We start from the raw sequence: 56985 nt of genomic DNA, 5'->3' as shown, positions 1-56985 counted from the left end.
TTTTAAAATATCTACCAATTCATCCTGTGTTTCAATATCATTATTCGTGATAATATCACGAATTTTAATATGTCTTTGCCCTTTATTCATGTTGGCACCTCACATTAATATGTAATCTTTTTTTTGTTTTGTTGTTTATAAGTCTTTCACTAATTAAGTATCATAATGTGTTCAACTTGATTATGCACCTTTTGTATAAAGAGTCATAATCAAATCGCCAATGCTAAGTCTTTGCTTAACATTGGCCATTATTACTTTTTCTCTTTTAACGTCTTATGTGCTTCTTCAACTACTTCGCTCACAGTAAGCGGAGCTTGATTTTCACCAAGTTCACGCTCGCCTTTCCAGCGCAGGTGGAGAAGAAATTCGATATTTCCATCTCCTCCCGTTATCGGTGAATACGACATGTTATATACATCGTATCCTTGACGAAGGGAGAAATCCACCATGCCTTGAAGAACTTCTTCATGCACTTTTGAATCACGCACGATTCCTTTTTTCCCAACTTGCTCTCTTCCAGCCTCAAACTGTGGCTTAACGAGCGCAACAACATCGCTGTGTGGAACAAGAAGTGTTTTTAACACAGGAAGAATGAGTCTTAAGGAAATAAATGATACATCAATAGAAGCGAATTCAGGCAAGCCTCTTGATAAATCAGCTGGCGTCACATAACGGAAATTGGTTCGTTCCATTACTTCTACTCGTTCATCTTGACGAAGCTTCCAAGCTAGCTGATTATAGCCTACGTCTAGCGCATAGGACATCTTCGCTCCATTTTGAAGCGCACAATCGGTAAAGCCTCCAGTAGAAGAACCAATATCAATCATGATTTTATCCGCTACATGGACATTAAATTCTTTAATCGCTTTTTCAAGCTTAAAGCCGCCTCTGCTGACGTAAGGCATCACTGCACCTTTAATTGTCAGCGGCGTATCGCGTTCAATTTTCTCTCCCGGCTTATCCAAACGGACTTCATTCGCATAAACGAGTCCTGCCATCACTGTACGCTTTGCTTTTTCTCTTGTTTCAATCAAACCTCGTTCTACTAATAATACATCTACTCGTTCTTTTTTTGTCACTTAACTTCAAGCCTCTTTTGTGTTGGTGTTACGAGTTTTTTAACTCGATTTATAATCTCTTCTTTGGTTAAGCCAATTTCTTCTAAAAGTTTTGTTACGCTGCCGTGCTCGATAAAGCGATCTGGAATCCCCATACGTTCAACGCGCGTATCATAATAGCCGTGCTCTGATGCAAACTCTAACACCGCGCTTCCAAAACCGCCTTGAAGTACCGCTTCTTCTACCGTAATCACAGGCTTACTAGTTTGGAAAATCTCATGAAGCATTTTTTCATCCAACGGTTTAATAAAACGAGCATTTACCACTTTGACGCTGATTCCTTGCTTCTCAAGTTCTGCTGCTGCATCCATCGCCATTGAAATCGTTGTACCAAACGTTAAAATGGTTGTATCTGAACCTTCTTTTAATACGTCCCATGTTCCGATCGGAATGTTTTTCAATTCTGAATCTAGTTCAACACCTAATCCGTTTCCTCTGGCATAGCGCATAGCAATCGGACCTTCTTCATAAGTCAAAGCAGTGTGAACCATGTGCTGGCCTTCATTCTCGTCTTTTGGCATCATAATAACAAGGTTAGGCAAATGACGTAAGAATGCAATATCAAACACGCCTTGATGCGTTTCACCATCAGCACCTACTAGCCCAGCGCGATCAATCCCAATAAATACATTTAGCTTTTGACGGCAAATATCATGAACCACTTGATCGTATGCACGCTGTAAAAACGTAGAATAAATAGCTAAAAAGGGCTTCATATTTTGAGTTGCAAGACCTGCTGCCATTGTTGTTGCATGCTGCTCTGCAATCCCAACATCAAACATGCGATGTGGAAACTCTTTTTGAAATGCTTCGAGTTTTGAACCCACAGGCATTGCTGGTGTTACGGCTACAATGCGATCATCTTCCCTAGCCATCTTCAATACCGTATCACTTACTAGTTTACTCCAAGCAATCGGAACATTTTTGTCTTTAATAAAGTCACCGGATTCAATTTTGTAAGGGCCTGTACCATGCCATGCTCCGCTTTTATCGCTTTCCGCCGGCAAGTAGCCTTTCCCTTTTTTCGTAATAACGTGAATCAGCACGGGACCTTTTGTTTTCTTTGCATATTGTAACGTTTCCAATAAATCATCATAGCTATGGCCATCAACTGGGCCTAAATACGTAAAGCCAAGGTCTTCAAAGAACATGCCTGACACGACCATATACTTTAGACCATCTTTTACACGTTCTGCCGTTGCCGCAAGCTTACCGCCTACTGCAGGCACTTTTTTCAGCAAGACTTCAAGCTCATCTTTTACCCAGTTGTATTTGCCTGCCGTGCGCAAACGTCCTAGAATACTGTGTACAGCTCCCACGTTAGGAGCGATAGACATTTCATTGTCATTTAAAATAACGGTCATATCCGTTTGCTCGTGCCCGATGTGGTTAAGCGCTTCAAGAGCCATACCACCTGTTAAAGCTCCGTCACCAATGATGGGAACAATATGAGCTTTTGTTTTTTGCAAATCTCTTGCAGCAGCCATTCCCATTGCGGCTGAAAGAGATGTAGAACTATGTCCCGTTTCCCATACATCATGTTCACTTTCGTCACGCTTTGGAAAACCGCATAATCCTTTATATTGACGGATTGTATCAAACTCTCCCGCTCGTCCTGTTAAAATTTTATGGACATACGACTGATGCCCCACGTCCCATAAAAATTTATCTTTTGGGCTGTCAAATACTTTATGGAGTGCAAGCGTTAACTCAACAACTCCCAAATTCGGCCCTATATGACCGCCAGTTGCAGAAAGCTTTGTAATTAAAAAACGACGAATCTCTTCACTTAGTTCTTCTAATTGTGTTACTGACATTTTCTTTAAAAACTCAGGATTTTTTATCGTTGTAAGATCCAAGGTGGATCACTCACTTTCGTACTTGTTATAAAGTTACCTTAATACATTGTCTATTGTTTTATACGTATAGTCAATTTTTAGTATTTCCTTATTACTTACAATACCTTTGATATTCTATCAGTAAACCAGCGATATTCAAAGGAAAACAGTGAAAAAATAGCCGCTAACACAAATGTGATAACGGCCACCAAGATATTGTATATGTCTTTCAAACCTATGCACTACGCTTTTATACAGTAGTAAAATCATTATAGCATAGCCCCTATTGGGACTCAATCTTATTTTACTGTATCACTCAAAAAACCTGACAGAGATCGTCATTAACTATCACGTTTTGCTATATATAAACAAATTTCTTCTAGTAATCCGTGCTTAATTTGAGCTTGACGTAACGAGAGAAGTGCTTGTTCAACATGATACTGTAACTTTTCTTTGGCCGCTTCCATACCTAATAAAGAAGGATATGTCGTTTTTTCATTTTCTGTATCACTGCCAATTGGCTTTCCTAATTTTTCTTCAGACCCTTCCACATCCAAGATATCATCTTGAATTTGAAACGCTAACCCTACATGCTTACTGAATTCTTCTAATAATTCTTGCTGTAAAGGCGTAGCTTTTGCAAGAATAGCTCCTGCTTTTACACAAAACCCTAGCAGCTTCCCCGTTTTGTGAAGGTGAATATATTCAAGCTCATCTAGCGTGAGCTGCTTTTTTTCGCCTTCCATATCCGCAACCTGTCCGCTGATCATACCTTCTGTTCCGCTTGCTTTTACCAGTTCTGTAATGAGCTGAAGCTTCATATGTGATGTAATCTCAGGATGTGCCGCTTCAGAAATGAGCTGAAAGCTATTTGTTAAAAGAGCATCTCCAGCTAATATAGCGGTTGCTTCGCCGTACACCTTGTGATTCGTTGGTTTACCTCTTCTTAAGTCGTCATCATCCATGCTAGGTAAATCATCGTGAATGAGAGAATATGTATGAATCATTTCCACTGCACATGCTGTTTCTAATCCCATGCTCTCGTCTTTTCCAAACGCATGTAGCGTGGCAAACAACAGCACTGGGCGAAGTCGCTTTCCTCCTGCCGTAAGCGAGTAAAGCATGGATTCCTTTAAGTTAACCGGAGCATGTAATGCTTTTACCACTTCAGGCAGGCGTGTTTCTACTCGATCTTTTGTAAAAGAAATATACTCTTTTAAATTCATTTCATTCACCATCACTCTTCCTCCTGCACCGAGAATGGCTCAAGCGTTCCGTCTTCACGTAAAATAGTTTCCATTTGCTTTTCAATATGCTGAAGACGATCGTGACAGAATTTTGAAAGAGTCATTCCTTCTTGGAATTGTTGAATTGCTTCTTCTAAAGGCACGTCGCCTTCTTCTAGCTTGTTTACGATGGTTTCTAACTGCTCCATCGCCTCTTCAAACGTATACTCTTTATTTGTCGCCATTTTTCATCGCTCCTCTATTTTCGAAACTTCACACTGCAACTGTCCATCGGTCAAACGAACGTTTACCATATCGCCTTTGGATACTTGTTTGGTTGATTTAATTAACTCTTTTTCTTTATCGTATACTAAGCTGTAGCCTCTTTCCATTGTTTTTAATGGACTAAGCGTATGTAATTTTGACGTTGCCGTTGCAAATAAAAGCTGTTTTTGCTTTAGCAGCTGCTGCATCTCTTTTGTCAGCATTTTCGTCAGCTGCTGTTGACGCTCCGCTGCTTTCATTAACTGATGCTCGGGGTGATTGCGCAACAAAGCGGCTGTTAGCTGCTCGTAGTTCGTCCGTTTATCTTCAATGTACCTTCTGCCTTCACGATAAAAACGCTCCATCAACTGATCTAACTGTTGCTCTTTTTGCTCGACCAACTTTTGAGGATAACGAAAAGCATATGATTTCTGGGATCGTTCAAGCCTGCGGCTACTAGACTGAAGCATTTCTTTCATCGAACGAAGAAGACGGATATTTCGCTGAGTCAATCTTTCTGTAATTTCACTGATATGAGGCACAGCCAATTCCGCAGCACCCGTTGGAGTAGGAGCGCGAAGATCTGCTACAAAATCTGCAATTGTAAAATCGGTTTCATGTCCAACCGCTGAAATAACAGGAATAGTAGAAGTGAAAATTGCACGAGCAACGCTTTCTTCGTTAAAAGCCCAAAGCTCTTCAATTGACCCACCACCGCGGCCAACAATCAATACGTCTGCTTCTTTACGACGGTTTGCTTCTTCAATTGCCTTAATGATAGACGGTGCCGCATTCACTCCTTGAACAAGAGCGGGCATAACAATAATGTTCGCGTTATATCTGCGCTTTAATGTCGTAATAATATCACGTACGGCTGCTCCAGTTGGAGATGTAATAACACCTATTGTTGTTGGATACTTCGGCAGTTTTCGTTTCCTAGCAGGATCAAATAAGCCTTCTTTTTCCAGCTTTTTTTTCAGCTGTTCGTAGGCCAAGTATAAGTTTCCAACGCCATCAGGCTGCATTTCTTTTACGTACATTTGATAATTTCCGCTTGGTTCATAAACCGAAATTTCAGCTCGAATGAGTACATTCATTCCTTCTTCAGGCTGAAAATTAAGCTGCCGGTTATGCCCAGCAAACATAACGGCTGCGATACGAGCATTTTGATCTTTCAAGGTGAAATACATATGTCCCCGACTATGACGTTTAAAGTTAGAAATTTCTCCTTTAATCCATACATCTTGCATGTGAGGGTCTACATCAAACTTGCGCTTAATGTATCGTGTAAGAGCCGTAACGGTTAGATAACGCACTTCACTCATCGTTTTGCCTCCTTTGCAGTCACCCTCTCCCCTTTGTATAAAGGAGAGAAGCATTTTGGTCACTTGATTTGGCAAGATGAACCTTTATTTAGATAAAGTTGTTAACACTTTAGACAATACGCCATTGATAAACTTGCTTGATTGATCATCGCCAAACGTTTTCGCTAATTCAATCGCTTCATTTAACGTAACGCTCGTAGGAATTTCTTCTTCATACTTCATTTCGTATACGGCAATACGTAGGATAACGCGGTCTACAGTAGCTACACGATCTAACGTCCATTTTTCTAAATGATTGCGTAAAAGTTCATCAATTTCTTGCTGATGTTCAACCACACCTAGCACGAGACTTTCTAAAAATTGATCAGACTTTTCATTTTGTACAACATTTCCGATTGCCTCCATTGGCTCGGTCTGCCCTAAATCATGCTGAAATAGTGCTTGTAATGCTTTTTGGCGTGCTGTATGTCTTTTCATTATTTTTGCTCCTTTATTTATCTTCTTCAACTAGTATACCTAGATAATAGCATAGTTTATGATACGATACTTCATTGTTCTTAGACGAAGTTTGTAGAACACGAAAAAGACCGTCTTTATGACGAGACAGTCTTTTTCACTTTACCATAGCTTGTGTTGAAAAGGAACAAGTAATCATACGTTATTCCATTTTAGCAACAGCCGTTAGGTCAACGTTTGTTTTATTCAACTTCTTCAATATCAGTTTTTTGCGTATCAAACTGAATCCCTACGATATGAATGTTTACTTCATCGAGATCAATAGCTGTCATATTTTTAAGGGCTTGACGAATGTTATCTTGTACTTGTTGCGCTACGTTTGGAATAGACACTCCAAACTTCATCATACAAAATACGTCTACTTTTATCCCGTTTTCTGTTAAGTCCACTTTTACACCTTTACCGTGGTTTTTCTTTCCTAGTTTCTCCACAACGCCAGCTGCAAAATTTCCTCTCATTGCAGAAACGCCTTCTACTTCAGAAGCAGCAATACCCGCAATGACTTCAATAACCTCAGGAGCAATTTCTACTTTGCCAAGAGAATTTGGGTGTTCTTCCATTTCTAATACATGATTTTCATTCATGTACAGCACCTCCTATAGTTTATATTATACTAAGAATTCATTACGTCATATAGCTCAAGAAACTTCGTGTTGAATTCACCGCTAACAAATTTTTCATGATTTAATAGTTTTTGGTGAAAAGGAATAGTGGTTGCAACGCCGTCGATAACAAATTCATCTAACGCGCGCTTCATTCGTTCAATAGCTTCCTCACGAGTTGGCGCATGAACAATCAATTTAGCCACCATTGAATCATAGTAAGGCGGGATTGCATAGCCCGGATATGCAGCAGAGTCTACGCGCACTCCGTAGCCACCTGGCGGCAAGTACATTTGAATTGTACCTGGTGATGGCATAAAGTTTTTCTCTGGGTTTTCCGCGTTGATTCGGCACTCAATTGCCCATCCGTTAAATGTCACTTCTTCTTGCGTAAACGGTAAAGTTTCACCATTTGCCACTTTGATTTGTTCTTTAATTAAGTCAACTCCTGTCACCATCTCTGTAACAGGGTGTTCTACTTGGATACGCGTATTCATTTCCATGAAGTAAAATTTGTTTTCACGGTAATCATAAATGAATTCCACTGTTCCGGCTCCTGTGTAATTAACGGCTTGAGCAGCTTTAACAGCAGCGTCGCCCATTAATTCACGCGTTTTTTCGTCTAACGCTGGAGAAGGCGTTTCTTCAATTAATTTTTGAAGACGGCGTTGAATCGAGCAATCACGCTCTCCTAAATGTACAGTATTCCCATGAGAATCAGCCAACACTTGGATCTCAACGTGACGGAAATCCTCAATGAACTTTTCAATGTACACACCAGGGTTACCGAAAGCTGTAGCAGCTTCTTGCTGTGTAATTGTAATACCTTTAATAAGCTCTTGTTCATTTTTCGCAACGCGGATTCCTTTTCCTCCGCCTCCTGCCGTTGCTTTAATAATAACAGGATAGCCAATATCATTAGCGATTGACATACCGTCTTCCACTGACTCTACAATTCCAGTTGAACCAGGAACAATTGGAACACCCGCTTCACGCATCGTTTCTCTCGCTACGTCTTTTGTTCCCATTTTGTTAATGGCTTCAGGACTTGGTCCTACAAATGTAACGTTACACTCTCTGCATAGCTCTGCAAAATCAGCGTTTTCAGCTAAAAAGCCGTATCCAGGGTGAATAGCGTCACAGCCCGTTAGCATCGCAACACTCATAATGTTTGTAAAGTTTAAATAGCTGTCTTTAGATGACGTTGGTCCAATACAATACGCTTCGTCTGCTAATTGTACATGCAAAGAATCGCGATCAGCTTGAGAATGAACAGCTACTGATTCTACACCTAACTCTTTACACGCTCGAATAATTCGAACCGCAATTTCTCCTCGATTCGCAATTAATAGCTTTTTAATCATATTTACCGCTCCTTATTCAGGCTTTACTAAGAAAAGAGGTTGACCGTATTCTACAAGTTGTCCACTTTCAACTAATACGTCAACGATTTCACCTTTAACTTCTGCTTCGATTTCATTAAATAATTTCATTGCTTCTACGATACATACAACCGAATCTTTTTGTACTTTATCTCCAGGAGTCACGTATACATCTGATTCTGGCGATGATGACGCATAGAAAGTCCCTACCATCGGAGATGTAATTTTATGTAAGCTTTCATCAACCGCTGGGGCCGCTTGTTCTTCTTTTGGTTGAGCAGACTGTGCTGCTGGGGCTGGCGCTGGAGCCGCTGCTGCCTGCGGTGCAGGTACTGCCGCTTGTTCAGGTGCCGAAACCACTACTTGCTGTGCTTGTTTGGAAACAATTGCGTCTTTTTTCTTCATCTTGATTTTGGAGCCTTCGTGCTCATAGGTGAACTCCTCGATTGATGATTGATCAACTAGTTTAATGATCTCACGGATCTCTTGAATTTTTAACATATTGAACACTCCTACCTCATGAAAATAGAATTCTCTACAATGTTAATAATACGACAGATGGCTACAGCCATTCAATTCGTTTGGCAAACATTAAAAAGAAGTTCCACTTACTCTATAATAACTTTTTAGCGTTATCGTTTTATAAATGGAAACATAGCTTTACAGATGACAACACTTATGAAAACGTTTGTCACCTAGTACTAATATAAGATTATGAAACCTATTATAACCGAAGTAAAAAAAGAAAGCCATGTTAAAATTTTTACCGTCTCGCTTAGATTTTAGTCATTTCATAAAAAAAGAAGTGTAAACAACCCCAATTTACGGCTGTTTCACACTTCTTTTATTCCCTTTATTTAGTTGGTTGAAACTCTACCGCTACTTCTTTTGGACCCATTTCTTTTTTGACTAGCTGAATGATTTGATTTGCTTTTGTTTTTGAGTGTTTTTCTGTCTTAACCGTAATTTGTACTTGCTTTCCGTCTGCTCTTACTAGCGCGTCACTGTATCCTTTTGCTTTAATTAATGTTTCCAGCGTGGCTTCTTTTTCCCCAAGCTTTGATAATTCATCAATTTTATCCATCGCCTTGCTTACTTCCGCAGGCGTCACATTTTTTGATGCAGCTACTTCTTGATACTCTTCTTTTAATTGACTTCTTTCATCATTTAATTCCAAACGAAGAGCCGTAAATAGCTCGTCGCTATCTGTGCTTGATACAACCGCTGATTCTTTTGCATTTTTAGCCGTTTCCTTCTTTACATCTCCTGCTGAACCTTCAGTTTTTGAATCTTCTTTTGTTCCTGATTTCTCATCTGTCTGTTGTTTTGTATCTTCTGCAGGAGCCTTGTCATCAGCCTGCTTTTCGCTCTGTTTTTCATTGTCTACTAGCGCAACATTACTCTGAGGATTTTCTGGCGTTGTCATATAATACACCGATAACACAACAACTAAACTTAACATTGTTAATAACCAAACCGTTTGCTTTTTTAATAACATATTCATTTCCCCCTCATCCTTTTTTCGCTAATACTGCTACTCTATGACTTGGTATATCGAGCGCTCTTGTCACGGCTTCAATAATAGATTTCTTTACCTCGATATTATCAGCTCCTTTAGCTACAACTAACACTCCTCTTACTTTTGGCTTTTCGGTTTTAACTACAACAGGCTTTTCTTGTTCTCCACTTCTTACAATGACCAGCTGTTCGTCTGTTGAGGAATCTTCAACTTTACGAGTCCCTCCTTCACGGTCTGTTTCGTTGGTCGTTTGCGATTTTGTGACGCTGTTTTTTTCATATATTTTGGATTCTGTTGCATCTAGGTTCACAATTACTTTTACCTTACTTACGCCTCTAACTTGATCCAAAATATCTTTCAATTCTTCCTCATACCGCTCTTCATAGCCTGTCATTGTTGTTGTCTTTTTAGAGCTAAAAGCGGGAACATCCTGTGATACCGGTGGTGCGCTGGTTTCTTTGCTTGCACTCTTTAGTAATCCGCCTGAATTCATAGATGTTGTGAGTGAGTTGCTAAATACCATAAAGATAACGCCTGCAGCTAGTAAAATGCCTATATACATTAACTTTGAAGGTTTCTTCGTAGTTGATGACTGTTTAAGTGAAAAGAACCGCTGAAAAAATGATGGGTCACCTTTTTCTGGCTTTTGACTCATTTCGTGTCTCCCTCCTCCATATTCACAACAACTTGGCCTTGTTTTACATCCCATTTTGCTGCTAAATAGTTGGATAATTTCTTGGATTCTGTTGGTTTGTTTGTTTCGATCGGTGTGGAGGTATCAATAGAAATAACTTTCACAGCTGAAACAACCTCGGAATCATCCGATGCTTTTTTACTTACGGCAACTGAAATGGATTTAATATTATCAGCGGTAGGTTCGTCGTTCGGCTTTTTTGTTTCAATGTGAATTCGATCAATTGCTACACCATACTGATCCATCAACTCCTCTTTTACATCTGCCTCCATTTGGACAGCCATTTGTTCTAAAATATATGCACGTTGTGAAGCTTGTATTTCTTTTTTCTGATTTTCTATTGAATTTTCTACCTGCTGATCGGATCGAATAGATGATAAGCTAAGTGATTTCAGCATTTGATTAACATCCACTTTGAAAATTTGAAAAACGGGTGTAATAATAATCAGCATTAAAAGAAGTCCAACCACCAGCTTTGTATATTTTTGAAAACTAGAATTGGGCAATAGTAAATTAATAATGGTAGCTAATAAGATAAAAAGAACGATATTAGTAATCCACGTCGTTAAGGCCTGCAATTTCTTCACCTCACCATCATTGTGACGTTGCTCGCTGTAATGATGACCGTTAAACATAAGAAAAACATAAGCGAGACAACCGCAAGCGCCGCAAAAATATAGATGACGCTTTTACTGATAATGCTCAAGCAGGAAATAACCGGCCCTCCTCCAATGGGTTGAAGAAGAGCTGCTGCTAGCTTATAGATAAAAGCAAGCGTTAACACTTTAATAGCCGGAAACGCGACGATTAACAGTAAGACTGCTACTCCAGCAATCCCTACTGAATTCTTTAATAGAAGCGAGGCACTGATGACTGTATCAGCCGCATCTGTGAACACACGCCCTACAACAGGTATAAAGTTCCCTGTGACAAACTTTGCCGTTCGAATTGTAATACCGTCGGCAACAGCTGAGGTAGCCCCTTGAACGGACAACACTCCTAAAAAAACAGTTAGGAATATTCCGAGCACGCCAATGCTTATATTTCTCAACAGCTGAGCAAGCTGTGTAACCTTATGTTCATCTGAAATCGTACTCACAATGCTAAGCAGTGCTGAAAGAAAAAGCAGCGGCATCACTACGTATTGAATAAGCAAACCGCTTGTGTTCATTAAAAACAAAATCATCGGATGAAAAAAGGCTGCCGATACAACTCCTCCTGATGATGCCATTAAGGCAAGCAGCAGCGGCACCAGAGCTAAAATGAATTTGGTCATGGTCTCAATCGCTCCCGTTGCATAAGAGATAGCAATTTGAAAACTATTAAGAGCAATGATGATCAAAACCATATATACAAGCGCATACGCTACTTTACTTACGGTTTGCTGATTAAACGCACTTTGGAGTGTTTGTAAAAACACGCTAAAAACCGTTAGCATAATGAGTGTACCGAGGAGTTTTCCATTCGCTAATACTTCATGAAATAAAAACTTTACAAGACCTCCTAGCCATTCTTTAAGAGAGAACTCTTTTTCTCCTTTTAAAAAATCGACTAAACTTCCCTTCTGACTCTCGGGTAAAAAGCCGCCGTATTGGGTAATAATATCGTCCCAAAACTGTTTGACTTCATCGATACCGAGCTTATCAATTTGTTCATTGACAAGTTCTTGCTGCTTCGGGGGTTCGGAAGCTTGTACATTTTCTGGAAAGAAAAAAAAGAGGAACAAAAGAAGAGCGAGTATATTCACTTTAAACGTCCACCGCTTCATTTCGTCACCTCATATTAAGTAAAATTAATTGGGCAGCATTGAAATAATCGTTTCAATAATGACCGTTAAAATAGGAATTGCCATGGAGAGAATCAGCACTTTTCCACCTAATTCAATTTTAGAAGCAATGGCACCTTGCCCTGCATCTTTCGTAATTTGAGCACCAAATTCGGCGATATAGGCGATACCAATAATTTTCAAAATGGTTTCCACATAAATCATGTTAACGTGGGCATTAATCGACAGCCGCTCGACCATCTTAATAATTTCGTAGATTTGATCAATTAAAAAAAGAAAGATCACGGATCCCACGAATACAACAAGTAAAAAAGCAATAGGTGATTTATGTTCTTTTAAAATAAGAGCCAAAAACGTAGCTACTAACCCTAAGCCCACAATTTGAAGCATTTCAATGGCAACTCACCCCTCTACCCTTGAAATAAAAAAACCGATTTGATTTTTTGAAATAAGTCCTCTACAATCGAAGCAACCATAAATAAAATATAAATAAAACCGATGAGGGTAACCCAGTTCGCGTAATCTTTTTTTCCCATCTGTTCGAGTACGGTGACTAAAAAAGCTACGACGATACCAATCCCAGCAATCTGAAAAATGGTGTTCATATCAATTCCCACATTCAATCCTCCTCTATCGCTACATCAATAGAATGACCAGTAGCAATCCAGATAGAAAGCCTAAACTTTTAACCATTTTTTCATAGCGATTCTGCTTATCAACTGCATCTTGTTCTTCGCGTTCAAGATGATTCAGCGTCAGTAAGATATGCTTTTGCTGCGAATAACGATCATGCTGACCAAGCGTTTCACCAAATTGTTTTAAGATTTCTAGTTCTCCCGTTTTAAGTGCGGTTTGTTTCCAAAATTGGTCCAACGTCTTTTCCCAAGCTTCCTTGACACTTTCAGTACCTTCTTTTAATTTCATTGAAAACTCATTAAATAAAGAAGCCAAAGGATTAGGAAGCTGTAGAGATAACAAATGAGCAACTTCTTGAAGAGGCCGATTGCTGTACATAATTTCTGCTTCTAACGACCTCAGAGCCGTTTTTAATTGCCTGAGCTGCCTAGGTCTTGCACTAAGCTGCTTTGCAAACTCAAATCCTGTGTAAGTGGAAGCAAATAAGATAAAGATGGCACCAAACAGTTTCATACACCATCACCCTTTACTATTTTCAATAAGCGACTTTTCAGTGGACGTTTTCATGGAATTATAGTGCTCATCGTAGATAGCCTTAAGTGTTCCAGGACCTCGGCTGTTCGATAGCACAACATACCTTTTGAATACGTGAAGTTTCATTAAAGCTTGCAAAGTGGGACGCTTCATTAAATCGTCAATGTCATAGCCATGAACAGTCATAATGACACGAACGCCAGCATTAACCGCTTCAAGCACGGCCTTACAATCTTCTTCACTTCCCACTTCATCCACGATCAGCACATCGGGGCTCATAGAGCGAATCATCATCATCATGCCTTCAGCTTTCGGACAGCTATCTAATAAATCCATTCTAGATCCGAATGTATGCTGAGGAACCCCTTTAACAGCCCCAGCAATTTCTGATCGTTCATCTACAATTCCCACTTTAAACGGAGGAATCTTAGAGCGCTCTATGCCAGTACTTATTACTCTGGCTAAATCGCGAATCATGGTTGTTTTTCCTGTTTGAGGAGGTCCTATAATGACCGTACTTTGCCAATAGCGATTGTATAAAAAAGGAATAAGCTGATTCGAAATACCAATCTTTTGTTTAGCAATCCGGATATTAAAGGATGATACATCTCGAATCACACGAACCTGTCCATTTTCCGTTACAACTTTTCCCGCTAGCCCAACCCGGTGCCCGCCTTCAATGGTGACATATCCTTTTTTCAATTCTTCTTCAATCATATAAATCGAAAACTGACTTAATTTATTTAAGATAAATAAAGCATCTTCTGCACTTGGAAGATACGATTCGAAATATGGCTGATTGTTGATTGTAAATTCGACAGGTCTTCCTATGCGCACTCGAATTTCTTCTAGTACATGAGAATGGTTTGTGACATAAAATTCAACAGTCTTTTTTAAATTAGGCGGAAAGATTGCAAGTATTTCGTTTAACATATTCATCCCCTCATATTTGAACTCACTTCAATGTATTATAAGCTTGACCATTTTATGCCTACCTTTTATTTAAAAACACCGATTAAAATGAAGAGCACTCCTACTACAATCATGATTAATTTCCCAAAAGATAATTGATCGGCTACGGACACTAAACCTATGGTAAAAGAACTCACCATTACAATCGGACCAACAAGCGCTAACATTCCATTAATCATTAACGCCTTTTTCACATCATTGTTTGTGACAATTAAAATAGCGGCAATAAACTCAATAAATGAAGAAATAAATCGAAGGCACGCCATCGTTAATACCGTACCGTTTAAATGATCCAACCACTGCTTCATAAGCCCCTCCTATACCTCTGCGTTGTTTAGTACAACCTATGCAAAATAAGGAAGAGTTAGCACAAAAAACATACAAAAAAGGCAGAGAATGATTCTCTGCCTTTTTTGTATGTTTGCAGCTTGCTTACACGATCCAATTACGCGCGTGATACGTAGCTGCTGTCTGTTGTGTTGATAATTAATACGTCGCCTTCGTTTACGAAGAACGGAACGTTTACTGTTAAGCCAGTTTCTACAGTTGCCGGTTTTGTACCGCCAGAAGCTGTGTCACCTTTAATACCAGGTTCAGTTTCTGTTACTTTAAGCTCAACTGTGTTTGGAAGTTCAACACCTAATGTCTCACCTTGGTACATCATAATTGCTACTTCCATATTCTCTTTTAAGAATTTTAGCTCATATTCAATTGCACTTGCCGGAAGCTCTAATTGCTCATAAGACTGGTTGTCCATGAATACGTGCTGATCGCCGCTTGCATATAGATATTGCATTTTACGGTTATCAATTTGGGCTTTCCCTACTTTTTCACCTGCACGGAACGTTTTTTCTTGCACAGCTCCTGTACGAAGGTTACGTAGTTTTGAGCGAACGAATGCAGCGCCTTTACCAGGCTTTACGTGTTGGAAATCCATTACACGCCAAATACCTCCGTCTACTTCTACTGTCAAACCTGTACGAAAATCATTTACTGAAATCATGAAGAAATCCTCCTACATTTTATAAAATAATGAACTCTTTTGATGAGTGCGATAATGCCTCATTACCTTCTGCTGTGACGATCGTATCATCTTCAATACGAACGCCCCCTAAGTCTGGTATGTAAATACCTGGTTCAACGGTTACAATCATACCTGGCTGCAGTACATCTGTAGATTTCACAGAAAGTGATGGGCCTTCATGTACTTCTAACCCTACGCCGTGACCGGTCGAATGTCCAAAATACTGGCCGTATCCGTGTTCTGTAATATAATCACGCGTTAGCGCATCTGCTTCTTTACCCGTCATACCTGCTTTGATGCCGCTCATTCCGTTAAGCTGCGCTTGCAGTACGACATTATAAATTTCTTTTAGCTTATCACTTACTTCACCGACGGCAAATGTTCGTGTGATATCTGAACAGTAACCATTATAGTATGCGCCAAAATCAAGCGTTACAAGTTCGCCTTTTTCAATGACTTTGTCAGAAGCAACACCATGGGGTAAAGCCCCGCGATGCCCTGAAGCAACAATTGTATCAAAAGATGAAGATGTTGCGCCTTGTTTTCTCATAAAGAACTCCAGTTCATTAGATACTTGAAGCTCTGTTAAACCAGGACGAACAAAGGTTAAAATATGTTCATATGCTGCATCTGCTATTTTTGCAGCTTCCTTTAATATCTTAATCTCTGAGTCACTCTTTATCAAGCGTAAGTTTTCGATTGCGTGCGAGATTGGAACAAGTTTCGCGCCGATATGCTTATCAAATAATTGATGCTGTCCATATGTAACATAATTCTGTTCAAAACCAAGCTTTTTAATTCCAAATTGTTTCACTACATTCGCTACTTCTTCTACAATAGGACCCTTGTGCTGAACGATATCAAAACCTTCTGTTTGACTAGTTGCTTGTTCAACATAACGAAAATCTGTTACAAATGCCGCTTTGTCTTCAGAAATAATAACGACACCAGCAGATCCTGTGAAATTGGTCATATAGCGCCTGTTATACTCACTTGTAATTACAACACCGTCCACATTCAACTTTGAAAACTGTTTGCGTAGTTTTTCGATTTTCATTTTATTTCCCCCTTAATTGTAAAAGTGCCTGCAGGGCAAGCTCATATCCATATAAACCTAACCCGACAATTTGACCATGTGTAACAGGTGCCGTCACCGAATGGTGGCGAAACTCTTCACGCTTATGTACGTTCGAAATATGCACTTCAATAACAGGAACAGATATACTAGCAATCGCATCTCGAATGGCATAACTGTAGTGAGTAAAAGCACCAGGATTGATCATAATCCCATCAAATTTTTCATCCGCTTCATGAATCCAGTCGATAATTACACCTTCGTGATTAGACTGTACGCACTCAACTTCTATCCCATGGTCTCTGCCTGCTCGCTGAAGTTTCTCTTCAAGATTTTGAAGATTATCTGTCCCATATACCGCTGGTTCGCGTACGCCTAAACGATTTAAATTAGGACCGTTTATTACTAAAATCTTATTCATCTTAATTCAACACTCTCCCCTACTACGAACCCTTTATGCAGCTCACTCATGTGAATTTGCACTTTATTTTTCTTTTTAAATCATTATATAGAATATATTAGCATACGTTGGAACATTCACACTACTTATTCGCCGTTTGAAAATCTGTAGATTCATCTTTTGTTTGAAGCTCTGCAGCTTCAAAAGAAATGGAATATCCGATGAATACACCATATAAAATATAAATACAGAGGGATGAAATAATCGTGTTAGCTGGAAGCTCTCCAATTGTTTTTAAGTTGGGAAAGAGCGGATTCAAAACAACGAATACAATTGCCCACCATAATAAGCCGTAAGCAAAACCTATCCAAATTGTTTTAAACTTCTTTAATAGGACGTAGTATAACAACCCGACAACAATAGATAATACCCCTATAAGAAAAATACTGACGATAACACCTATTCCTTTATCCTTCCAATCACCTAATGCCCATGGATCTAAAAGCATATTTGGATTGATAACACTAAAGCTGAACAGATAATTTAAATAGCCAATAAAGCTCCAGAAAATCCCTCCAAAAAAGGAAATAAAGATGGCTTTAAATAAAAAAGACATTTCCTGTTTATGCGTAGGGTGGTTATCCTGTTTTTTTTCATGCTGTTCTTTAGGTTCTGACATATTAATCACCTCTTGATGTAGTATGAACTTTTTTCTCATTTCCTACTGACTCATTTCTAAGTTTTTACGTTTATTACTCTTCCTATACGCAAGAAGGGAGCCTGATATCAAAGAGACATTTTTAAACTACTTCGCACAGAGTTTCATAAACAAATTTTATAAGTGAAAGGAAAAAAATTCATAACAAGGGTGTGGAGATGAAAAATATTGGCTAAACTAGATAACATGCATCCGCCTAGAGGTTTATTTGATTTTGCTGTAGAATATAAAATACTAAGAAGTCTAGTCTAGTTAAGTTAGGTTGGTGCCTGAAATGTCTAAATTGCAAAAACCTGCGTATGGTGGTCAAGCCGTTATAGAAGGCGTCATGTTCGGTGGCAAACGTATGATGGTGACGGCTATTCGTCGCAAAGATCAATCTATTGATTATTTTCATTCAAAAAGAAAATCAAATTCCGTACTCACTGCTTTAAAAAAAATTCCTTTTTTACGAGGAATTGCTGCTATTGTTGAAGCCAGTGCAAACGGTACGCAGCACTTGAACTTTTCCTCTGAACGCTATGACGTGAATCCAGAAGATGATGCTCAAGTAGCAGAAGAACAACAAAAAGAGAAAAAAGAATCAAAACTATCTTTAATATTTGGCGTTGCAACTATTGGTGTAATATCCTTTCTTTTCGGGAAAGTACTATTTACATTGATTCCTGTGTTTTTAGCACAATTGACACGTCCTGTTTTCACTTCAAGTGTAGCTCAGGTTTTTATTGAAGGAGTATTTAAACTATTATTGCTCCTTGGCTATATTTATGTGATTTCACAAACGCCACTTATTAAACGGGTGTTTCAATATCATGGAGCAGAACACAAGGTCATTAATGCATATGAAAACAATGCTGAACTTACGGTAGAAGCCGTGCAAGCACAATCTCGACTTCATTATCGCTGCGGAAGTAGCTTTATCCTCTTTACCGTAGTTGTAGGAATGTTTGTCTACCTACTCGTTCCAACGGATCCTCTTTGGTTACGAATTGTGGATCGCCTTGCATTAATCCCAGTTGTCCTTGGTTTATCATTTGAAGTGTTACAGTTAACCAATAAAGTTCGTCATGTCCCTCTTCTTCGCTTTTTAGGTTATCCCGGTTTATGGCTTCAGCTTTTAACAACCAAAGAACCAAAAGATGATCAAGTTGAAGTTGCGATTGCTTCATTTAAAGAACTTTTACGCGTTGAAAATGAACTTTCTTCTACCACTGACGAACAAGTTGTCTAATCCACACCGTTTTGCTTTCTTTTTTTACTATTTTAGGAGGTGAACAAAATGAGACGTCCATTCGTGAAACCACTTGTATATGGTCTAATCGGGTTAGGAGTCATTGGCTTTGCATTTACGTTGATTACAGATCCAGCTGTTTTATTACGTCAAGCAGGTTATATTTTTCTGTTTATCATTTTGTTTTACTTAGTTTATCGGTTTATTCTCCGCCCTTCTCAGACAAAAGGTCAAGATAGAGGCTATGTGCGCGCAGTAAAACAATCAAAACTGCGTCAAAAAGAAAAAGAGCGAGGAAGCAACAAAGTTGATATGCATACGTACCGAAGCTCAAATAAGCGCCCGGTATCCAAATCAACGAAACCGCTAAAGAAAAAGAAAAACAACTCACACTTGACCGTCATCGAAGGTAAAAAAGGAAAAAAGAAAAATAGAGCATTCTTTTAAAAAAACAAGGAGAAAAACCTCCTTGTTTTTTTAATAGCACCATTTTTTCAAAAATGCCCTTGTACGCTTTTTACCAAACGCAATCAGCTCTTCCTTCCGTTCTTCTGTGAGGGTAAATTCTGTCGCAAAAACTTGATTAACAGGTAAAAAGATAATATTTTTTTCGTGACGTTTTGAAATATGTCTTGCATCGTGCGCATCTTTCATCGTCTCAAAAAGCGCACTGAATAAACCAACGGCATTCTTAATTTTATTCCGTTCCCTTTCTTCGTCCTTCGGGCTCAGCTTCACCCCAATTACCGGTCGTTTCTTAAGACTTTTATCATCATCAAACAGAAAAATTGGAAAGTTGCTTAACACGCCCCCGTCAACTATTAAACTGCTTGGGGTAGATTTTAATTTAACCGGCTCAAAAAAATATGGAATGCTGCAGCTCATTCGAACGGCTCTTGCTACAGAAAAGCGATTCGGGTCGATTTGATATTTAGGCAAATCATCTGGAAGAACAAGCATCGTACTGTTGGTCAAATCTGAAGCAATAATACGCAGCGACTGATCAGGCAAATCAGCAAATGTACGAATTCCTCTGCTCCGCAATTTTTCAGCAATCCACTTTTCAAGCCTTTCTCCTTTATATAATCCCATTTTCCAATATAAAAACAGCCACTTTGTCAAGCTTGATGGTAAAAAAGACATTCTTTGATCTAAAAAAGACGATAACTCAATTTCATTCATCATTTCAACAATTTCTTCACTTGTATAACCGGCTGCTACAAATGCACAAATAATGGAACCCGCACTCGTTCCGGCTAACCGCCGAAAGATCAAGCCTTTTTCTTCTAGAGCTTGTAACGCGCCAATCAGTGCAAGCCCTTTAATACCGCCACCTGAAAACACTCCGTCGACGTACACAGCCTCTCCTCCAAACTACCCACTCTACATTTGTAGTCGACTCAGCAACAAGTTATGATAAAAAGAAAAAAAGCAGTGACGCTATTGGCCGCTGCTTTTTTCTTATAATTTTTGTTCTTCTTCATTTCGTTTTTGTACATTGCGAAGATCTTGAATACGGTTATGATTTTCTTCAAAGTATTGAACCAAATCTCCAATTCGATCAATGGAATTCCAGCTTAAATGATGTTCAATTCCTTCTACGTCATCATAAATATTTTTCTCATCTACGCCAATGATGCGCAGCAGCTGCTCTAAAAGCTCGTGGCGATAAACAAGACGTTTTCCAATCTTCTGCCCCTTAGCTGTTAAAACAAGGCCTCGATATTTTTCATAAATTAAGTACTCATCTTTGTCTAGCTTTTGAACCATCTTCGTTACAGATGAGGGGTGAACCGCCAATGCATCAGCAATATCAGACACTCGAGCGTATCCTTTATCTTCAATTAGCATATATATTTGTTCAATATAATCTTCCATACTCGGTGTAGGCATGAAATCTCCCCCAATTAATATTATGTATTGCTAATAATAAGTCATAAATGTCTGTTTCTTATAGTGATATCGTGTTCATGTTTGATAATCTATGTGAAAAAAACGTGTAAATAAAGCGATGTCATAAGATAAAACTGGATAAAAGACATTCAATTAAAATCATACTACAATGCTTATTCAAATACAAGAACCGTTCGATCTCGCTTCTTATTTATGCCCCATTTTTATACATAATAAAAGCTGACTCGTTTGAGTCAGCTTTTACTAGTCAATCATATTCAAAATTAAAGGCCGCATTTCAGCTGTGCACCACAGTTTGTACATGTGTTGCATCCGCCCATTTCTTCTACCGTTCCTTGACGGCAAACCGGACACGTATTACCTACTTCAGAACCGATTGTTACATCAGTTGAACGAATTTCATTAATTGTATCAACTAACACAACGTGCGGTTTCGTTTCTTCTTTTGGCGCTTCAATTTCTTCATCAAACGTATTTTCTTCTGCTTTTAGCGTTAAGACTTGTGCATCACGGCTGCCGTCTACGTACACCGTACCGCCTTTTGCTCCGCCTTTATACAGACGCTCGTACACTTTTTGAACTTGCTCTACCGTGTAACCGCGAGGAGCGTTTACTGTTTTACTAATTGAACTGTCAATCCAGCGCTGAATCACACATTGCACATCCGCGTGAGCTTGTGGTGCAAGTTCCATAGCTGAAATGAACCATTCAGGAAGGTTGTTTGGATCTGCTTCTGGATGCTGATCTAAATACTCTTGAACGATATCAGCTTTTACTTCAATAAATTTACCTAAACGGCCGCTTCGGAAGTATGAGAATGAGAAATAAGGTTCAAGACCCGTTGATACTCCAACCATTGTTCCAGTACTGCCTGTTGGCGCTACTGTTAATAAATGAGAGTTTCGGATACCGTTCTCTTTAATGTTTTCACGAATATCTTCAGGCATTTTTTTCATGAAGCCTGTATTTGTGAATGCTTCACGTAAAGAAGCCGTTTCAGCATCTGTTTCGCCTACTAAGAACGGGAAGCTTCCTTTTTCTTTTCCAAGCTCTACAGACGCGCGGTAAGCCGTCGTTGCAATTGTTTCAAACACTTTATCTACTAACTCATTGCCTTTGTCAGAGCCGTACTCTGTTTCACAATAAATAAGAAGATCGTGAAGACCCATTACACCAAGGCCAACGCGGCGTTCGCCAAGCGCTTGCTTTTGGTTTTCTTTTAAGAAATAAGGAGTTGCATCAATAACGTTATCTTGCATTCTAACGCCTGTCTCAACCGTTTGACGTAACTTTTCAAAGTTAACAGTTTTCGTTTCTTTATCTGCCATTTGCGCTAGGTTAACAGCAGCTAAGTTGCAGACAGAAAATGGTGCAAGTGGTTGTTCACCACATGGATTTGTTGCAACAACGTGCTGACCATATGCTTGAGCATTTGTCATATCATTAGCATTGTCAAAGAAGAAAATGCCTGGTTCAGCTGAGTACGTTGCACAAATATTAATTAAGTTCCATAGCTCTTTTGCACGGATAGTACGATACGTACGAACTTTGTTTCCTTGTTTTGCCCATTCGCGCACGTCACCTACTTCGTGCCAGTTTTCATTGTAGTTAGCCATTTCTTCTTTTGAATAGCTTTCTACGTCTGGGAAGCGAAGTTCGTATTCTCCGTCGTTTTCAACAGCATCCATAAAATCTTTTGTTAAGCATACAGAAATGTTTGCTCCTGTTAAAAACTCTGAGTTATGAACGCTGTACGTTCCGCCTGTTTGCAGCTTTTCTTCTGCATCTTTGATGATTTTTTCACTGAACCCACCAAGACCAGGAATTTGTTTATAGTTAATGATTCCTTGGTACATCGCTTCTTCAGACTCTGTTAGCGGCGTGAACTTCAATTTATCTTGCGCATGTTTTTTAATCATTTCGTCATTTGTGTTTTCAATTAAGAAACGTAAAATGCGAGGGTTTTGCATTTTAGAAATAATAAATTCTACAATGTCAGGATGCCAGTCGGCAAGCATGATCATTTGGGCCCCACGACGTGACCCACCTTGCTCAACAAGATGCGTCAGTTTAGCAATATCATCTAACCATGAAACCGAACCAGATGATTTACCGTTTACACCGCGAGCCAGCGTGTTGCGTGGGCGAAGAGTTGAACCATTCGTTCCAACACCGCCTCCACGGCTCATGATTTCCATTACTTGTTTGCGGTGTTCTGAAATACCTTCACGTGAATCTTTTACATAAGGCATTACATAACAGTTGAAGTACGTTACGTCCGTATCAGCACCTGCACCGTAAAGAACGCGGCCAGCTGGTACAAAGTTTAGCTGAACAAGCTCTTGATAGAACTTTTCAAACCACTCTTTGCGCTTTTCTTCTGTTTTTTCCACAGAAGCTAAGCCTGTTGCATTACGTTTTGCAATTTGCTCATAGAAGACTTCTAGAGGTTTTTCAATGACATCTAAAGAACGAGTAATTAATCCGTTTTCTGCTTCTTCAGGCGATAAAGCTCCTCTAAACTCATCTTCTACCTTGACAACAGCGGTTTTTTGCTCAAAATTAATGCTTTCCACATAGCCAAGTCCTCGTGCTGGAAATTTTGGATCTTCCTTTACGGTTAGAACAACAAAATCTCCTTCTGATAACGTTAATTTTTCCGTATCTTTAAACGCATAACGGTCTAACATTACCAATCTTGAAACACCTTTATGAGTCAACTTCATATCCGGTGTAATCGGATGTACTTGCGGAAAGCGTTCAATATCTGAATTGAGCTTTTCAACATTCATATTCACTTTTTGATTTAACAAAACAGTCATTCTCACAACTCCTTACCTATCGAACATCTATAAATTTATTAACTTTATTTCCTTTTAAAGGAAATAAAGTTTTCAATCAACTATCAATAACTTACCACACGGCTTGGACGAATTCAATATATAGTATTTGACACTTCCCCAAACATCTACATATAGAAGGGTGTCAAGTGAAATATTTTTTTTTTCGTAAAAAAAGTGTTTGACTTTTCTTCCCTATGTATTCTATTAGCCAAGCATTGTTTCTAAAAATCCCACTAAAAAGTGCAACTTATAAGAAGTTGCACTTTTATCTATTTCCCATGGGCATCCGTTTAGCGCTTAAAGTTCCATTCATCCGATCCGTACTTTGTGCGCGCTAGTTCTTCTACATATGCTTCCTCTTCTTCAGACAGTGTATACGGTTCTAAATCGATATCAAGAGCAGAAGCAAATCCTTTATAAAACGCTTCTTTTGCTTCTTCAATAGAGATTTTGCGGCCCGCAATTGCATTGATGGCTACCGCTTTAGAACGAAATGCGCGCTGCATTCTTTCTTTCACGCGATCATTTGGATAATTAAACACACTGAATAATTTATCTTCATCAATCTCTAACAGAATAGAGCCGTGCTGTAGAATAACTCCTTTTTGTCTAGTTTGGGCACTTCCAGCAATCTTGCGGCCCTCTACAACTAGTTCATACCAAGAAGGAGCATCAAAGCACACGGACGAACGAGGGTTTTTTAAGCTATTTTTTTCTTCTTCTGAACGAGGAATAGCAAAATAAGCCTCGAGCCCTAACGAACGAAATCCTTCCAGTAAACCTTCAGAGATTACGCGATATGCCTCTGTAACTGTCTTGGGCATGTTAGGATACTCTTCAGATACAATTACGCTGTAAGTAAGCTCTTCATCGTGAAGCACGCCCCTGCCGCCCGTTGGACGTCTTACAAAGCCTAGCCCTAATTCTTTTACTTTATCAAAGTTAATTTCTTTTTCAGCTTTTTGAAAATAACCGATTGACAGCGTTGGAGGGTTCCATCCGTAAAAACGAATCGTAGGTGGAATTTCTCCTTTACTATGCCATTCTAATAACGCTTCATCTAACGCCATATTGTAATAAGGCGAACGGTTGTTGGAATCAATAAATCTCCACTTTGCTTTCATCTACCTCATCCTCAGCTATATGTAATATAAAAAATAAATCCGTTTTTTAGTCTACCAAAAGATTGAGCTAAGGAAAAGCAAAGAGCAACATAAAACTGTGAATTCAAATGTGGTAGTTTTTTCATTTCCGGGAAGAAATCCGCTAGATTCAAGGCAAAATCGCTTTACTTCTAATTTCATTCACTTATATAATAAGAGTATGGATTTTGTCGAAGAAAGGAAGAATCAGCATGTCAGCAATTACAGCAGTACTCATTTTACTTGGAGTAATCATCATATACTCTGTCGTTATGTTCTTTGTCCAACGTCGCATTATGAAAACGTTAACTGAAGAAGAATTCCGCAGCGGCTACCGCAAGGCACAGCTAGTTGATATTCGTGAACCGAATGAATTCGAAAACGGACATATTTTAGGCGCACGAAATATTCCTCTTTCACAGTTCCGTATGCGCATTAAAGAATTTCGTCCAGATCAGCCTGTCTACATCTATTGTCAAAGCGGAATGCGCACAGGACGCGCAGCACAAATGCTTCGTCGCCACGGTGTTCAAGAAATCTATGATTTAAAAGGCGGCTTCAAAATGTGGAACGGTAAAGTGAAAAAGAAAAAATAATGGTATGTATATAGAAAAACCTCGCCTTTGGGCGAGGTTTTTTGTTAGACGTTTTGAACAGCCTGTTCTTTCTGATAGCGAAGAACTGGCTTTCTCGCTGCCAGCGTTTCATCAAGGCGCTTCACAACCGTTGTATGCGGAGCTTCCTGTACGACTTCAGGCGTTTCTTCTGCTTCTTTTGCAATTTGAATCATCGCATCGATAAACGCATCTAGCGTTTCTTTCGACTCCGTTTCCGTTGGTTCGATCATCATGCACTCTTCTACGATAAGCGGGAAGTAGATAGTCGGCGGATGATAGCCAAAATCAAGCAGTCGTTTCGCAATATCCAATGTGCGCACGCCAAGCTTTTTCTGACGTTTTCCAGATAAAACAAATTCGTGCTTACAGTGACGGTCAAACGGAAGCTCATAGTGTTCTGCTAAACGACGCATCATATAGTTGGCATTTAGCACAGCGTTTTCCGTCACAGCTTTTAAGCCGTCTGGACCCATTGAACGAATATACGTATAAGCGCGAACGTTGATACCGAAGTTGCCGTAAAACGGCTTTACACGTCCAATTGACTGAGGACGGTTATAGTCAAAGTGATAGCCTTCTTCTGTTTTCACAAGCACTGGTTTAGGCAAATACGGAATTAACTCTGCTTTTACCCCTACCGGACCAGAGCCAGGACCGCCTCCTCCATGAGGGCCTGTAAACGTTTTATGAAGGTTTAAATGAACAACGTCAAACCCCATATCTCCAGGACGGGCTTTACTTAATACTGCGTTTAAATTTGCACCATCATAATAAAGCTTTCCACCTGCTGCGTGAACAATTTCAGCCATTTCTAAAATATCTTCTTCAAATAATCCCAGCGTATTTGGGTTTGTTAACATTAACGCGGCTGTATCTTCTCCTACTACGCGGCGTAAATCCTCTAAGTCCACTAAACCATGTTCGTTTGATTTTACCGTCACCGTTTCAAATCCCGCAACTGTTGCCGAAGCCGGGTTCGTTCCGTGAGCTGAGTCTGGAACAATGACTTTTGTTCGCTGCGTCTCACCATTTGCTTCATGATAGGCACGAATCATCATAAGCCCGGTCCACTCGCCGTGAGCACCTGCTGCTGGCTGAAGTGTTACTTCATCCATTCCTGTAATTTCTGTTAAATGCTCTTGTAAATCATATAAAAGTTCGAGAGCACCTTGAACCGTTTGCTCATCTTGAAGCGGATGAATATGCGCAAACCCAGCAATGCGTGCTGCTTGTTCATTCACTTTGGGATTATATTTCATCGTACATGAACCAAGCGGATAAAACCCTGAGTCTACCCCGTGATTTCGTTTTGAAAGCGCGGTGTAATGACGCATAATATCGAGTTCTGATACTTCAGGAAGCTCAGGAGCTTTGGTACGCACATACGCTTTCCCAAGCAGTTCTTCAGCATTTACTTGCGGCACATCTAACTCTGGCAATGAATAGCCGATTCGCCCTTCTTTACTGCTTTCAAAAATAAGTGATTGATTTTGATTAAGCATGAAGATCCCCCAATTCATTTACAAGTTGGTCAATTTCCTCTTTTGTACGGAGCTCTGTAAAAGCAAGCAGCATGTGATTTTCATGCGCTTGGTTATCACGGCTAAGATCATAACCGCCAATTATTTTTGATGCTAATAAATGATTGTTTGCTTCTGTTACCGAAACCGGAAGCTTCACGACTAATTCGTTAAAAAACGGTCCTTCAAATGCTACATTTACCCCTTTTGCCTTTAACGCTTCATATGCATAATGCGTTTTTGATAAGTTTTGCAGCGCCATTTCTTTTACACCTTGCTTGCCTAAAGCTGTCATTGCAACTGATGCTGCTAAAGCATTTAACGCTTGATTTGAACAAATGTTAGACGTCGCTTTATCGCGGCGTATATGCTGTTCACGCGCTTGAAGGGTTAAAACAAACCCTCGCTTACCGTTTTCATCGACCGTTTGCCCTACTAATCGTCCTGGGATTTTTCGCATAAGCTTAGACGTAGTTGCAAAGTATCCGCAGTGCGGGCCTCCAAATTGACTTGGAATACCAAATGGCTGTGCATCTCCAATGACAATATCAGCTCCGAATTCTCCAGGAGGCGTAAGTAAACCTAATGATAAAGGATTGCTTGAAACCACAAACATGCATTTTTCTTGATGGGTAATTTCTTCAATTTCTTTTAACGGCTCGATTTGTCCGTAGAAATTTGGATACTGGACAATAACAGCTGCCACGTCACTCCCCATCTCTTTTTCTAATGCAATCATATCTGTTACGCCGTCTGCTGAAGGGATTTCTACCACTTCAATGTATTGACCCTTCGCATACGTTTTTAACACATCTTTTGACTCAGGGTGAACAGCCGCAGAGACAAGTACTTTTTTCTTTTTTGTTTGACCCGCACTAAGCATAGCGGCTTCTGCTAAAGCAGTTCCTCCGTCATACATAGAAGAATTAGCCACGTCCATCCCCGTTAACTCACAAATCATTGTTTGAAATTCAAAGATGGCCTGAAGTTCTCCTTGAGAAATTTCCGGTTGATACGGAGTATAGGCCGTATAAAATTCCGAACGAGAAATAACATGATCAACAATAACCGGCATGTAATGATCGTAAACTCCTGCTCCTAAAAAAGAAGCATAGTCTTTTAAATGAGCATTTTTAGCAGCCATACTATTTAATTCTTTTAACAGCTGAGGCTCTGAAGCCGCTTTTTTAATATTGTATTCTCCTTGAAAACGAACGCGCTGCGGAATATCTGAAAATAAATCATCAACAGATGAAACACCAATTGCTGCTAACATTTGCTGCTGATCTTGTTCTGTCATTGGTAAATAGCGATGTAACATGTTAAATTCCTCCCCAAAGCTTACTTTGAACGTTTATAAAAAGGTGTTGAAACCACTTTTGCTTTTAAGCGCTTTTTCCGAACCTGCACTTCCACTTCTTGACCAAGCTCTGTATACTCTGCTGACAATAGTGCTAGACCGATGTTTTTCTTTAATGTCGGTGACTGTGTACCTGTTGTCACAAATCCAATTTGTTCTTCATCTGCAAGTACTTCGTAACCGTGTCTTGGTATACCTTTATCAATCATTTCAATTCCTACCAGCTTACGAGGTGCCCCGCTTTCACGCTGTTCTTTTAACACTTCTTTTCCAATAAAGCTGTCTTTGTTCGTCTTTACTGCAAATCCAATTCGAGCTTCAATGGGCGTAATATCTTTTGAAAGCTCTTGGCCATATAAAGCCAAAGTAGCTTCAAAACGAAGCGTATCGCGAGCACCTAATCCGCAAGGCAGCACACCTTCATCACTGCCTGCTTCTAAAATAGCTGTCCACAAGTGAGCTGCGTCAGCTGAAGAACAATAAATTTCAAAGCCATCTTCCCCGGTGTACCCAGTACGTGAAACGAGAGCTTTTACATTCGCTACTTCTACATCATCAGCAAATGTAAATGGCTTTAACAAAGCTAAATTTTCGTTCGTTAACGTTTGTAAAACTTTTTCTGCTACAGGACCTTGCAAAGCTAGCTGCGCAGTTTCATCAGACTGATTAACGAGCGTTACATCTCCTTGTTTGTGAGACACCAGCCACTCATAGTCTTTTTGAATATTAGCAGCGTTTACGACTAGCAAATACTCTTGATCTGCTTTTTTATAAATCAGCAAATCATCTACCGTGCCTCCGTCTTCATAACACATAGCCGTATACTGCGCTTTTCCATCTACGAGGGTAGAAACGTCATTTGTCATCGTGTGCTGAAGAAAAGCTAAGCTATCAGCTCCTGTTACAAGAATTTCTCCCATATGAGAGACATCAAAAAGGCCTGCCTTTGTACGTACAGCTTCATGCTCTTCTTTAATAGAAGAAAATTGAACGGGAAGAGCCCATCCTCCAAAATCAATTGTTTTGGCACCATATTTTTGATAGGTATCATAAAGCGGCGTTTTGTGTAATTCTGTTGTCATATTTATGTCCTCCTCTTTTTCACGTGAAACTTTTCATAACGGGGAGTTTTCAAATAGTGTGGGGATCACTATTTATCCAAACAAAAAAGGACAGAAAACCCCCTACTGTATTTAGTAGGAAGTCTCTGTCCTTTTCACCTGAAAGTTTACCTATAAATGAATAGGTTTGCCTCGTGGGTGGTCTATAAACGCATAGACGCTCTCCAGAGCTGCGTCAAACAAGAGTCTTTTTGCCTGAGAGATTCACAATTTTATTGCTTGCTCCTTCGGCGCTACATTCAAGTAGTCTCTCCCCGTGTCGTCATTCGCTTCTATAAAGTTGGTAAAGTTGGGCATACTACTGAAAGATGTATCTATCTTTATTCACACAATCATTTGTAAAGTGCTAATCTATTTTCTTTTTCAAATTTTCTAAATATATTTTTATCCTACCTGATTCTTATCATTTGTTCAATAAAAATTTTTCACAAAGGAGCATTTTTATCATGAAAGTGAAATTAAACATCGATGAAACATGGGAAGCAGCCTTCTCAACTAAATTGGAGCAAGACGGCCCTTGGTCTGCATGGGATTTGTATAAACTTGCCTATGAAATAGAAGACCAAACGCTTATCTCAGAATTTGAAGGACTACAAAGCCCAAAACATCTAGCCGATTTAACGCCGCTTCCTCATCAGCTCGAAGTAGCCAAACAAGTAGTTGAAACAATGAATGGGAAAGCCATTTTAGCAGATGAAGTAGGACTGGGCAAAACGATTGAAGCAGGGTTAATTTTGAAGGAATATATGATTCGCGGACTTGTTAAAAAAGTTCTCATTTTAGTTCCAGCTTCGCTTGTTTCACAGTGGGCTATGGAATTGAACCAAAAATTTTATATTCCCGCAGTCCCTCAAAGAAAATCATACGTGTGGGATCAGTGTGACATCGTTGTGTCTTCAATTGATACAGCAAAACGTTCTCCTCATCGAGAAATTGTGCTAGAACAAGACTACGACCTCATCATCATTGATGAAGCTCATAAACTTAAAAACAACAAAACAAAAAACTATGAATTTGTGCAAAGTCTAAAAAAGAAATTTTGTCTGTTGCTAACCGCAACACCGATTCAAAATCGAATTGAAGAAATTTTTAACTTAGTCTCTCTTTTAAAGCCTGGTCATCTCGGCAATAAAGACTATTTCGAAGAATTATTTTCCGCTAAAAAACGCTCTTTGCAAAACGATGAACACTTAAAAGAGCTTGTTAACAAAGTTATGATTCGAAATCGCCGCCACGATACGGGTATCGAATGGACAAAGCGAATTGTTCAAACCATTCCTGTTGAATTCTCGCCGAAAGAACGGGAGCTATACGATGCGATTACATCTTTTAAAGGAAACGGACTCCACCCTTCAAGCGCTTTTTCAATTTTAACCCTGCAGCGAGAGGCCTGCAGCAGCCGTGAAGCGGTGTATATGACATTAAAAAACATGCTGGAACGTCAGGAAGATCCAAACAGCGCATTAACGGAACATATGATTACTCCGTTAATGGAACTACTTCAGCAAGTTCCGCAAAATGCAAAAGCAGAAAAAGTGCTAGAACTCGTTCAGAAAATTGATGATAAAGTCATTATTTTTACTGAGTACAGAGCAACTCAACTGTATTTACAGTGGTATTTAAAACAGCATGGAATTACCTCTGTACCTTTTAGAGGCGGATTTAAGCGAGGTAAAAAAGACTGGATGAAGCAGCTTTTTGAAAGCCACGCGCAAGTATTTATTGCCACTGAAGCAGGCGGAGAAGGAATCAATCTTCAGTTTTGTCATCATATCATTAACTATGATCTGCCGTGGAATCCAATGCGTCTAGAACAGCGAATTGGAAGGGTCCATCGTTTAGGTCAAAAACATGATGTTCACATTTACAATTTAGCCATTCAACATACGGTCGAAGAACATATTTTAAAATTGTTATACGAAAAAATAAACCTTTTTGAACGAGTTGTTGGAGAGCTAGATGATATTTTAACAAAGCTTGATTTAAAAAATATCGAAGAGCATATTCAGGATATTTTATTTCATTCACGGAGTGAAGGAGAAATAAAAATCAAAATGGAGAACTTGACGTCTATTATTCAATACGAAGACAGCGAGGAGGATCAGCATGCAGCAAACTGATATTCATCAATTTTTAAAGCGTTATTTTCTAGCTAATAATTGTTCTATTGTCACAGAAACATCTTCTTACCTGACGGTTCAATTAACGATTGAACTCGATAAAGAATTGATGAATCGTCCATTTTATTGGCACTATATTGAAAAGACGGGAGGAGAAGCAACTCCTGCTTCGCTCACTTTCATTACAGACCCAGCATTTGAAGACGATTCCGTTCAAGGAGAACGAATTCATTTCGGTTCACCTAGGCTGCACCAAATTTTCGCTTCTACTCAAAAACTAGGCGGGTTTATTCACTTGTATGAACAAGTTGCATCAGCTCAGCCAACAAATCAGCCTTTACACCCTTGGCTTGCATTAAATATTAAAGTCTCATACAAATGCGATCGTAAAAAAGATGAGCTCTTGTCGCTTGGCATTAATTTAATCAATGGACAGATTATTGAATCATTTCATGAATTAATCATTAATCAAAATTTGTCATCTAAAATCTCAGACTATTGCTTTACTCTCTCACCTTTTATTAAACCTAAAAGTGCCATCGCACGACTCACATCATATGTGACTGACTATGTTAAAGCTCAGCCAACTGAATGGGCTGAAAAAGCGCAGGAGAGATGGTATGAAGACTTAGCGCTTCTTGATCATTTTTACGAAACAGCAGAAGAGCTACCAGAAATATATATGACCGAAAAAACAGCGCTTCAAGAACTGTACGAGCCGACTATCTTGTTTAAGTTTATAAACGGTGGCTTATTTTACATATCGCCTGAAACGATGTCTCGTCAATTTAACAAAACACAAGCCGGTTAAAAAAAAGATGAGCATATGATATGCTCATCTTTCTTTTTTCTTTCGATACCACAGCATAAACGACAGCGGAATCATTCCAAACCATCTGTTTGCAAAAGGTGCTCGCTCTTCTTTTTTTTGAATTTTTTTCGTTTTCCTCTCTTCTTTTGGCTGATCCATATATTGTACAAATTGCTGAGTCATATATTTTACATAATCATTCGTTTTCATATAATCAACTCCTCAGCACTATTATATCCGGAGAGAAAGAGACTTAATCCGTCCACTTCACAATGTGCTGATCCTTTTTTTGAATATATGCCGTTTCCGTCAATGCTCTTCCTTGCAATGTTTGACATTTTATTTTTAGGATAATCATCTGTTCATCTTCACTTACTACTTCGTATGAAACCGTACCAGTTTCTAATACTAAAGATGCAAATGGAGATTTATTATGTTCTTTTATTTCTTTTTTTACATGTACAACCGCGTTTTCTAAAAGATGCTGCAGGCGATTTTTCTGCTCTACTTCTTGATAAAATGAACTTTTCGTCACAAAATAAGTGGTTTGCTGAGCTACTAACAGAAGAAAAAGCGCACAAAATGCCAAAACAACGGGGAGAATAAATCCTTGCTCATTATGTTTCATGAGCAAGCATCAAAAACGTCGTAATGGTTTCTTCTCTAACTTTGTTCACACGGTCTGTTGAACGAATTAACAGCCTTTCTTTTTGCTGTTCATACATAATATTCTTAATGTGCTGCAGCACAACTTCATGACCGCTTTCATCCACTCGTCTTCTTATCTTGTCTTCATAGCGTTCATAAGTGATGATCTGATTATTTTCCATTTTCAACGTAAGCGTAGTCGCATGAATTCCTACTTCTTTTGCTTCTCGATATTCCATAGCAAGTTGATTCACAAAGATTTCCCATTCCATTTCATTCATACTAAAGTCCGGATTATATGTTTGCTTCGCTAGCGGAATGATAATGGGGAAAAATGAAACAATGATCAAAAAAAGAGTAAAACTGACTAACATCTCTACAAGCGTAAAACCTTTTTCCCTTTTCACTTCAACATCACATCACACTTCTTTTTCATTTTCTCAGCGGAATCTGTCCATTCTACACAAAGCTTTTGAGCACTTTCTCCGTCCCACTTCAGATAAAACGCAACGTTTTCTTTTACGATTTTTTCTCGCCGTTTATATCCTGCTTCATATTTATATTTCAATAGCTCTTCGTGCAAGATAGCATCGGCTTGATACGAAACATATTGCTTCTTTTCTGCTTCCTTCATCTGAACATACAAAGGAATAATTGTACCGGTTAGGAGTAAAAGCATACTAAATGAAACAAGCATTTCTAACAAAGTGTAGCCCTGCTGACCCTTACATCTTGTCCACATAAAAACGCCCTCTGCCTATTTGAAAAATAACTTTATATTTAAATTTTTGATTGCTGATAAAAATGGTCTTCGCTTGAGAAATATTGCCGTTTTTGTTGTATTGTATCGTGGAATTTCCGCTTCCAAACGTGATATGAATGGTGGAGTCATAGGCGCGCTTATAAAGAACGGTACGAGAATCAGAAACAATATATTCTGTTCCCTTCGGTGCGAAGTTAATTTTAATTGGAGATTCTCTGTTCATGGCTGTCTGCTGCACATAAAACGTGTCGCTTTGCAGCTGTCGCAAAAATAATGTGATTTTGTAATATTCCACAAGCGGACGAATGGCTACAATAATGGAAAACATCATCACTTGCACAATAAATAAAACCATCAGCATCTCAATGAGGGTAAATCCTTTTTGCTTAAGAAGAACCACTAGCTGTAACCTTTCCGGTACCGTCAATTTGAATGGCTTGACCATTTGGACACACGGTGCCTTCTTTTAAGTAGCCTCCTGCTTCAAGCTCTTCTAGACTTGGTTTTTCGCCATTTTCAAGTTCGTATACTTGTACCTCAGCCTCTACGGTTTTGACAAGAGCTGAGCAGCCTTTGTTGTTAATAACCGTATTATGCTTTAATACATTTGGAATCATAATGAGCAAAAGCACGGTAATAACGAGCATAACAATGAGCATTTCAATAAGGGTAAATCCTTTATCACCTTTTAGAATCATATTCTTTCCCCTTTCTACAAGCTCGACATCACTTCTAACATCGGAAGCATAACGGACATATACATAAGCAGAATGACAATTCCGATGAATAAGAATGTAAGCGGCTGTACATATTTTAAAATACGAAAAATAAACTGTTCCATTCTTTCCATCATAAATAGACTGTAATCATACAGTTCTTGAGAAAGCTCACCGTTCTGCTGGCCATGCACAATAACGTGTGCCAAGTCTTTTTCATAATGAGATTTACCTGAAACGATATGATCTAATCGCATTCCTGAGGAAAGTTGATCTGTAAAAGCAAAAGCTTCCACTTGAAAAAACGGATGATGCTCTTGCTTTTGAAAAAGAGCAAAGCATTCATAAATAGATAAACCACCATTTAGTAAATTGCTCATATGAACAGAAAAAAAGTACGAGTTAAATAGCCGTGTGAACGTTCGGATAACGGGAACTCTCATAAAGAGCTGCATTTGAACTACTGGAGGCAATTTTTTAATGTACATCACATAAAACAAATACAGGATGATTGGCATACTGATGACTGCAGGCAATACAAAAGGAAAGAACGACATCGCCTGCATAAATAAGAGGATAAACGAAGACTGCTTGTTTCCAAAGGATAAGTACAGAGCTTCAAACTGTGGAAGTAAAACCGTACTTAAAACAAATAAAATGGAAAGAATAAACAGCAGTAGCAATACGGGATATTGAACAAGCTTTTGAAATTTTTTACGATGCCTTACTTTTTCTTCAATCATTGAGCTGCTTTCTTTTAAAGCAAATTGAAGGTTTCCATGCTGTTCCGCAAAATATAAATAGCTTAAAATATCACGGTGAAACTGAAGTTTAACAAAAGCATCGTGCAAAGATTCTCCTCGTTTTAACTGCTCAAGACATTTTTCAATATCCGTTTTTTCTTTGTTAGATACTTGAAACGTCAAAAACGAAAGAGCTTGAGAAAGAGTATAGCCTTTTTCCAAGAGCTTAGAGACCTGCTTAAGAATTTTCGCTTGCTGAGCAAGAGACCACCTTTTTTGTCTATTTGTCTTTATCCCCATCCGTCTAGCGAATGCGGATATAAATAGCCTAGCGCGATTCCTTTTAGAATAACATCTCGGAGCGTCTTATAATCATAATCCGCATTTTCTCCTTTCACTTCTCTCATCACTGCGCTAAGCTCCTTGCCATAAAGCAATTCGTATATGCTGGACTGACGATGCTTCCTCATTTTTTTACAAGCGGGGTGGCATTTTCCGGAACACAGCGGACAGCGAATTTCTACAAGGCGCTGTGCAGCTACTGCTACAAGAGTCTGTTCCATTTCTTGAAAGCTAACGCCAAACTCAAGCAGCCTGTACAAAGACCCTTTTGTATCTTTAGTATGCATTGTTGTCAAAACCAAGTGTCCGGTAAGCGCTGCTCTCACAGCAATTTTGGCAGTCTCACTATCTCTTATTTCTCCCACCATGATAATGTCTGGGTCATGGCGCAATATAGCTTTTAAACCAGTCGTGTACGTAATTCCCGCCCGTTCATTTACCTGTACTTGAAGCACAGTTTCACTCGGTTTTTCAATAGGATCTTCTAGTGTAATAACATTTCGATTAAAAAGGTGCTTTACTTCGTGTAAAAGAGTATATAGAGTAGTGGTTTTACCTGATCCTGTAGGACCGGTAAAAATAATTAATCCATGAGAGAATTTCAAGAGAGAAATAAGCTTTTTAGTATGTTCAGGAAAAAGAGATAAATGTTTGAGAGATGTAGATTGTTGATGAGGCAAAAGCCGAATAACAAGACTTTCATCATTAGAAGTAGGAAGAGTTGATAAACGCAAATTTACTTGATAGTGATCAATGGAAGTCGTCAATGCACCATTTTGAGGTTTTCTGCGCTCGCCAATATCCATTCCCCCTAAAAATTTAAAATGCGAAATGAGCCGTTCAGACATTTCCTTTGAAATAACCCTCTTTAAAATAAGCTCCTGGTCAATTCGCAGCTGAATCACAGCACCTTTCTTTCGGGGTACAATATGCACATCAGAACTTCGGCACTCATATGCATCTCGTATAACGTAAGTAGCAAACTGTTCAATTTCGGTCAAACGATCATCACTCCTTTATTTGTAATCAAGATGATTGGTAAAACATCTAGAAACAGTAATTTCGACCTTTTTCGAGATTTTCCTCCTTCTTTTTTCATTTTTTATAATTTTTTTAGTATACGCTTCTTTTCTTCCCTTCAGTCCTTGTACACGATGTACAACTTCTGTACACCTCTAAACAACTACATAAAAAAAGACAACGTGATGTAAAACTCTACGCTGTCGTTTTATTCATTATTTACTGAATTGAGCTTCTTCATCATGTACGCTTACACAACTAGAGAAGCAAGACTTGTTTTTTTCTTGACTAAATTTTTAAGAGCAGATTCGTTATAGCCTACTACAAGCTTTTTACCATCTGTTAAAATTGGTCGGCGAAGCAAACGAGGATGTTCAATTAATAGATTGACCACTTCTGATAGCGTCATGCTATCCACATCAACATTTAACTTTTTATATTCTTGACTTCTTTTAGCAAGAAGTTCATCCATCCCTTCTGTTGTCATAGAAAGAAGTTCAAGCATTTCTTTATGAGTAGGTGTTTCTCTAAATAAATGACGCTCTTTAAAATTTACATCTTCCTTCACTAGCCACTTTTTCGTTTTACGACAAGATGTACAGCTCGGGTACGTATAAAATTTAATTTCTTCCATATGAAACCCTCCCGTTTTTTTAGTTATAGATTGTTTATATACATTGTACACGTTTTGTATAACCTTTGTATAGTATTTTGCACATGTTTTGTATAACTTTTTTTCTTCTGTCGTATTTCAAGGAAAAGATAGCGTTTTCAGGAAAGAAAGGATGTATTATAATGGAAAAGTATCGATATAGTTTCATAAGTGCTTTCTAGTGCTTACACAGCGATGACATTCATCATGACACTAACTAAGTTTGATAAAGGAGGAAATGGACGTGGAACGAATGTACCGTGTAATGGGGTTCTGGACAGCAATTTTCACTGTAATGTTTTACCTCGGTCACATGCATAAGACTTCTTTACTCTTTTTAGCTCAAACAGGCTTTTTTGTAATTCTTAGTTATTTAAAGCTGTCTGAAAGAATGTACATTTACGTTTTCGGAGCATATTTGACCGTCTTTTTTGTGGGGTTCACGTACTGGTCAACTTTTATGATGACACCAGGACAGTAAAGAGAAAAGCGATGGGCTTCCATCGCTTTTTGTATTCTTAAAAACCATTTAGGAAAGGATTTTGATCCATTTCGTGCCCCACAGTTGTTTCAGGTCCGTGACCGCTTAGTACAAGCGTATCTTCTGGAAGGGACAGCAATTTCGATTCGATGCTTTCTAACAGCTGAGCTTGATTGCCTCCAGGTAAATCTGTGCGTCCAATGCCGCCTGCAAAAAGCGCGTCACCAGATACTACAAAGTTACCCGGTTTAAAATAATATGAAACGCTGCCAGGAGAATGGCCAGGCGTTTCGTACACCTCAAATTGGAATGAGCCAATTGTTAAATTGCCTTCGATTGAAATAATATCAGTTGCATCTGGAGCCGTAATTTCTCCTAAATCAAAAAATTTCGAACCGTTTAAATCACTATTATGAAGCCATTCTTTTTCATTTTTATGTACATAAAGCGGGATAGAGTAGTGATTCATCACTTCATCTACTCCTCCAATGTGATCAAAATGAGCGTGTGTCAGCAAAATAGCCAACGGTTTATACGTTTGTTTTTCTAGAAATTCAACGAGCTGTTTCCCCTGAGCTCCCGGGTCAAAAACTAAACACTCTTTTTTTTCGTTAGCAACGACATAACAATTCGTTTGAATAGGTCCTAGCGGTATACGATGATAGTTCATAATGTATCCTCCTTGTAAAATTTATTTCCGTTATATGCATTATCATACACACATCATCTTATAAATGAAAGTAAGGACCTTTCTAAGCTAATAAGGCGAAAGAAAGATTGGTTTTCATCTCGACAAACGGTTAGAAAAGTTTTACAATTAAAGGGATAAGCTAATGATAGCGCTTTAATTTTAAGTTGCCTAAAGGAGGTTTCTTCGAGTGGGTCTTATGATTATTTTTGCACTAACAACATTGCTAGGCGTATTTGCAGCTATTTCATCTTTTAGAAATAAAAACATATTAGGCATTGGTTTTTCGGTACTAACATTCGGTGTGTTCGGATGGTTTACCGTGATGACCATTATACATCACGGTTATCCGGCGGTACATCATTAAAAAAGCCACGCAAAGCATATGCTTTGCGTGGCTTTTCAAATAGATAGATATTCCATTGCCGCAACTAAAATAGCTTTAGTCGGATTATATACGCGCGACATTTGAGATAGAGGCAGCGGATTAATTCCTTTCCCCAGTTCTAAAGTGAACCCTAGCTTTTTCTTTTCTAAAATAAACCAATCCTTAAATCCAGCGTGACTATCAATCGTTTTGACTGCTTTATAACCGCTTACCCTTTCAAAATAACTGGCTATTTCCTCCGCTTCCTTCGGCTCTTCATTCATATACCCCCAGTAAAATTCTTCTCCTTGGGTATGTAAAGCGATCACACAATCAAAATCATGACGCTCAACGAGTTTTACCATTGCCTGCGCTTCAGGTTCAGACAGAGATTCATAGCCTGGAAAGTCCCGATAATGCGGAGCTTTAGGTTCTTTGCGCTTTTTTTCAATTTCCCAATAAGCCGGAAACTGATTGTTTAAGTCTACCCCTCGGATATTTGCTTTCCAGCTTTGAAAATCAGGAAAATCTCTTCCTATTTTAGAAAGAAAAGACGCATAAGGTTCACTTACAGCAGGACCTTTTAAGACCAAATCTACTCCGTCTGGATTAACAATCGGAACCGCAGAAAGCGTAATTTGATTAAAAAGAGCTCTTGCTTCCTGCCCGTTCAACGCCTTGTCGTAATGAAGAGCAGCTAAATAATCTTCAACAAACTGTAGAAGAACATTTGTCGTAATCCATTCATTGGCATGAAAAGACGCATTAATATGAACCTTTCTTTCTCCGTTTCCAATTAAAATATGAGGAATCGGCTTTCCAAGCACGCTGCACCCTATCCATTCAAGAGAACCATAGGGGTAGTACGTCAAAAGTGTTTGGATATCTTGTATTGTTCGCATGTAATCGTAGGGCTTTTGGATATCTACAATTTGCATAATCTTCACTCCTTTACACTATGTATATGTAAAGATTGAAAAGATGCATGATAAAAAAGCGCTTTGACTAAATGTCAAAGCGCTTTTTTATCTCAGTTAGATTCTTGCTTATTATTCAAAATAAGATTTAACTAACCAAGCTCCTCCAATAATTCCCGCATCGTTTCCTAAAGTAGCGATTGCTAGTTCAGCACCTTGCGCTACGCGAGGAAATGCAAAACGTTTGAAATAATCTCTTACCGGTGCAAGTAATACCTCGCCTGCACGAGACACACCGCCGCCTAGAACGATCTTCTCAGGGTTTAATGCATTAGCAGAGTTTGCTAGTGCCAGACCTAAATGAAAAGCAACTTTATCTACAACATGCATAGCTAACTCGTCTTTTGAACGAGCTGCATCAAATACATCTTTAGATGTAACTTGTCCATTTTGTTCTAACACCGTGCGAAGCTCACTTGGTTTGTCCGTTTCCGTTAATTCTTCCATTGTTAAACGTACAATTCCAGTTGCTGAAGCAATGGTTTCTAAACAGCCGGTTTTACCGCAGTTACACGGTGCCCCGCCTTCAGGAATAGAAGTAATGTGCCCGATCTCACCAGCGGCTCCATTTACGCCTTGTACAATTTCACCGTTTGCAATGACGCCACCGCCAACGCCTGTGCCAAGCGTAACGCAAAGTAAATCTTTTGCTCCATCTCCAGCACCCTTCCACATTTCTCCAATCGCTGCAATGTTTGCATCATTGTCTACTACAACAGGAAGAGAAGTTTCTACTTCCAAGATATCTTTGATAGGGAATTTTTCCCAGCCTAAATTGACAGCTACTTCAATCGAACCGTTTGCAAAGTTAACAGGCCCCGGTGCACCAATACCAATTCCTACTAACCTTGATTTTACTTCTCCAAGATCGTTTAACTTTTTATCAATTGCTTTTGCAATATCCGTTGGAATTTTACGGCCTTGCTCGCTCACATCCGTATTAATTTCCCACTTGTGAATGATTTCTCCATAATGATTAATAAAGGCCATTTTTATTGTTGTACCGCCTAAATCAACTCCAACTAACCATTTGTCATCCATGTTCATTCATCCTTTTTCTCTTTTTGTTGTTTTAACTCTCGACGAAGCAAAAGAATTGCCATTTGGTAATCACGTACATCAATCAAGTTAGACTGATATAGCTCTTTTACTTCCGCTTCCATCAGCTCTAAATCAGCAATACGATCGCCCACGTATATAAAAATGCCGAAGGACTTTAATAATTGTTGTACATCATATAACGTATTCATTCTGTCACCTTTATCCTATTTTCTAGGTGATATGATTCATTTATTTTGAGATAACTCAACAGTCATTCAGTCATAAACAGCGGCCGTATTTAACGCCCACTGCTAGGTCTACATATTAATATTCTAGTAAACGTTCTCACAATAGTAAAGTATAAAATATTAAATTCGTCATTCAACAATTTTAATTTCCTATCTCTTGCTTCAGCTTTTCGTATTTTTCATTTTGCGGTTCAAGCGCAATTGCTTTATCGATATTTTGTGTGGCCGCTGGAATATCATTCAGTTTCATATTCACCAGAGCTAAATTGTAATACGCCTCATGAAAAGTTGAATCATACTTTACAGCCTGATTCAATTGCTGTTTAGCTTCTTTATAATTTTCAAGATAAAATTCTGCGTTAGCACTGACGAAATACACGTTACTATTTCCTGTTCCTTTTTCAACAAAAAGCTTAATGGCATCTTTTGCTTCTTCATACTGCTTCTGCTGAAGATACGTAGCCGCTACGCTAAGTGCATAGGGCTCATCTTGATAAACAGAACGCTCATGATATCCATAAAAAAGCAGACTTCCTACTAATAAAAGCGTGCAAATGAAAGCTGGAATCTGAATATACAGCTTTTTTTGTTTCGGTAAACTGACGATGCTCGCAGCTAAAAATCCGCCAACCAAACCGCCAATATGCCCTGCATTATCGACGTTCGGCGCAACAAATCCAAAAATCAAGTTAATCACAATGATGACAATGAAACTCGATCCCATTGTTCGAAAAAAGAAGCGTGGATTTGTTCTTGCTAAAAACAGTAAAGCTCCAAAGCAACCGAAAATGGCCCCTGAGGCTCCTGCGGAAATGGACGTATTCCATATAAAACTTCCTAGAGATCCTGCAAACCCGGCAAATATATAAATAAAGACAAAACGCCCGCTGCCATATATCCTCTCTACAAGCGTTCCTAAATAATACAGGGCTACACTATTCATAAGCAAATGCAGAAGTCCTATATGCAAAATTATAGGTGTAAAAAAACGCCACCATTCGCCTTCCATAATTAAGGGGTTGTATTTAGCTCCGTATTGAATCAGAGTGAGTGTATTTTGTGTACTGCTCTTCCACTCCAGAAATAGAAACATTAAGATTTGCAGCGCTAAAAATATATATGTAAAAATAGGCTTCCCGTATCCAGCTATTTGCTGTTCTTCGCTTTGCTTTTTCTGTACAAAAAGCACAATTTTATGTTTCCACTGCTCTATTTGCTGTGCTTCTTCTTCGGAGGAGAAATTGTCTGCGCTTTCTAATGTAAGACCCAGCCGTTCGAATAGAGGTTCATAAGCGCTTGCTTTCTCTGCCGTTAATTGTTCAACATAACTATTCACTTTAGAGGGACTTGGCGCACTTTCTAAGGACTGCTCTGTATAAAAAGGATCAAAATCAGCAAAGTAAATCGTGTTAAGAGTAAGCGTTGATTTACCTCTTTGCTTTCGCACATTCTCAGCTCTTTGTAATGCATACAATACATCTTTTTGCTGCTCAACGGCTGATTTAAAATTCCGGCGGACTATGCGGACAATTGACTTATCTTTGCGATGCGAAGATTGAAACCATAGCTCTGAAGCATCAGCTTTCATCGAAATCAACTCATATGAAGAATGGCCAAGCAATTGCTGTGCCAGCTGCCAATAATAAAAATCTTGCCTAGACAAATAGTCACCTCCTCATACTCTCTATATGTAAAGATGGCAGAAAGCCAGGAAAAAAGCAACGATTTTCCCTTTTTCTTTTTCTACAAAAAAACACCTTACAGGTCTGTAAGGTGTTTTTTTATGTATCTTTCGCTCTTAGCGGAAGACCTGCTTCATTAAACGATCCCGAACAAACGGCAAATTAAAAAATGAACGAACAGCTAGACTACGGATAAATGAATTTCCAAACAGCGAATTTAAAACACGGTATCTCATTTGATAGCCCAGCGTTCCAACAACTAAAAGCGTAAGTACTAATACAATATGTCTCATTTTCAAGCCTCCTTACGTTTACTTTGCTCCTATGACGAACATTTTATGCTCTTATATAGGTAAAAGCAGGATAAGGATTCCGCCTGTAAAAGCAGCAAGCAAAATAGCGGCAAGATTTACAACATCATTGTTAAAGAAAGTTATTCCTTTCTCTTTTATCGTTGGCTTACGGCAATGATCTTTCCGTTCCGTTTCAATACCGCAGCTTTGACAGCGAAAGCGAACTTGCACACTTGCTCCAAGAAGAGTGTCTATAGCGTTTCCAATAAAACCAAAGCACCCGACTAGCAATATACTACTCAGCGATACGGATGGAAAAGCAAAATAACAAGCGGCAGCAATAAGAAAAGCTCCGGCTGCTCCGGCTGCTGTACCTAAAAGTGAAACGGCTCCTGAGGTACCCGCTTCTACTCTCTTTAATGTCCAAAGGTAAAACGGCGGCTTCTTACTAAGAGACCCTATTTCAGATGCCCACGTATCCGCATTAGCAGCTGAGATACTGATCATAAACATCCACATGTAAACAGGAAAAGCTGTTGCAGCATATAACAAACCGCAAGCAGCAGCTACACCTCCATTAGCAAGGACTTGAATATAATCTCGCCTGTCGTGCTTCTCTAGCTTTTCTTCTAATGCACGTTTTTTTTCTTTTTTGTACTTACTACACAACGTAGAAGTGCTAAAAAATAAGAGTAAGAGTAAAAAACCTTGAAGCGAAAAACCGATATAAACGCTCGCTCCTACGATAAAAGACATGCAGGCTCCCGATACTGTCAGTGCTTTTGCTATGTAGCCTGCTCCTGCCATGAGTAATATTACAATTATCATGACAGCATCAAACGGATTCACAGCAAATAAGCTCCTTCTCTGTCAAAATATATTCCACGGGAATATCATGAGATTCATATGGGACCTCTGAAACGACTTGACAATCAAACGCAAGGCTTAGCTTCTGTCCGCTATAATCTGTTAGATAACGATCATAATAGCCGCCTCCATAGCCGATACGATATCCATTTTTGCTATATACCACGCCAGGCACAAGGAGTAAATCAATTGAAGATTTTGAAACGGGAACAGTTTCTTCAACAATTGGCTCCGCTAACCCGTAGTACACTGTTTCAAGCTGTGAAAAATTCGTAATCTCGTAGAAAACCATTTGAGATGTTGTGGGGTTGCATTTTGGAACAGCTACTTTCTTTCCATCTTTCCAAGCACGTTCAATGATGGCTTTCGTATTAACTTCTTTATTTCTTGAAACCGTAGCTGCAATGACTCTAGCTTCTTTCCATAAACAAGTTTCATACAGTGCATTTGCTATGCTTGTTGAATGTGCCTCGTGCTGCTCTTCAGAAATTAAATTAAGAACCCGCTTCATCTCTTTGCGCAGATGAGATTTCATTTTAATTCCCCCTATAAAAAAAACAGCAGGATTGTACTCCTACTGCTTACTTTGTTTCACGATGAAGTGTAACTTTTTTAAGTCTTGGGCTGTATTTTTTTAACTCAAGACGATCTGGGTTATTACGCTTGTTTTTAGTTGTAATGTAATTACGGTCACCAGTTTCAGTGCAAGCTAATGTAACGTTTACGCGCATCTATTTTCCCTCCAAACATTATAAACATAAATCAGACTTTAATATAATATCATTTTTCGAAAGGAAATGCCAGTCTGTTTTTTTGAAGAAAGTCATTTAATTTCATTTCTTCACTTTTTCTTTCCTCTTAGATCCCTGAGCTCCTTCTCTGCTACGCCTTACATATAGATGAAGTTTCTTGAAATAAGCGGAACTCTTTTTATGAGAGGCGTACTTCCTTTCTTTTAAATAAAAGCCATTATTTACACTCTTTGATACTCTTGTATTTTTTCTACAAAATATGCCGACAGCTTCTTGGCAGTCTGAGTGTTTAACGCCTCTGAATAAATATTTAATACAGGCAAGTGACCATCGGGCAAAATAAGCGTCCATTCATGGGGATCATGGTAAATCTTTAAGCCATCAATGACATACACTTGTTTACCGATTGCTTCTTCTAATAGTTTCTTCATCACTTGTTCTTGAATTTCTAGCGGACATGAAATATACCGCCAGTTCATATAAGCGTGGGGAACATATTGAATCATTTCAGAAATTTTCCGCTGTTGCACCATAATTAATTCGATCAGCTGACATAAAGCGTACATGGCATCTAACTGAAATTGAACGGGCCCCAAAAGACTAAGTAAATCACGTTTTTTTGCTTTTGTCCTCATAAATGATTGATTGAGAGATTGANTAAGCGTGGGGAACATATTGAATCATTTCAGAAATTTTCCGCTGTTGCACCATAATTAATTCGATCAGCTGACATAAAGCGTACATGGCATCTAACTGAAATTGAACGGGCCCCAAAAGACTAAGTAAATCACGTTTTTTTGCTTTTGTCCTCATAAATGATTGATTGAGAGATTGAGCAAATGTTTCTAGTGTGGATGAATAGTGTATAGGAATAGGAACGAATGCTACTTTTTTTGTCATGTATACGCTATAAATATAAAGCGACATAATTTCTGAGTCATTTACGCTGCAGCCTTTTTCATCATATAGAGCAAATGTTTCTCCATCTTCTTTAATCTTAATACAAAAAGACAGCTTATTTCGTTTAATTATTCGTTTGATTTCTTCTGTTTTCTCCCATTTGTTTAAAAATAAAACACGGACACGAAGACGCTTACATAATAGTTCGATAACTTCCTGTATAAACGGCGAACAAATCACGCCAATCCGCGTACTGTCTTCCAATAAAACATGCTGATTAATTGATTTTACTAAAGCATCACAATATTCTTCCCTGATATTTCCTATGCTTGTTTCTCTAAGTGAAACAGAAGTTGTTATGTTTGCTTGTTTAGCTTGAAGGTACATCCGCTCAATCTTTTTTTCAATAAGCTGATTAACTAATTGCCCTTTCTTGTCATATATTTCTAAAAAGAGGCCGCTGTTTTTGCTATCCACACCAATATAAATACCAATGCTCGCTTGTGAAGTCATCATGTAATATCGAAATACCGGAAGAGCTTCTTTTTTAATATCATACACAGCTGAATGATTACTCCGTAAAAAAGAAAAGCATTCTTTGCGAAGTTGAATGGCTTCTCCTTCATCATCGCTTGCTAGACAGAACGACCCTTGGTGTTTGCATACAAGCAATAACGCATTGTACAGTCTTGCTCGATCAACAGATGAATGTACATACAGGCGACCGTTTTTGAAGATAGAAACATCTGGTTTTACAGAAAGTTGAGGTAGTACTTGATTTTCAGCTACTGTATCTTGGACATACGTAGTCATTGCTTGAACATTTACATAGGGACCTATCGTAGCGTTGTATAAAAACGATTCTGCCCCCACCGTTACGTTTTGGAGCAAAATTGTTTTATCGATTGCAGCATGTGCTTCTATGATACTATTGGTTCCGATAATCGTGTAAGGACCAATTGAAGCACCTTTTCTAATCACCACATTTTCTCCTACGTAAACCGGATCGTAAATAGTCACCCCTTCTTCTATAAGCGCGTCATCTGAGACAATACTTTCCTGTCTATTGCCAAACCACTTCCTCCACAAATCATAGTGTGCTTGACGATAATGGTGGATTTGCCCAATATCAATCCAATAATCTTCCGTTACAAAACTGCACACAGTATGATTATATTCCAAAAGAAGCGGGATAATGTCAAAGCTAAAATCTGTAGGACCATAAGAATTCACGTAATCAAGAACGGATTTTTTGATCACATACACTCCCGTATTAATCAATCGGCTATTGGCCTGTTCGTAGGTCGGTTTCTCTACAAATCCCGTGACTCGATGCCCTTCATCTATTGTCACCACTCCATAACCCCGCACGTCGTTTACTTCTTTTGTAACAATGGTCATTTCGCTTTTTTGTTCATAATGAAAATGAATAACGTCTTGAAGATTAATTTCTGTTAAGGCATCTCCACTAATAATAATACAGTCTTCCTCAATAAAGGCCTCTGCTCGCTTAATTCCGCCCGCTGTTCCAAGAGGCTCTTTTTCGATAAAATAAGTAAGCGTCACTCCCCACTGAGAGCCATCCCCGAAGTATTCAATAATTTGTTCATGCCTATACTGCAGCGTAATCCCAATCTCTGTAATTCCATGTTTCTTAAGCAGTTCAATGCTATATTCCATCACAGGTTTATCGTAAAGCGGCAGCATAGGCTTTGGAATCGTATAGGTCAAGGGCTGCAGTCTTGTTCCTTTACCGCCAGCAAGTATAATGGCTTTCAATTTTTTGCCTCCCTTCTTTTTTTATCCTGGCAAATTTGATGTTGAAACAGCTTACTTGTATCAATAGCGATTTTTTCCCAGCTAAACATAGTTGTTGCTTTTCTATACCCATTTTCGCTGATTTTTGCAGCCGTTTTTTCATTTTTTAACAAAAATTCAATACAGTTGATTAATTCGAACGTATCTCCTCGGGCAAACGTCAGGCCCGTGTCGAAATGTGAAACAATATCGCTTAGACCTCCTGTATCGGCAACGATAGTTGGCTTCTTGGCTACCATCCCCTCTAAAGCCACAATTCCAAAAGGTTCATATAAACTTGGAAAAACAACCATTTTGCAAGCTTGAAGAAGCTGATTTCGTTCGTTATCGGTAATGTATCCAATAAAATACACGTATTTTTCTAGTTGCTTTTCACTTACCTGTGTTCGAAACTCATGAAGTAAAGGCCCTTTTCCTGCTACAACGAATTGAACATCTATTTGTTTTTTCTTAAATAGTTCCGCTGCTTCAATAAATAGCTGAAAGCCTTTTTCATATACAATTCGTCCAATTGAAAAAATAATAGGGGCCTTTCTAAAATTATATTTCTTTTGTAAACTTTCTTTTAACCGCTCATTTACTGCGTCGACTACCAGCTGCTTGTCAATTCCATTTGGAAATATAGCAATTTTATCTTGCTCTACTTGAAATAAAGTGATTAATTCCTTCTTCATATAGTCGCTGCAGACAATGATTGAGCTTGATTGTCGAATCAGCTCCTCTTCTTGCAAGTGAATTTTTTGCTGCATGTCATTATGAATACCATTATTGCGCCCATGTTCTGTCGCATGAATGGTCGTAATTAGCGGTCTATCCGTTTTATCTGCTAAACATTTTGCAGCGGAGGCAACAAGCCAGTCATGAGCATGAATAACGTCAAAAGACAGCTTGTAGCCTAACTGCAGTCCTCTAAGAGCCATAGCCACGTTCAAACTGTTTACCCATGTCAAAAAATCCGGGTGATGAGGCTGCAGGCTTTTAACTCGGTAAACGTGAACACCGTATAAACGCTCATATTCCGGCAGCCCCTCTACATAAGTTGTTAATACACTAACGTGATGGCCCGCCTTTGCTAACGCTCTGGATAAATCAAATACATGTCGTGCAAGTCCTCCGATAACTAGAGGAGGGAATTCCCATGCAAGCATTAAAATGGAGAGACCGCCTTTATATTGATTTACTGATAAAGCCGCCGGCTCTATCTCTTTTGCAGGGGATAAAAAAGAACTTCCTGAAAGAAAACTGTTTTCGCTATCCATCCTTGGGTTCTCTTCGTGACAAAGAAAATCAAATAGTTTTACTTGCCTTTCGTATTCACCTTTGACTTTTTCAAAATTATAAAGCCAATCGCTGCTACTTAAAAGGAGCCACTGTCGGTAGATAGCATTCACCACGCTAGGATGTTTAGAATCGATAACATCTAGCATCGCCTCTGACTTCTGTACGGTTGAAATAAACAATTGATTGTTCTCACTGACAAATTCAGCGCTTTTTGTTGCACCGTAGAGTGCAAGAGTTTCGTTTTGATGAAACTCTATATCCCTCGCGTAATCTAAAGGATATTGAAATATACCGCTTGCTGCTTGCATTCGCTGAAAGCCAAGCGTGTCCTTAGCCTTCAAATCCAAAAAAACGCTCGCTTTATTGATTGTTCCTTCCTCAACTTGTTTTCCTTGCATAGGATATGGAAACAAGATAATGCCAGCAGGCGACTTTTTTAGTTCATCTGTTGATGACTTCACAAAGGTATAGCGCATTTCATGAGATTTTAGGAGCATATCTACTTGATGAGTATACTCTCCTTGCTGTATAAAAAAACCGACGGGCTTTTTTTCAAAAAACTGTTGAAAAACACGTATTGCTTCTGTAATTTGGAGATTTAATGTTTGTTCGGTTTTAAGGGTGGAAACGAACGCGTTCGTTACGGTAGTAGGAATACACTCCATCATGTCATGCTGAAAAAAATATTTGCAGGCTGAGAACAAGCTCCCGTTCCACTTTTTTAAAAAGGTGAGTGCTCTCTGATGCTGCCGGCTTGAAAACTGGTGTAAATATTGAGCGTAACGAGTATTAAACTCCTCGTTGTTTAATGCGTTCAAAAACACACAAGACATCACAGCTGTTGCACCTATCAATTTCTTAGACTCAATTTGATCTAAAAAAGGGATGAACTCGTTCGTTACTTGTTCAAACAGCAGATACTCACTCTCTGTTTGAAGTACATGTAGCAACGGACAATGCATATAAGTTAAAAGAATACAGTCATCACTATTCATATTGCTTCTTCACCTGCTCCAAGTCATTTGAATATAAGGAATATGTGCTAAATTCATTTTGAACACCCTGGTGAACTTTTACAGGTTCGTACATCCAGCCTAACGAAGTTACATTCACTTGTTCATATTTTTCTTTCATCAAATAAACTGGATTCGAACGAAGAAGGGAAAAAAAACTTCCTTCTTTATCTTGAATACCAATATCTATTACATACGTGCGCTCACTTTCCAAGCTGTTCATAAACATGAAGTCTTGCTTAGGAGTAAGACCCTTCATATAATAGCGGTTTGATTCATGGCCGTTAAAACGAAGACCTGTTATATCATACGTACACATAGCTAGATTCAATTCTTCCCACCGTGTCGAAAACATACTTTCTACCATCTCTCGAATATGATCAGAAAACGACCAGTGAACATAAATACGAGATGAGTCAAGCTGAGTAGCTATACACACATTTAAGTTTTGAATAAGATTAGCAGCCACTGTTTTATCACTTCGTTTCTTAGAATGTTTTTTCTACATATAAATGCCGTATAAACTTATTAACATCTTACCATTCAGAAAAAGTTGCCACAATAAACGCAATTTGTCGATTTGTGTTAAAAATTCAGGTTAACATAGTAATTATAATTTACTAACAAAAAAACCTCTTCGCTTATTAGAAGAGGTTTTTCTACTATTCGTTTAAGTCGTAGCGTTTGCCTTTTACAAGGTAAAATACGCTTTCTGCTACGTTAGTGGTATGATCAGCCATACGCTCTAAATAGCGGGCTACAAATAAAAGCTGCGTAATTTGGTTCATAGCCTCCTGCTTTTCTTTAGCAAGACTTAAAAGTTCTTTGATTGTTATTCCGTAGAGCTCATCCACTTGATCGTCCATTTCCGCTACTTTTTTAGCCAGCACAAGATCTTCCTCGTGATAAGCTTTTAACGAAAGGCTCAACATTTCAATCGAAATATCGTGCATTTTCTTTACGTGTTCTAACGGCTTAATTAATTCTTCGTTTCCAATTCGTATAGCTGATTTTGCTACGTTAACCGCAAAATCTGCCATACGCTCAACATCCGAAGCAATTTTAATTGCCACAATGATACGTCTTAAATCGATAGCCACCGGCTGCTGCTTTGCGATCAGTAAGATAGCTAGGTCATTAATTTCTTCTTCTAAGTCATCCACGTATGAATCGCCGTCGATAATTTCTAGCGCCAGCTCAACGTTGCTTGTTTGCAGCGCTTCAATTGATTTTGATAGCGCCTCATGCGTTAAGCGCCCTATTTCTAATAATTTTTCACGTAATATCTTTAAATCACCATGAAACTTTTCGCGTACAACCACTCATCCCATCTCCTTGTATGTCTTAACCAAAACGACCTGTAATATAATCTTCTGTGCGTTTATCAGATGGCATTGAGAAGATTTTATCTGTTTCTGCGTACTCTACCACTTCTCCATTTAAGAAAAATGCTGTTTTATCTGAAATACGTGCCGCTTGCTGCATATTATGGGTAACAATAATAATGCTGAAGTCTTTCTTTAATTCTTGTACTAACTCTTCTACTTTTAATGTTGAAATTGGATCAAGCGCAGAAGTAGGCTCATCCATTAAAATAACGTCAGGTTCAATTGCCAAGCATCGCGCAATACAGATACGCTGCTGTTGTCCACCTGACAACCCATTTGCATTTTGATTCAAACGATCTTTAACTTCGTCCCAAATAGCTGCTCCTCGTAAACTTTTTTCAACAATTTCATCTAGTTTTTTCTTGTTGCGAACACCATGAATTCTTGGACCGTACGCAATATTATCATAAATAGATTTCGGGAACGGATTTGGCTTTTGGAAAACCATTCCTACTTGCGTGCGCAGCTCTTCCACGTGGTACGATTTATCAAAAATATTTTTCCCTCTATACTCAATCTCACCTGATGTACGGACAATTGGAGTCATTTCTACCATACGATTTAACGTTTTAATATATGTTGATTTTCCACAGCCTGATGGACCGATAATCGCGGTAACTTCGTTAGCATGAATGTCTAAATCAATATTTTTTAAGGCATGTGTGTTGCCATACCATAAATTCAAACCTTTTGTTTTATATACAATTTCTTTTGTTTGCGGAGTATCTACTTTTTCTTTGTTAGTCAATTCCATTGTTATTGCCATTGGATAATCCTCCTTCATCGTCTTTAACCGTTTTGAGCACAATAAAAGTCTCTCTATGTCTATTTAATATCTATTGTTTACTATCAGTGTAAATAAATACGAGAAGCCGAAACGCTTCCCCTTATTTTGATCATTTCTATTAACCCTTACACTTACAGAATAATAGCCGACTATTAATTGTGTTTTAACTCAATGTAAAGCTTTTGTAAACGAAGGTCTATCTGCGTGTTTTTTAGGTAAAAAACTAGTTCTTACGACCCTTAAATTCAATAAAAAACCATATATGTAAAGATTTCTAACAAAAAAGAAGAGGTAGAGACATAACTAAATTAATTCAATCTAAAGATGGGTGGATTGGATTAATAAGCCAGTATGAATTACTTCCGATACCGCTGTTGATTTTCGTTTCACGGGCGGCCGGTGAGTCTCCTCATCGCTTCGCTTTTCCTGCAGAAGTCTTCACCTTGCCCTCCAATCAACCGCCAAAAGCACCTACATACACGAAATCTACTTTCATCCTATAAATAAAAAATCCGAACAAAGTTGATTCTTAATCAACTTTGTTCGGATCTTACTTCAACTAATATGCTTTTGTCCCAGCCTCTTTAATTGGCGTCGTTTGCAATGACAGCCTGTTGGTTCTCTTCTTGATCTTTTACTTCTTGTTCACCTTTTTTCTTTAAATCAAAATACGTATCGAGCGCAGAACGAGCAAGCTCTTTTGTAATGGTATTTGGTGCACTTGGCACAAATGCCGATGGTACCACCACAGCTACTGCAATTTCAGGATTATCTGCCGGAGCAAAGGCCACAAAGTTTGAATTATTAACTTTAATAGGGTCCCCTCCGCTAGGGTTTTTCTCATAGGCTTGTGCCGTTCCTGATTTACCAGCAGGATTATAGTTCGCTGTATGGAAAGCTGCATACCCTGTACCGCCTTGTTCTTGCGTAACGCGCTTAAAGCCACTTTGAACATCTTTAATGTATTCTTCTTTCATCGTGATACGATTTAACACATCAGGCTCAAATGAATGCTGCGTACCGCCAATTTCATCGGTTTTAATCGTTGGTTTTCGGATTTCTTTTACTAGCTGCGGCTTAATGCGATACCCTCCATTAGCTATTGCAGAAGTATATTGAACAAGCTGCAGCGGCGTGTACGTATCATACTGACCAATGCCTAAATCAAGCGCCGTTCCTGGAACATCGCTTCCACCTTGGACACCTGTTGATTCGTTATCAAGGTCTATACCTGTTGATACGCCTAAGCCGAACTGACTGTAGTAAGAACGCAGTTCGCTGAATGTACCAGGTTTAATCGGTAAAGTCATGTTTTTATGATACTGTAACCCAGCCATAGCCATTACCGTTTTAAACATAAATACGTTGGATGAATATTTTAACGCAGATGAATACGTTAAGGGTCCTAACCCTTCAGCCTCAGCTGATTTTTTAACCGGTGTTCCTTTAATTTTTAACGGTTCATCAACGAACACTGTGTTTGGCTTAATAGCTCCTGAATCTAAGCCGGCTAAAACCGTTGCTCCTTTTACAACAGAGCCCATTGTATAAGATGTTGAAATATTTCCCAATGCAAAATCTTCTATTTTAGGCGCTCCAGTCTTCTTATCAATGGTGTATTTTTTACCTGCCATTGTTAAAATTTCTCCTGTGTGAGGATCCATCATAATAACAAAAGCACGGTCTAAAAATTGCGTTCCTTTCATTTGCTTTTTGGCTAAAAGCTGGTCCGTAATTTGTTTTTCTACCGCTTTTTGAAGCTCCATATCAATAGTTAAAACCAAATCACTGCCGCGTTCACCTTTAGACACTTGAATTGTATCAAGGAGATTTCCTTTTTTATCTGTTACATATTGGACTTTTTCTTTTTGACCGCTGAGCTGAGCTTCGTATTGCTTCTCTAAATAGCTCGTCCCAACTTGGTCATTTCGGCTATAGCCTCTTGACAAGTAATACTGTACTTTATCTTTAGGCAGCCCTTCGTTGGCAGATGATACATTTCCAAGCAAAGTACGAAGAGTACTGTTTTCTGGGTATGAGCGATCCCAATACGTTGTTGTATCAACACCTGGAAGTTCATCTAAGTGCTCACTTACAACGGCATACTCTTCATTTGTCACACCGCTCTTAACAATTTGCGGGGTGTTAGAGTAACCTGCCTCCATTTGGCGCTTAATAGCGAGAACTTCTAAATCACTCTTTAGACTTTCTAAATCTTTTTTAGAGATGCGGTCTAACTGACGTTGATACAGTTCGTCATCAGTCATTTCACCATCTTGAACTTTTTTGCGATCAGCTTGCGTAATTTTCTGTTCCGCTTCTTTAGGGTGAAGCATAATCCAATAATCCTTCATATCGCGTTCTGTAATTTTCACCACATTTTTAGCATCTTTATTCTTTTTATTTTCCGGAATATCAATCACATTTGTGGTGTAAGGAACATCGATCATAGTGGATAACTTTTTAGCGATGCGCAGCCTTTCTTCAGCTGTATTTCCTTGAAAACGAGTATATGTAATCGTATTTAAAGAGGTATTATCTACAATTACGCGGTTATAACGATCGTACATTTTCCCTCGAGGAACAGGCGTACTGACCGTAACGTCCTGTGTTTTTTCGACTTCTCGTTCGTAATTCTCACCGTATACAATTTGAACAAGTCCCAACCGCAAAATTAATACGGAAAATAGGACAAATACGGTCAAGAAAAGTAAGTTCACACGAAAAGGCACGTGACTTTTTTTTCTTTTTTTCTTTTTCATACCAACACCTACACTTTATAAAACATATATACCATAACACCATAAAATCAGCCATTTAGCAAATAAATAGACACCTGGCAGGTGCCTATTTACACAACGTATTTATTCTAAAAGAAAAGCGAAGCATTTTCCATAGTGCAAATGAAGGAGCTGACAACACTCTAAGCTGGAGACTCTCCGTCTCCTTCATTTAATACCGGAGGAGTAACAGTGGTTTCTTTTTTGTGCAGAGGCTGTGAAATATGTCTTACACAAAAATAAATGATCGTATGCCCTGCTCCAACAATAGCTAATAAAATGGGAATACTTTTTGCTTCATCAAAAAACAGTACAGCTATTAAAAATAAAGATATGGAAACGACGCGCCCGATATTCAGAAATACTTCTCTGACAACAATGTATTCAATTCTTTTTGAAACAACGTCTTTTGCTCGTCCAATCACATCGTACGTTAGAGAAATGAATGGAACCAATAAAATAGGATAGGCAACGGCAATACAAACAGCATATATAATTAACTTTGGATACGATAAGTTAAAGATAAGCAAAAAGACCGCTCCATAGAGAAGGAGGCCCCCTGTGAAGATAAACCGAAGGCGATTTTTTTGCTTAATAAACCTTGAGGCAACATAGTATCCTACAAATGCAACCGCTGAATTCACCAGTCCATATGTTCCTAAAGCTAATTCACTTCCCGTCGTAATAAATACCATGACGGATACAACAAAAATGAACGTACCTTCACGCAACCCTTGAAAGAAATGAGCCTGCAATATTCGATTCCAGTCTTTATTGACTTTTCGTTCAGCCCATACTTCTTTAAATTTGTATACTCCTTCCGCTGCGCGTCTTGTAATAAAAAAACTAAGTACAACGGCACCGATAAACAATAGCAGCGATACACCAAACACAATTTTATACCCAAGTGATTCATACAAAGCGGAAATAACAAAGCCAGCTCCTAAAGGACCAATCATCCCTGCAAAAGAGTTTAAGATCCCTAAAAATCCGTTAAAAAAGTCTCTTGTATCAGGTTCTGTAATTTCAAAAGTTAGCACATTAAAAGCTAGCCAATAAAAGCCGTATCCTATACCCAGCAGTCCACCAAGCAATACTAAATACTGGGCTGCGTTAGCTCCACTGACTAATACAGCGATATAAAAAACAGCTAAAAAAGATACACCTAACCTTAAAACCACAACCCGGTCAATTCGTTTGGCCCATTTACCTGCTAAAATAAACGTAAGCGGCTGAAGCACCACTACCGCTAAATTATAAATAGCAAGATCCGAAAATTCGCCTGATTGTTTCCACAGATAAATGTTAACAAACGAATTGGAAATTGAAATAGCCAAGGCATAAAGACCGCCTATAATTAAAAGCAAAAGTAAATCTTTACTAACTTCTACATCTCCAACTACTTTTTTTAATAAAGGCATATCAAAAAACTCCTTTTCTCTTCTACACCTAGTGTGTGAAAAAGAAAAGGAGATATGTAAAAGAATTGGAAAACAAAAAAGCCAGTAAAGGTAATAATTACTTTACTGGCTTTAAATACGTCTTTAGCTTATTTTGCAGCGTCGTAACGCTTAGCAACTTCGTCCCATTTTACAACATTAAAGAATGCTGAAATGTAATCTGGACGGCGGTTTTGGTAATTTAAGTAGTAAGCGTGCTCCCAAACGTCTAGACCAAGAATTGGCGTTTTGCCTTCCATTAATGGGCTATCTTGGTTTGGTGTGCTTGTTACTTCTAATTCGCCGTTGTTTACAACTAACCAAGCCCAGCCAGAACCGAAGCGAGTTTTAGCTGCATTTGCAAATTCTTCTTTGAATTGATCAAAGCTGCCGAATTTGCTAGCGATAGCGTCTGCTAATTCACCAGTTGGAGCACCGCCGCCGTTAGGGCAAAGGATTGTCCAAAATAATGAGTGGTTCGCATGACCGCCACCGTTATTGCGTACTGCTGTACGGATATCTTCAGGAACAGCATCTAAGTTTGAAATTAACTCTTCAATACTTTTGCTTTCTAAATCCGCTTTGCCTTCAACAGCAGCGTTTAGATTTGTAACATATGTGTTGTGATGTTTTGTGTGGTGAATATTCATTGTTTCTTTGTCGATATGTGGTTCCAGTGCATCGTATGCATAAGGTAGTTCTGGTAATTTGTAAGCCATGAATAATTCCTCCTTCAAAATATGTAAGCATTTTGGCGCAAAAGCACCATATACGTTTAGATTAGCAAATTTACCCTACTGTTTCAAATAAAAAGTTCCTAATCCATGATTTATATTTACCTAATTCCCATTCGCTATTCTTTTAAACATAAAAAAAGCTTCTTTTTCTCAAAAGAAGCTTTGAATAGACAATAGTATGGCGGAGGAAGAGGGATTCGAACCCCCGCGGGCTTTAACACCCCTGTCGGTTTTCAAGACCGATCCCTTCAGCC

64 protein-coding genes and 1 riboswitch (1 of these 65 only partly in view) are annotated in these 56985 nt (G+C 38.7%); of the genes, 7 read left to right on the top strand and 57 right to left on the bottom strand.

Features of this window, described 5'->3' with window-relative positions:
- From ahrC to ACFX4R_RS16465, 23 genes are all read right to left on the bottom strand, one after another.
- A protein-coding gene (gene ahrC / locus ACFX4R_RS16575; protein ID WP_013059136.1) for a transcriptional regulator AhrC/ArgR crosses the window boundary here: on the bottom strand, nucleotides 1-90 show its 5' end (the start). Its footprint begins 360 nt before the window's first position; 90 of the gene's 450 nt are visible here — the first part of the coding sequence; the start codon lies at nucleotides 88-90; its stop codon lies beyond the left edge, outside the window.
- A 161-nt stretch (nucleotides 91-251) separates the two neighbouring features.
- On the bottom strand, nucleotides 252-1079 hold the full coding sequence (locus tag ACFX4R_RS16570) for a TlyA family RNA methyltransferase (protein ID WP_013084988.1): 828 nt from the start codon (nucleotides 1077-1079) through the stop codon (nucleotides 252-254).
- The gene (gene dxs / locus ACFX4R_RS16565) at nucleotides 1076-2977 is read right to left on the bottom strand and encodes a 1-deoxy-D-xylulose-5-phosphate synthase (RefSeq protein ID WP_013059138.1); all 1902 of its coding nucleotides are present in this window, start codon (nucleotides 2975-2977) and stop codon (nucleotides 1076-1078) included. Before dxs ends, ACFX4R_RS16570 begins: the two co-directional genes overlap by 4 nt.
- 320 nt (nucleotides 2978-3297) lie before the next feature.
- The gene (locus ACFX4R_RS16560) at nucleotides 3298-4194 is read right to left on the bottom strand and encodes a polyprenyl synthetase family protein (RefSeq protein WP_013059139.1); all 897 of its coding nucleotides are present in this window, start codon (nucleotides 4192-4194) and stop codon (nucleotides 3298-3300) included.
- Complete coding sequence (locus ACFX4R_RS16555) at nucleotides 4194-4427, bottom strand: exodeoxyribonuclease VII small subunit (protein WP_013059140.1); 234 nt, start codon at nucleotides 4425-4427, stop codon at nucleotides 4194-4196. Before ACFX4R_RS16555 ends, ACFX4R_RS16560 begins: the two co-directional genes overlap by 1 nt.
- A 3-nt stretch (nucleotides 4428-4430) precedes the next feature.
- The gene (gene xseA, locus ACFX4R_RS16550; protein ID WP_162214963.1) at nucleotides 4431-5771 is read right to left on the bottom strand and encodes an exodeoxyribonuclease VII large subunit; all 1341 of its coding nucleotides are present in this window, start codon (nucleotides 5769-5771) and stop codon (nucleotides 4431-4433) included.
- Nucleotides 5772-5855: 84 nt separating this feature from the next.
- Nucleotides 5856-6248, bottom strand: coding sequence for a transcription antitermination factor NusB (gene nusB, locus ACFX4R_RS16545; protein ID WP_013059142.1), 393 nt, complete (start codon nucleotides 6246-6248; stop codon nucleotides 5856-5858).
- A gap of 221 nt (nucleotides 6249-6469) precedes the next feature.
- Entirely contained in the window at nucleotides 6470-6871 is a 402-nt protein-coding gene (locus ACFX4R_RS16540) for an Asp23/Gls24 family envelope stress response protein (protein ID WP_013059143.1), read from the bottom strand.
- Nucleotides 6872-6900: 29 nt separating this feature from the next.
- Nucleotides 6901-8253 carry an acetyl-CoA carboxylase biotin carboxylase subunit gene (gene accC, locus ACFX4R_RS16535; protein ID WP_013084993.1) on the bottom strand — a complete coding sequence of 451 codons (1353 nt, stop codon included), beginning with the start codon at nucleotides 8251-8253 and terminating at the stop codon, nucleotides 6901-6903.
- Between the two features lie 12 nt (nucleotides 8254-8265).
- Nucleotides 8266-8772 (bottom strand): acetyl-CoA carboxylase biotin carboxyl carrier protein, encoded by a 507-nt coding sequence (gene accB / locus ACFX4R_RS16530; RefSeq protein WP_043976256.1) that lies wholly within the window; start codon nucleotides 8770-8772, stop codon nucleotides 8266-8268.
- A gap of 352 nt (nucleotides 8773-9124) precedes the next feature.
- Nucleotides 9125-9769, bottom strand: a complete 645-nt coding sequence (locus tag ACFX4R_RS16525; RefSeq protein WP_013084995.1) for a SpoIIIAH-like family protein — start codon at nucleotides 9767-9769, stop codon at nucleotides 9125-9127.
- Nucleotides 9770-9782: 13 nt separating this feature from the next.
- Nucleotides 9783-10445 carry a stage III sporulation protein AG gene (gene spoIIIAG, locus ACFX4R_RS16520; RefSeq protein ID WP_013084996.1) on the bottom strand — a complete coding sequence of 221 codons (663 nt, stop codon included), beginning with the start codon at nucleotides 10443-10445 and terminating at the stop codon, nucleotides 9783-9785.
- Nucleotides 10442-11062 (bottom strand): stage III sporulation protein AF, encoded by a 621-nt coding sequence (gene spoIIIAF / locus ACFX4R_RS16515; RefSeq protein ID WP_013059148.1) that lies wholly within the window; start codon nucleotides 11060-11062, stop codon nucleotides 10442-10444. Before spoIIIAF ends, spoIIIAG begins: the two co-directional genes overlap by 4 nt.
- 5 nt (nucleotides 11063-11067) lie before the next feature.
- Entirely contained in the window at nucleotides 11068-12252 is a 1185-nt protein-coding gene (spoIIIAE, locus tag ACFX4R_RS16510) for a stage III sporulation protein AE (RefSeq protein WP_013059149.1), read from the bottom strand.
- A 24-nt stretch (nucleotides 12253-12276) separates the two neighbouring features.
- Nucleotides 12277-12660 (bottom strand): stage III sporulation protein AD, encoded by a 384-nt coding sequence (spoIIIAD, locus tag ACFX4R_RS16505; protein ID WP_013059150.1) that lies wholly within the window; start codon nucleotides 12658-12660, stop codon nucleotides 12277-12279.
- Between the two features lie 20 nt (nucleotides 12661-12680).
- A complete protein-coding gene (spoIIIAC, locus tag ACFX4R_RS16500) occupies nucleotides 12681-12887 on the bottom strand; it encodes a stage III sporulation protein AC (protein ID WP_013059151.1) in 207 nt (68 codons plus the stop codon).
- Between the two features lie 19 nt (nucleotides 12888-12906).
- Complete coding sequence (gene spoIIIAB / locus ACFX4R_RS16495; protein WP_013059152.1) at nucleotides 12907-13419, bottom strand: stage III sporulation protein SpoIIIAB; 513 nt, start codon at nucleotides 13417-13419, stop codon at nucleotides 12907-12909.
- A gap of 6 nt (nucleotides 13420-13425) precedes the next feature.
- Complete coding sequence (gene spoIIIAA / locus ACFX4R_RS16490) at nucleotides 13426-14373, bottom strand: stage III sporulation protein AA (RefSeq protein ID WP_377569963.1); 948 nt, start codon at nucleotides 14371-14373, stop codon at nucleotides 13426-13428.
- 65 nt (nucleotides 14374-14438) lie between these two features.
- On the bottom strand, nucleotides 14439-14720 hold the full coding sequence (locus tag ACFX4R_RS16485) for a YqhV family protein (protein WP_013059154.1): 282 nt from the start codon (nucleotides 14718-14720) through the stop codon (nucleotides 14439-14441).
- Between the two features lie 137 nt (nucleotides 14721-14857).
- Entirely contained in the window at nucleotides 14858-15415 is a 558-nt protein-coding gene (efp, locus tag ACFX4R_RS16480; protein ID WP_013059155.1) for an elongation factor P, read from the bottom strand.
- Nucleotides 15416-15434: 19 nt separating this feature from the next.
- On the bottom strand, nucleotides 15435-16493 hold the full coding sequence (locus ACFX4R_RS16475; protein WP_377569961.1) for a M24 family metallopeptidase: 1059 nt from the start codon (nucleotides 16491-16493) through the stop codon (nucleotides 15435-15437).
- 1 nt (nucleotide 16494) lies between these two features.
- Nucleotides 16495-16932, bottom strand: coding sequence for a type II 3-dehydroquinate dehydratase (gene aroQ / locus ACFX4R_RS16470; RefSeq protein WP_034648945.1), 438 nt, complete (start codon nucleotides 16930-16932; stop codon nucleotides 16495-16497).
- A gap of 121 nt (nucleotides 16933-17053) precedes the next feature.
- Nucleotides 17054-17590: a YqhR family membrane protein gene (locus ACFX4R_RS16465; RefSeq protein WP_016765547.1), complete on the bottom strand. Its 537-nt coding sequence runs from the start codon at nucleotides 17588-17590 to the stop codon at nucleotides 17054-17056.
- Nucleotides 17591-17903: 313 nt separating this feature from the next.
- Here ACFX4R_RS16465 and ACFX4R_RS16460 point away from each other — a divergent pair, with 313 nt between their 5' ends.
- Together ACFX4R_RS16460 and ACFX4R_RS16455 are read left to right on the top strand one after the other, a co-directional pair.
- Complete coding sequence (locus ACFX4R_RS16460; RefSeq protein ID WP_013085002.1) at nucleotides 17904-18860, top strand: DUF1385 domain-containing protein; 957 nt, start codon at nucleotides 17904-17906, stop codon at nucleotides 18858-18860.
- A gap of 48 nt (nucleotides 18861-18908) precedes the next feature.
- The gene (locus ACFX4R_RS16455; RefSeq protein WP_013059160.1) at nucleotides 18909-19307 is read left to right on the top strand and encodes an SA1362 family protein; all 399 of its coding nucleotides are present in this window, start codon (nucleotides 18909-18911) and stop codon (nucleotides 19305-19307) included.
- 30 nt (nucleotides 19308-19337) lie between these two features.
- Here the strand turns inward: ACFX4R_RS16455 and ACFX4R_RS16450 are convergent, their stop codons facing one another.
- The 4 genes from ACFX4R_RS16450 to ACFX4R_RS16435 form a co-directional block, all read right to left on the bottom strand.
- A complete protein-coding gene (locus tag ACFX4R_RS16450; RefSeq protein ID WP_016765549.1) occupies nucleotides 19338-20219 on the bottom strand; it encodes a patatin-like phospholipase family protein in 882 nt (293 codons plus the stop codon).
- Between the two features lie 102 nt (nucleotides 20220-20321).
- Nucleotides 20322-20753 carry a transcriptional regulator MntR gene (mntR, locus tag ACFX4R_RS16445; RefSeq protein ID WP_013085004.1) on the bottom strand — a complete coding sequence of 144 codons (432 nt, stop codon included), beginning with the start codon at nucleotides 20751-20753 and terminating at the stop codon, nucleotides 20322-20324.
- Nucleotides 20754-21037: 284 nt separating this feature from the next.
- Complete coding sequence (locus ACFX4R_RS16440; RefSeq protein ID WP_377569959.1) at nucleotides 21038-23596, bottom strand: vitamin B12-dependent ribonucleotide reductase; 2559 nt, start codon at nucleotides 23594-23596, stop codon at nucleotides 21038-21040.
- Between the two features lie 311 nt (nucleotides 23597-23907).
- Nucleotides 23908-24741, bottom strand: a complete 834-nt coding sequence (locus tag ACFX4R_RS16435; protein ID WP_013085005.1) for a lipoate--protein ligase family protein — start codon at nucleotides 24739-24741, stop codon at nucleotides 23908-23910.
- Nucleotides 24742-24971: 230 nt separating this feature from the next.
- Between ACFX4R_RS16435 and ACFX4R_RS16430 the strand changes: the two genes are divergently transcribed.
- Entirely contained in the window at nucleotides 24972-25355 is a 384-nt protein-coding gene (locus ACFX4R_RS16430) for a rhodanese-like domain-containing protein (protein ID WP_013085006.1), read from the top strand.
- Between the two features lie 44 nt (nucleotides 25356-25399).
- Here ACFX4R_RS16430 and gcvPB read toward each other — a convergent pair whose 3' ends face one another.
- The 3 genes from gcvPB to gcvT are packed head-to-tail and all read right to left on the bottom strand — an operon-like array spanning nucleotide 25400 to nucleotide 29338.
- A complete protein-coding gene (gene gcvPB, locus ACFX4R_RS16425; protein WP_043976249.1) occupies nucleotides 25400-26878 on the bottom strand; it encodes an aminomethyl-transferring glycine dehydrogenase subunit GcvPB in 1479 nt (492 codons plus the stop codon).
- Complete coding sequence (gene gcvPA / locus ACFX4R_RS16420; RefSeq protein ID WP_237074137.1) at nucleotides 26871-28217, bottom strand: aminomethyl-transferring glycine dehydrogenase subunit GcvPA; 1347 nt, start codon at nucleotides 28215-28217, stop codon at nucleotides 26871-26873. Before gcvPA ends, gcvPB begins: the two co-directional genes overlap by 8 nt.
- Nucleotides 28218-28237: 20 nt before the next feature.
- Nucleotides 28238-29338, bottom strand: coding sequence for a glycine cleavage system aminomethyltransferase GcvT (gcvT, locus tag ACFX4R_RS16415; RefSeq protein ID WP_043976245.1), 1101 nt, complete (start codon nucleotides 29336-29338; stop codon nucleotides 28238-28240).
- Nucleotides 29339-29550: 212 nt separating this feature from the next.
- Nucleotides 29551-29643: riboswitch (glycine riboswitch) on the bottom strand.
- A 180-nt stretch (nucleotides 29644-29823) separates the two neighbouring features.
- On the opposite strand from gcvT, the gene ACFX4R_RS16410 reads away from it, so the two are divergent.
- The gene (locus tag ACFX4R_RS16410) at nucleotides 29824-31497 is read left to right on the top strand and encodes a DEAD/DEAH box helicase (protein ID WP_013085010.1); all 1674 of its coding nucleotides are present in this window, start codon (nucleotides 29824-29826) and stop codon (nucleotides 31495-31497) included.
- A complete protein-coding gene (locus tag ACFX4R_RS16405; protein WP_013059169.1) occupies nucleotides 31484-32308 on the top strand; it encodes a YqhG family protein in 825 nt (274 codons plus the stop codon). Before ACFX4R_RS16410 ends, ACFX4R_RS16405 begins: the two co-directional genes overlap by 14 nt.
- 24 nt (nucleotides 32309-32332) lie before the next feature.
- Here ACFX4R_RS16405 and ACFX4R_RS16400 read toward each other — a convergent pair whose 3' ends face one another.
- From ACFX4R_RS16400 to ACFX4R_RS16360, 9 genes are all read right to left on the bottom strand, one after another.
- Entirely contained in the window at nucleotides 32333-32518 is a 186-nt protein-coding gene (locus tag ACFX4R_RS16400; protein ID WP_013059170.1) for a YqzE family protein, read from the bottom strand.
- 43 nt (nucleotides 32519-32561) lie between these two features.
- Nucleotides 32562-32936 (bottom strand): competence type IV pilus minor pilin ComGG, encoded by a 375-nt coding sequence (comGG, locus tag ACFX4R_RS16395; protein ID WP_043976241.1) that lies wholly within the window; start codon nucleotides 32934-32936, stop codon nucleotides 32562-32564.
- Nucleotides 32926-33363: a competence type IV pilus minor pilin ComGF gene (comGF, locus tag ACFX4R_RS16390; RefSeq protein ID WP_043976239.1), complete on the bottom strand. Its 438-nt coding sequence runs from the start codon at nucleotides 33361-33363 to the stop codon at nucleotides 32926-32928. Before comGF ends, comGG begins: the two co-directional genes overlap by 11 nt.
- Nucleotides 33360-33698, bottom strand: coding sequence for a type II secretion system protein (locus tag ACFX4R_RS16385; protein ID WP_028410645.1), 339 nt, complete (start codon nucleotides 33696-33698; stop codon nucleotides 33360-33362). The genes comGF and ACFX4R_RS16385 overlap by 4 nt, the downstream gene beginning before the upstream one ends.
- Nucleotides 33682-34164 carry a competence type IV pilus minor pilin ComGD gene (gene comGD, locus ACFX4R_RS16380; protein ID WP_241771329.1) on the bottom strand — a complete coding sequence of 161 codons (483 nt, stop codon included), beginning with the start codon at nucleotides 34162-34164 and terminating at the stop codon, nucleotides 33682-33684. The genes ACFX4R_RS16385 and comGD overlap by 17 nt, the downstream gene beginning before the upstream one ends.
- Nucleotides 34106-34417: a competence type IV pilus major pilin ComGC gene (comGC, locus tag ACFX4R_RS16375; protein ID WP_013059175.1), complete on the bottom strand. Its 312-nt coding sequence runs from the start codon at nucleotides 34415-34417 to the stop codon at nucleotides 34106-34108. Before comGC ends, comGD begins: the two co-directional genes overlap by 59 nt.
- A 14-nt stretch (nucleotides 34418-34431) precedes the next feature.
- Nucleotides 34432-35478, bottom strand: coding sequence for a competence type IV pilus assembly protein ComGB (gene comGB / locus ACFX4R_RS16370; RefSeq protein ID WP_097824594.1), 1047 nt, complete (start codon nucleotides 35476-35478; stop codon nucleotides 34432-34434).
- On the bottom strand, nucleotides 35469-36521 hold the full coding sequence (gene comGA, locus ACFX4R_RS16365; protein WP_377569955.1) for a competence type IV pilus ATPase ComGA: 1053 nt from the start codon (nucleotides 36519-36521) through the stop codon (nucleotides 35469-35471). The genes comGB and comGA overlap by 10 nt, the downstream gene beginning before the upstream one ends.
- Nucleotides 36522-36790: 269 nt before the next feature.
- Nucleotides 36791-37174 (bottom strand): Spx/MgsR family RNA polymerase-binding regulatory protein, encoded by a 384-nt coding sequence (locus ACFX4R_RS16360; RefSeq protein ID WP_013059178.1) that lies wholly within the window; start codon nucleotides 37172-37174, stop codon nucleotides 36791-36793.
- A 262-nt stretch (nucleotides 37175-37436) separates the two neighbouring features.
- On the opposite strand from ACFX4R_RS16360, the gene ACFX4R_RS16355 reads away from it, so the two are divergent.
- Nucleotides 37437-37673: a DUF2626 domain-containing protein gene (locus tag ACFX4R_RS16355; RefSeq protein WP_013059179.1), complete on the top strand. Its 237-nt coding sequence runs from the start codon at nucleotides 37437-37439 to the stop codon at nucleotides 37671-37673.
- A 37-nt stretch (nucleotides 37674-37710) separates the two neighbouring features.
- Here ACFX4R_RS16355 and ACFX4R_RS16350 read toward each other — a convergent pair whose 3' ends face one another.
- Nucleotides 37711-38343 (bottom strand): MBL fold metallo-hydrolase, encoded by a 633-nt coding sequence (locus tag ACFX4R_RS16350; RefSeq protein ID WP_034648929.1) that lies wholly within the window; start codon nucleotides 38341-38343, stop codon nucleotides 37711-37713.
- A 208-nt stretch (nucleotides 38344-38551) separates the two neighbouring features.
- Between ACFX4R_RS16350 and ACFX4R_RS16345 the strand changes: the two genes are divergently transcribed.
- Nucleotides 38552-38728, top strand: coding sequence for a DUF2759 domain-containing protein (locus ACFX4R_RS16345; protein ID WP_013059181.1), 177 nt, complete (start codon nucleotides 38552-38554; stop codon nucleotides 38726-38728).
- Nucleotides 38729-38763: 35 nt separating this feature from the next.
- Here ACFX4R_RS16345 and ACFX4R_RS16340 read toward each other — a convergent pair whose 3' ends face one another.
- The 17 genes from ACFX4R_RS16340 to sodA all read right to left on the bottom strand — a co-directional run bounded on the left by ACFX4R_RS16340 (nucleotide 38764) and on the right by sodA (nucleotide 56713).
- Entirely contained in the window at nucleotides 38764-39666 is a 903-nt protein-coding gene (locus tag ACFX4R_RS16340; RefSeq protein WP_043976229.1) for a M14 family metallopeptidase, read from the bottom strand.
- A gap of 111 nt (nucleotides 39667-39777) precedes the next feature.
- A complete protein-coding gene (locus tag ACFX4R_RS16335; protein ID WP_013059183.1) occupies nucleotides 39778-40746 on the bottom strand; it encodes an ROK family glucokinase in 969 nt (322 codons plus the stop codon).
- A 2-nt stretch (nucleotides 40747-40748) separates the two neighbouring features.
- On the bottom strand, nucleotides 40749-40955 hold the full coding sequence (locus ACFX4R_RS16330) for a YqgQ family protein (RefSeq protein ID WP_013059184.1): 207 nt from the start codon (nucleotides 40953-40955) through the stop codon (nucleotides 40749-40751).
- A gap of 181 nt (nucleotides 40956-41136) precedes the next feature.
- Nucleotides 41137-42657, bottom strand: a complete 1521-nt coding sequence (locus tag ACFX4R_RS16325; protein ID WP_043976226.1) for a rhomboid family protein — start codon at nucleotides 42655-42657, stop codon at nucleotides 41137-41139.
- Between the two features lie 135 nt (nucleotides 42658-42792).
- Nucleotides 42793-42969: a hypothetical protein gene (locus ACFX4R_RS16320; RefSeq protein WP_013059186.1), complete on the bottom strand. Its 177-nt coding sequence runs from the start codon at nucleotides 42967-42969 to the stop codon at nucleotides 42793-42795.
- A 51-nt stretch (nucleotides 42970-43020) separates the two neighbouring features.
- Complete coding sequence (locus ACFX4R_RS16315; protein WP_025750519.1) at nucleotides 43021-43818, bottom strand: DUF92 domain-containing protein; 798 nt, start codon at nucleotides 43816-43818, stop codon at nucleotides 43021-43023.
- Nucleotides 43805-44371: a 5-formyltetrahydrofolate cyclo-ligase gene (locus ACFX4R_RS16310; RefSeq protein ID WP_025750520.1), complete on the bottom strand. Its 567-nt coding sequence runs from the start codon at nucleotides 44369-44371 to the stop codon at nucleotides 43805-43807. The genes ACFX4R_RS16315 and ACFX4R_RS16310 overlap by 14 nt, the downstream gene beginning before the upstream one ends.
- A gap of 46 nt (nucleotides 44372-44417) precedes the next feature.
- Nucleotides 44418-44567, bottom strand: coding sequence for a 50S ribosomal protein L33 (gene rpmG / locus ACFX4R_RS16305; protein ID WP_013059189.1), 150 nt, complete (start codon nucleotides 44565-44567; stop codon nucleotides 44418-44420).
- A 242-nt stretch (nucleotides 44568-44809) separates the two neighbouring features.
- On the bottom strand, nucleotides 44810-45223 hold the full coding sequence (locus ACFX4R_RS16300) for a phosphohexomutase domain-containing protein (protein WP_251033872.1): 414 nt from the start codon (nucleotides 45221-45223) through the stop codon (nucleotides 44810-44812).
- The gene (locus ACFX4R_RS16295; protein WP_377569952.1) at nucleotides 45198-47267 is read right to left on the bottom strand and encodes a sugar phosphate nucleotidyltransferase; all 2070 of its coding nucleotides are present in this window, start codon (nucleotides 47265-47267) and stop codon (nucleotides 45198-45200) included. Before ACFX4R_RS16295 ends, ACFX4R_RS16300 begins: the two co-directional genes overlap by 26 nt.
- Nucleotides 47264-49582 carry a glycosyltransferase gene (locus tag ACFX4R_RS16290; protein WP_377569950.1) on the bottom strand — a complete coding sequence of 773 codons (2319 nt, stop codon included), beginning with the start codon at nucleotides 49580-49582 and terminating at the stop codon, nucleotides 47264-47266. The genes ACFX4R_RS16295 and ACFX4R_RS16290 overlap by 4 nt, the downstream gene beginning before the upstream one ends.
- Nucleotides 49575-50069 carry a DUF4912 domain-containing protein gene (locus ACFX4R_RS16285; protein WP_377569948.1) on the bottom strand — a complete coding sequence of 165 codons (495 nt, stop codon included), beginning with the start codon at nucleotides 50067-50069 and terminating at the stop codon, nucleotides 49575-49577. Before ACFX4R_RS16285 ends, ACFX4R_RS16290 begins: the two co-directional genes overlap by 8 nt.
- 193 nt (nucleotides 50070-50262) lie before the next feature.
- Complete coding sequence (gene phoU / locus ACFX4R_RS16280; protein ID WP_013059193.1) at nucleotides 50263-50922, bottom strand: phosphate signaling complex protein PhoU; 660 nt, start codon at nucleotides 50920-50922, stop codon at nucleotides 50263-50265.
- A 22-nt stretch (nucleotides 50923-50944) separates the two neighbouring features.
- Complete coding sequence (gene pstB, locus ACFX4R_RS16275; RefSeq protein ID WP_371264484.1) at nucleotides 50945-51742, bottom strand: phosphate ABC transporter ATP-binding protein PstB; 798 nt, start codon at nucleotides 51740-51742, stop codon at nucleotides 50945-50947.
- Nucleotides 51743-52359: 617 nt separating this feature from the next.
- Nucleotides 52360-54537: a peptidoglycan D,D-transpeptidase FtsI family protein gene (locus tag ACFX4R_RS16270; RefSeq protein WP_377569946.1), complete on the bottom strand. Its 2178-nt coding sequence runs from the start codon at nucleotides 54535-54537 to the stop codon at nucleotides 52360-52362.
- A gap of 161 nt (nucleotides 54538-54698) precedes the next feature.
- Complete coding sequence (locus ACFX4R_RS16265; RefSeq protein ID WP_043976213.1) at nucleotides 54699-55976, bottom strand: MFS transporter; 1278 nt, start codon at nucleotides 55974-55976, stop codon at nucleotides 54699-54701.
- Between the two features lie 128 nt (nucleotides 55977-56104).
- Nucleotides 56105-56713 carry a superoxide dismutase SodA gene (gene sodA / locus ACFX4R_RS16260; RefSeq protein WP_013059198.1) on the bottom strand — a complete coding sequence of 203 codons (609 nt, stop codon included), beginning with the start codon at nucleotides 56711-56713 and terminating at the stop codon, nucleotides 56105-56107.
- Nucleotides 56714-56985 lie beyond the last annotated feature (272 nt).

Origin of the sequence: Priestia sp. YIM B13490, assembly GCF_042787735.1 — a bacterium.
Lineage (GTDB): Bacteria > Bacillota > Bacilli > Bacillales > Bacillaceae_H > Priestia > Priestia megaterium.
The sequence above is the reverse complement of the archived record's forward strand: the minus strand, read 5'-3'. Positions and strand labels throughout refer to the sequence as shown.

Excerpts from the sequence above, each read along its gene's own strand:
- ACFX4R_RS16560 (WP_013059139.1), bottom strand. The coding sequence starts at position 4,194 with ATGGTGAATGAAATGAATTTAAAAGAGTATATTTCTTTTACAAAAGAT.
- ACFX4R_RS16555 (WP_013059140.1), bottom strand. The coding sequence starts at position 4,427 with ATGGCGACAAATAAAGAGTATACGTTTGAAGAGGCGATGGAGCAGTTA.
- xseA (WP_162214963.1), bottom strand. The coding sequence starts at position 5,771 with ATGAGTGAAGTGCGTTATCTAACCGTTACGGCTCTTACACGATACATT.
- nusB (WP_013059142.1), bottom strand. The coding sequence starts at position 6,248 with ATGAAAAGACATACAGCACGCCAAAAAGCATTACAAGCACTATTTCAG.
- ACFX4R_RS16540 (WP_013059143.1), bottom strand. The coding sequence starts at position 6,871 with ATGAATGAAAATCATGTATTAGAAATGGAAGAACACCCAAATTCTCTT.
- accC (WP_013084993.1), bottom strand. The coding sequence starts at position 8,253 with ATGATTAAAAAGCTATTAATTGCGAATCGAGGAGAAATTGCGGTTCGA.
- accB (WP_043976256.1), bottom strand. The coding sequence starts at position 8,772 with ATGTTAAAAATTCAAGAGATCCGTGAGATCATTAAACTAGTTGATCAA.
- ACFX4R_RS16525 (WP_013084995.1), bottom strand. The coding sequence starts at position 9,769 with ATGTTATTAAAAAAGCAAACGGTTTGGTTATTAACAATGTTAAGTTTA.
- spoIIIAG (WP_013084996.1), bottom strand. The coding sequence starts at position 10,445 with ATGAGTCAAAAGCCAGAAAAAGGTGACCCATCATTTTTTCAGCGGTTC.
- spoIIIAE (WP_013059149.1), bottom strand. The coding sequence starts at position 12,252 with ATGAAGCGGTGGACGTTTAAAGTGAATATACTCGCTCTTCTTTTGTTC.
- spoIIIAD (WP_013059150.1), bottom strand. The coding sequence starts at position 12,660 with ATGCTTCAAATTGTGGGCTTAGGGTTAGTAGCTACGTTTTTGGCTCTT.
- spoIIIAB (WP_013059152.1), bottom strand. The coding sequence starts at position 13,419 with ATGAAACTGTTTGGTGCCATCTTTATCTTATTTGCTTCCACTTACACA.
- spoIIIAA (WP_377569963.1), bottom strand. The coding sequence starts at position 14,373 with ATGTTAAACGAAATACTTGCAATCTTTCCGCCTAATTTAAAAAAGACT.
- ACFX4R_RS16485 (WP_013059154.1), bottom strand. The coding sequence starts at position 14,720 with ATGAAGCAGTGGTTGGATCATTTAAACGGTACGGTATTAACGATGGCG.
- efp (WP_013059155.1), bottom strand. The coding sequence starts at position 15,415 with ATGATTTCAGTAAATGATTTTCGTACAGGTTTGACAGTAGAAGTAGAC.
- ACFX4R_RS16475 (WP_377569961.1), bottom strand. The coding sequence starts at position 16,493 with ATGAAAATCGAAAAACTACGCAAACAGTTTTCAAAGTTGAATGTGGAC.
- aroQ (WP_034648945.1), bottom strand. The coding sequence starts at position 16,932 with ATGAATAAGATTTTAGTAATAAACGGTCCTAATTTAAATCGTTTAGGC.
- ACFX4R_RS16465 (WP_016765547.1), bottom strand. The coding sequence starts at position 17,590 with ATGTCAGAACCTAAAGAACAGCATGAAAAAAAACAGGATAACCACCCT.
- ACFX4R_RS16460 (WP_013085002.1), top strand. The coding sequence starts at position 17,904 with ATGTCTAAATTGCAAAAACCTGCGTATGGTGGTCAAGCCGTTATAGAA.
- ACFX4R_RS16455 (WP_013059160.1), top strand. The coding sequence starts at position 18,909 with ATGAGACGTCCATTCGTGAAACCACTTGTATATGGTCTAATCGGGTTA.
- mntR (WP_013085004.1), bottom strand. The coding sequence starts at position 20,753 with ATGCCTACACCGAGTATGGAAGATTATATTGAACAAATATATATGCTA.
- ACFX4R_RS16440 (WP_377569959.1), bottom strand. The coding sequence starts at position 23,596 with ATGACTGTTTTGTTAAATCAAAAAGTGAATATGAATGTTGAAAAGCTC.
- ACFX4R_RS16435 (WP_013085005.1), bottom strand. The coding sequence starts at position 24,741 with ATGAAAGCAAAGTGGAGATTTATTGATTCCAACAACCGTTCGCCTTAT.
- ACFX4R_RS16430 (WP_013085006.1), top strand. The coding sequence starts at position 24,972 with ATGTCAGCAATTACAGCAGTACTCATTTTACTTGGAGTAATCATCATA.
- gcvPB (WP_043976249.1), bottom strand. The coding sequence starts at position 26,878 with ATGCTTAATCAAAATCAATCACTTATTTTTGAAAGCAGTAAAGAAGGG.
- gcvPA (WP_237074137.1), bottom strand. The coding sequence starts at position 28,217 with ATGTTACATCGCTATTTACCAATGACAGAACAAGATCAGCAGCAAATG.
- gcvT (WP_043976245.1), bottom strand. The coding sequence starts at position 29,338 with ATGACAACAGAATTACACAAAACGCCGCTTTATGATACCTATCAAAAA.
- ACFX4R_RS16410 (WP_013085010.1), top strand. The coding sequence starts at position 29,824 with ATGAAAGTGAAATTAAACATCGATGAAACATGGGAAGCAGCCTTCTCA.
- ACFX4R_RS16405 (WP_013059169.1), top strand. The coding sequence starts at position 31,484 with ATGCAGCAAACTGATATTCATCAATTTTTAAAGCGTTATTTTCTAGCT.
- ACFX4R_RS16400 (WP_013059170.1), bottom strand. The coding sequence starts at position 32,518 with ATGAAAACGAATGATTATGTAAAATATATGACTCAGCAATTTGTACAA.
- comGG (WP_043976241.1), bottom strand. The coding sequence starts at position 32,936 with ATGAAACATAATGAGCAAGGATTTATTCTCCCCGTTGTTTTGGCATTT.
- ACFX4R_RS16385 (WP_028410645.1), bottom strand. The coding sequence starts at position 33,698 with ATGTGGACAAGATGTAAGGGTCAGCAGGGCTACACTTTGTTAGAAATG.
- comGD (WP_241771329.1), bottom strand. The coding sequence starts at position 34,164 with ATGGTCAAGCCATTCAAATTGACGGTACCGGAAAGGTTACAGCTAGTG.
- comGC (WP_013059175.1), bottom strand. The coding sequence starts at position 34,417 with ATGATTCTAAAAGGTGATAAAGGATTTACCCTTATTGAAATGCTCATT.
- comGB (WP_097824594.1), bottom strand. The coding sequence starts at position 35,478 with ATGGGGATAAAGACAAATAGACAAAAAAGGTGGTCTCTTGCTCAGCAA.
- ACFX4R_RS16360 (WP_013059178.1), bottom strand. The coding sequence starts at position 37,174 with ATGGAAGAAATTAAATTTTATACGTACCCGAGCTGTACATCTTGTCGT.
- ACFX4R_RS16350 (WP_034648929.1), bottom strand. The coding sequence starts at position 38,343 with ATGAACTATCATCGTATACCGCTAGGACCTATTCAAACGAATTGTTAT.
- ACFX4R_RS16340 (WP_043976229.1), bottom strand. The coding sequence starts at position 39,666 with ATGCAAATTGTAGATATCCAAAAGCCCTACGATTACATGCGAACAATA.
- ACFX4R_RS16335 (WP_013059183.1), bottom strand. The coding sequence starts at position 40,746 with ATGGATGACAAATGGTTAGTTGGAGTTGATTTAGGCGGTACAACAATA.
- ACFX4R_RS16330 (WP_013059184.1), bottom strand. The coding sequence starts at position 40,955 with ATGAATACGTTATATGATGTACAACAATTATTAAAGTCCTTCGGCATT.
- ACFX4R_RS16320 (WP_013059186.1), bottom strand. The coding sequence starts at position 42,969 with ATGAGACATATTGTATTAGTACTTACGCTTTTAGTTGTTGGAACGCTG.
- ACFX4R_RS16310 (WP_025750520.1), bottom strand. The coding sequence starts at position 44,371 with ATGAAATCTCATCTGCGCAAAGAGATGAAGCGGGTTCTTAATTTAATT.
- rpmG (WP_013059189.1), bottom strand. The coding sequence starts at position 44,567 with ATGCGCGTAAACGTTACATTAGCTTGCACTGAAACTGGTGACCGTAAT.
- ACFX4R_RS16300 (WP_251033872.1), bottom strand. The coding sequence starts at position 45,223 with ATGAGGACAAAAGCAAAAAAACGTGATTTACTTAGTCTTTTGGGGCCC.
- ACFX4R_RS16290 (WP_377569950.1), bottom strand. The coding sequence starts at position 49,582 with ATGAATAGTGATGACTGTATTCTTTTAACTTATATGCATTGTCCGTTG.
- pstB (WP_371264484.1), bottom strand. The coding sequence starts at position 51,742 with ATGGAATTGACTAACAAAGAAAAAGTAGATACTCCGCAAACAAAAGAA.
- ACFX4R_RS16270 (WP_377569946.1), bottom strand. The coding sequence starts at position 54,537 with ATGAAAAAGAAAAAAAGAAAAAAAAGTCACGTGCCTTTTCGTGTGAAC.
- ACFX4R_RS16265 (WP_043976213.1), bottom strand. The coding sequence starts at position 55,976 with ATGCCTTTATTAAAAAAAGTAGTTGGAGATGTAGAAGTTAGTAAAGAT.
- sodA (WP_013059198.1), bottom strand. The coding sequence starts at position 56,713 with ATGGCTTACAAATTACCAGAACTACCTTATGCATACGATGCACTGGAA.